Here is a 57,355-nt window from a genome sequence, read left to right as displayed (position 1 = left end):
CCTGTGACTTGGGTATGACGATTTCACAGCCGGCCATCTGCAGCAGCTTCATGGTCGCGTCATTTGTCCCCATGAAAATGGTGTCCATCAGGCAGCCGGAGAAAAATGCTGCCTTTTTCACTGGCTTCCCATGAGCTGGCAGCTTTTCGGGACGCTTCTTCATATCCTTGTAGGAAGGGACAGCAGGGAGTACTTTTTCCATTGCTGCAAGACTGTCAGGGAAGAGCTTCATAAAACCGATTTTCCTAACAGCGGTTTGCAGGCCGGTCCGCTGATACACGGATAGGAGGCCGGCCGCTGCCGTCATTCTTTCCTGATGCGGGAACAGCCCATGGAAAACAGTCTTCCTGATCGCCTTGACAGGGAGTGAGTACTTTTTATTCTGGCTGATAATATCCCTTGCTTCCTCGAGAAGGTGCCCATAATTAACACCTGAGGGACAAACTGGCTCACATGCCCTGCAGCCCAGACATAAATCCAGGGATCGCTCTACATCGCTGTCCGGCTCGATCAGCCCGTCCGCTACAGCTTTCATCAGTGCGATTCGGCCTCTTGGAGAATGCTCCTCCTTAAAGCCTGAAGTGATGTAAGTGGGGCAGGAGGGGAGGCAGAAACCACATCGCATGCAGTTCAGCATTTCATCCTCATCCATCCTGCTGCTGAACTCACTTTGGATCTTTTGCCGTTCAATTGCTGTACTCATTTAGATACCACCACACGTTTCCTGCTGTCTTTGGCAAATATTTTCCCCGGGTTCATGATATTCTTCGGATCAAGGGCTGCTTTGACGGCCTGCATGGCAGCAATGCCTTCGCTTCCCAATTTAAGTTCAAGATAAGGGGCTTTCATGACTCCCACGCCATGCTCGCCTGTTATAGTTCCTCCAAGCTCGATGGCTTTTGCAAAAATCTCGGCAAAAGCATTTTCCACCCTTTCCATCTCTTCTTTATTTCTTGCATCCGTCGGACAGGTAGGATGGAGATTTCCATCTCCGGCATGGCCGAAAGTACAGATTTTCAGGTCATATTTACTGGCAATCTCATTGATGCTCCTTACCATATTGGCAATTTCAGAGCGGGGGACCGTAGCATCTTCAAGAATGGTGGTGGGCTTGAGCCTTGCAAGGGCTGAAAGGGCGGCTCTTCTCGCAGCCGTCAGCGCCTCTGCCTCGGAGGCCGTCTTGGCCACCTGGACAGAAACAGCACTCTCTTCCCGGCAAATGTTCTCCATCTTTGCCATGTCACGCTCGACAACTTCACGAGGTCCATCCTGCTCAATCAGCAAAACTGCTTTGACATCTGTAGGCAGTCCGATCTGTGCGAACTCTTCCACAACTTCGAGTGTCGGCTGATCAAGGAATTCTAATGTTGCAGGGATGATTTTATTGGCTATGATTTTTGAAACCGTCTTCGCGGCTGCTTCAAGGTCCTGGTAAAGGGCAAGCATCGTCTTTTTAGTTTCCGGCATCGGGATCAGCTTCAAAGTCGCTTCGGTTATAATCCCAAGTGTACCCTCAGAGCCTGTGAAAAGACGGGTGAAGTCATAGCCCGCCACATCCTTTGCGAGCTTGCCTCCCGTCCTGATGACATCCCCATTGGCCAGGACCACTTCAAGGCCCATGACATAATCTCTGGTCACACCATATTTAAGGCCTCGCAATCCGCCGGAGTTTTCATTTATATTTCCTCCGATTGTAGATATTTTCATGGAACTTGGATCAGGAGGATAAAAAAGTCCTTTTGCTTCTGCTTCGCGTATCAAGTCAAGTGTGACAAGCCCGGGCTGAACAGTAATGGCGAGATTCTCTTCATCAAGGTCAAGAATTCTGTTCATATGCTTGAACAGAATAACAAGCCCGCCCTCGGTCGGGCTTGTGCCGGCGCACAAATTTGTGCCCGAGCCTCTTGGGACGATGGGAATGGAATACTCGCTGCATACTTTTACAATTTCAGATACTTCGCCTGTATTTCGCGGGCTAATGACCGCATCAGGGAGGGATTGAAAATTCGGGGTGGCATCATAGGAATAAACCAGGCGCACCGCATTAGAGTCATCATATTGGTCTATGCCTGCAATCGCTGTCAATTTCTCTTTAGCAGCTTTCGGTATCATAACAGGAGCCTCCAGTTGCAGCCGGCTTCTGCCGGCAGTACTTTTAGCTTCATTATATGGAAGGATATTTAGAATTTCTATAGATATTAATACGAATATTATCCGCTTAATTAGTGATCATTTGTATGTTCATCCAATAGCAGGCATGCCATATAAAGGATGAACAGCTGCTGTGCATTTCCCGTGCCCAGCCCAGTCAGATCCTCAATCTTCCTAAGGCGATAGTGAAGTGTATTGATATGTATATGCATGCTTTCAGCAGTCTTTTTCAATGAATGGTTCTGCCTGAACAGCTCTTTCAGTGTTGCAAGTACGTCGGGGTGCTGCTGCAGGGGTCCGATGGTCCTTTTAATATAATCCAATTTGGTTTCAGGCTTGATTTCATCCATCAGCATCTCCAAGGTAAGATTTTTATCAAATCTCAGGCCCCTGGCTTTCTTTGCAGCCTTCACAGCCCGTTCCGCCTGCCTGAAGGAACGGGAGAGTGCAGAGGAAGCGGCCGGCTGCCCAGCCCCTCCAGAAAGCGGAGAACCGGAACTTCTGTCGAGATAGCTGTAATACCTGGATACTCTGTCCTCAAGCCTTTGGATGTGCTCTTCTGAATGATGTGCGAAGAGCGCAACAATTCGATCATGACCCCAGCGTATGAAAAGGTCATTACTGTTTTTTTCTGGCCAGGATAGGAGCCTTTGCCAGATTTCCCTTGAAGGAATCTTTTCAGGTTCGAGGAATTCTGCTATAAACACCAGCCGGTCAAGCCTGGTATCGACCTTAAGCATAAGCGCCCTGTCTATAAAAGAACTGCCGTGCCCCCGCTCCTGGAGCCAATCAAAGACAAAGCCTTCAAGGGCCCTTGACTGCCAGTCAATCTGTTCGCTGTAGAAATTTTCGCTGATTAAAAGCTCTGTCATTTTTCTGATAATTTCACCGTAAGGAGCTACCTTTTCCGGGTCGCCTGTGATCCCAATCACTGCGGCAACTTCTTTTTGAAAGAAAACAGGAAGATTGATCCCGGCTTTGACGCCTTTCAGCTTTTTTTCATCATCTGCTGTGATGATTCTTTTATCCCGTTTTTTAACAGACTGGAGTGCTCCTTCATGGAAGGCTCCAACTCTATCTGGAGATGTGCTTGAAACGATGATTCCATCTGTATTGACCACGATGATTTCTTCTTTCAAGACCCCCCGGACCTCGCGAAGGATCTTTTCGGCAAGTGCTGGCAAAAGCATGATCGAGCCTCCTGATTTTGTTGATATAATTATTATCTTTATACTTAATTATATAAAAATAAAAAAAATCACGCTAATAGCCTCATAATCCTTTTAAACCCTTCTGTTTTTCTTTATGATAGGGGATAGGCAATTTAGGAGGGAAAGATCATAATGTGGGATGAAATAAAAGAAAGGCTGGATAAATTATCCCCTGCCCAGGTTATCACCGGCTACTATTTGCTTGCTGTCACCATTTCGGTGCTGCTGCTGCGCATTCCTGCAGTCCATCAGCCCGGTGTTGAGGTTTCCTGGCTCGATTCGGCCTTCACGGCTGTCAGTGCCGTTAGTGTAACGGGGCTTTCAGTTATAAATATATCTGAAACATACAGTACCTTCGGGGTCTTTATGCTGATGTTCGTCCTGCAATTCGGGGGAATCGGCATCATGACGCTGGGTACTTTTTTCTGGATCTTGCTAGGCAAGAAAATCGGTTTAAGGGGAAGGCGGCTCATCATGGTCGACCATAACCAGTCGAACCTGTCGGGCCTGGTCAATTTGATCAGGGAAATCCTGAAGCTGATCCTGATTATAGAAGCGGCGGGGGCACTTATACTGGGTGTGCACTTCCTCAGTTATTATGATACATTCCAGGAAGCCATGCTGCACGGCCTGTTCGCTTCGGTCAGTGCTACGACAAACGGAGGCTTTGATATTACCGGTGCTTCCTTGATCCCTTATGCGGATGATTATTTTGTACAGCTTATACATATAATCCTGATCACACTTGGGGCAATCGGCTTTCCTGTTCTGATAGAAGTAAAGCATTACCTTTTTGACCGGAGAGATTATAAAAACTTCCGCTTTTCCTTATTCACAAAGCTGACGAGCGCCACCTTTGCCGTGCTGCTGGTGGTTGGGACGGTTCTAATCCTCCTCCTGGAAGGAAGGCATTACTTCAGCGGAATGAGCTGGCATAAAACGTTCTTTTATGCTTTCTTCCAATCTGCCACAACCAGGAGCGGAGGCCTTTCGACTTTGAATGTCAATGATTTTGCGGAGTCTACCCAGCTGCTTCTGAGCGGGCTAATGTTCATCGGAGCTTCCCCAAGCTCGGTCGGTGGAGGGATCAGGACCACGACTTTCGCCCTGAATGTCCTCTTTCTTTATCAGTTTGCCCATGGGAACAGGGATATTAAAGTATTTAAAAGGGAAGTCCATCAGGATGATGTATTAAAATCCCTGGTCATCACCATTTTAGCTGTCGGCATGTGTTTCTTTGCAGTTATTGTGCTCAGTCTGACTGAGGCCCATAGCGTGACAGCTATTATTTTTGAAGTGTGTTCGGCCTTCGGAACGACAGGATTGTCGATGGGGATAACCCCCGATCTGTCAGCGGTCGGGAAGTGCGTGATCATCATACTGATGTTCATTGGAAGAATTGGGCTGACTTCCTTCTTATTCATCATTGGAGGAAAAGAAAAGAAGTCAATCTATCATTATCCAAAGGAAAGAGTCATCATTGGGTAAAAGCATATAACCATGGTTATATGCTTTTTTATCTGGGCAAAAGCCCCAAAACCCGGGCCTCGAGTCATCATAAGCCACGGGATGTGGGTTATGCAGACGTTGCCGCAGTACGTGGTTTTTAGTCTGCGTTCCTTAGTGGGCAAGCCGCTTCCGCACTTCGATTTGTCCAGCTCCAGGCGCTAGCCCTCGAGTCATAAGCCACTTCAGGATTGAAGGCAAAGAACGCCTTCTATCCTGAAGCGTCTTATGCTTGTCGGCTCTGGGCAAGCCGCTTCCGCACTTCATTTAATCCGTTCCCCTGCTCACGTCTTTTTCAGGGTGCATGAAGGGGGAGCTTTGGGGTTTTTGTTTTTTTTCGAGGAGTTCTCTGTTTTCGTCTGTATTCCAGCCGATGTCGTTTGTCGGGTGGATCCATTGTTCCCCTGACATGACAGCAGGGTCGGTTTCATCGGTCCATTGTTCCAGCGGGGAGTTTTCTGAAGCGTAGAAGCTGTCGCCGATTGTAACCCCAAAAGAGTTTTTGAATGGCTCTTCCAGCTTCAGATGCGTCCCTTTTAAGCTGGGAGCGGATATTTGGTGGGGCAGTGTGCCATCAATGCCAATCTGCTTCCCTTTTTTCATCTGTTATGTGCACATCCTTTCTTTAATGCGAAGAGGTTAGGCTACAGAGCTGGACAAGTATTATTTTTTCAAGCTGGCTTCTATTTTATAAAGAAGCAGGACCTGCAAATAAAGGAAAGAGCAAGAAAGAATTCTTTCGGGGTGGAACGAAGAAAATATAGGAGAAACAATGACTTAGGAGGAATCAATATGGCGAAGCGAAAAGCTGAACATGATGCGGTAGAAAAATATTCTAAAACGCCGAAGAAAAATGTTGCAGAATCAGAATTCTCCGCAGAGTTTACACATGGGGAAGAGACTGCTAAAGGAGCCAACCGGAATTCCAAGCAGGGAAGAAAGGGGAGGGGCTGATGAAAAGGAAACCTGAGGGTGACTTGAAGCAGGAGACCTCCAATGTTGAGTTCGGCCTGGAATTTGGGGACATGAACGCAAGCAAATTCTACGAACATCCAGATGCCTTCAGGGAGAAGAACCAGAAGGAAAGAAACAGTAAATAAGAGATGACCGTGCGGCCGATTTGGACCGGTTTTGAGGATTTGGTGGAAAAAATCAGGAAATGATTAAAATATCTGGGAAATGACTAAAAAAACTTTATCTTTAAACAAATAAAGGCTTCAATTGGTAAATAATATATCCGCGCCAGTTACAAAACCTAAATTCAGCCGGCTCTGAGCACAGCACACGGCTTGAAACGGTCATTCTGAACAAAAAAGCCTGAAACTGCAGCAGTTTCAGGCTTTTTTTCAGAAATTAAGCTGGTTTAAGTGTATTTTTGGTGCAAGAAAAAATTTGTGTCTGTTCATTTGAAGCATCGAAAAAGGCGATGATACTGGAAGCTTCCCGTATAATTTCTCCCGTTTCCAGATACGCGCTGATATCAAATTCAACCTGGTCAAGAAGAGTATGTTTGTGAAGGTCCTTCTCGCTCAGGCGCAGATTTTCAAATTGGCTGCCCAATGAAGCTGGGTTCCTTGCAATTTCCTGATAGAGAGCGGATCGATCGCTCTTTTCATAGCCGGCTTCCCACCATGGTTTTCTAGGCTTATACTTCTGGTTTGCAAGATAGTCCAATTTCATAAGGCCTTCAATGACCCTTAGATCTTCCAGCTGCTTATATTCGAGGAATTGCTGCAGCCTGCGGAATAGATCTTCGAGCTGATGACCGATCCTGGACCAGCCCATCTCTTCCCAATAACCTCCAAACTCCTGGAAAAAGTCAAAAGGGGTCGGGAACGAACGGGTAGTCAAATACTCAATAGTATGGTCCATGCGATGGTCATTCCAGTATTTTTCCAAAACATCTTCAACCTGTTTGATCCTGATAATATCTTCAAATGGCAGTACATTATTGCCGAGGATTTCATATGGCGAATGATCCATATAAGTGTATCCGTGCTTTTCTGCACTCAGCCTCAGGCCTGTTCCGCGCAGCATTTTCAGGAAACCAAGCTGAAGCTCTTCTGGCCTCATGGCGAACACATCGTTAAAGGTCTTCTTAAACGAATCATAATCTTCCTCAGGCAGACCCGCAATCAAATCAAGATGCTGATCGATTTTTCCGCCGTCTTTGACCATTGTAACCGTCCTTGTCAATTTGGCAAAGTTCTGTTTTCTCATGACCAATTCATTTGTTGCATCATTTGTCGACTGGACGCCGATCTCAAAACGGAATAGTCCAGGAGGGGCTTCCTTGTTGAGAAAATCAATGACTTCCGGCCTCATGATATCAGCAGTGATCTCAAATTGAAAGACAGTCCCCGGCCGATGCTCATCAATCAGAAAACGGAACATCTCCAGCGCATAGCTTCTGCTGATATTGAAGGTACGGTCCACAAACTTAATCGTTTTAGCTCCATTATCCATTAAATATCTGATATCTTCCTTAATTTTCTCTCTGTCAAAATAACGGACGCCAACTTCAATGGAGGAAAGGCAGAACTGGCAGGAGAAAGGGCAGCCTCTGCTCGTTTCTATATAAGTGACGCGTTTGGAAAGATGCGCTTTGTCTTCTTCAAATCGGAAAGGGGATGGAAGTTCGCGCAAATTCAGCTTATTTCGCTGCGGGTTGAACTTTACCTGGCCATTTTCCCTGTAGGCAATACCATGGACATTTTCCATTTTTTTATCACCATCAAGCTCTGCAAGAAGCTGCTTAAACGTTTCTTCTCCTTCACCGATGACGATATAGTCAAATGCTTCTACCTTTTCCATCCATTCCGGCACATCGTAGGAAACCTCAGGGCCTCCGGCAATAATCTGGATGGCAGGATCGATTTTTTTGATGATATTAATGACCTTGATTGTTTCTTCAATATTCCATATATAACAGCTGAATCCGATAATATCCGGTTTTTTTCTAATCAGATCGGTCACGATATTCATGACAGGATCCTTAATGGTGTACTCTGCCAGCTGAATGTCATACTCAGGCTCGGCGTAAGATTTTAAATACCTGATGGCAATATTGGTATGGATATATTTAGCGTTCAATGTGGTGCAAACGATATTCATAATAGTAGAACTCCTTTAAGAGTAGTGCAGTTCAGAACAACTTATTATTATACGTTATTGTTGACAAAAAAAGTAGCTGTAAATCATCTGACCCGCTTAGGCAATCTTCTTTTTTCCAGCCCTGGGATTCCCGATCCCCGGGCTGCCCAAAGTAAAAAGCCCGCCGTCCGGCGGGCATTCAATCAGCTTAACAGTTTTCTCCTATAAAACTCCAGCCATGTTTTTCCCCGCAGCTGAAGCTGCTTCAGCCTGGAGGTGTTAAGCTCTATAAGCGGCTGGGCAAAAGAAGTTGCAATCCTGCTTGAAAGGATAAGCGTAAGGATCAGGGATATCCCTGCTAAAAGCAGGAAATTCTCGGGCTCATGGAAGTAATCCTGAACCACGCTCTCCCGGAAAATTCTCACAAAGAACCCATGCAGAAGATAGACATATAAAGTGTTCTTGCCGAGATTCGTAAAGAAATATTTTTTTCTTGGTACGAAAGCCAGGAACGAAAACACCATGATGAGGCTGAGAATGTAAAAGGACAGCCTGGTCAGCAATGCTTTAAAAGAAGCTGCGCCCATTTCAGCGTATGGCTTTGATCCAAGAAGCCATTTATAATTGATATCCGGATAAAAATAGAAGCCGATGAACACGATTGCAAAGATGCCTAATGCAGCAAACCTGAATTTTGGCCTGAATAGCATATATAGCTGTTCTTTCCGTAAAAAGTATCCGATCAGGAAAAGCGGGAAGAACACAAACGTCCTGGATAAGCTTAAATAATTGGATACCGTGTCAGCATAGCCGATCAGCAGCCCAATCAATATAGCAGCTCCGATGGAATAAGCAGGCTTGAATTTTGCGAACAAAAGCAGCATGATATTCCAGCAGAACAAGCTCAGCAGAAACCATAGTGACCAGTGCGGCGTAAAAGGATCGAGAGAGATTGTTGATTTGTTATAAAGATAATAATAGAACACAGAATAAATTGCCTGGAAAATTAAATAAGGCAGAATCAGCTTTTTGGCAATTTTCTTCACATATCCCTGTTTCCATATCCCTCTTGCAAAAAATCCTGAAACCAGAATGAAAGCCGGCATATGGAAGGTATAGATGACCTTGTACAGGGTGTAGATTGTTTCATTATCTTCAATAAAGGAACGTAGCAAATGCCCAAAGACAACAAAAAAGATCAAAATGAACTTGGCGTTGTCAAAGTAATAGTCTCGCTGTTTCATAACTCCTCCTTGATTAAAGACCCCCATAAAACTTTTATCTATAATACCCAGCCTAACATGCAGCTAAACAGTTGTGCCGTGTTAATTAGAGGATGGCATACCAGTAAATTCTAAAACGGAATCTGCCGGTTTTTTCTGAAACTTTGGAAAGTATTTCTTCAAAATCAAAAATCTATATATTATAATGAATGTTAATAGTCTAAAAGTTACATAGTTTTATTTCTGCTTATTAGGACAATAGTTTGGTTCAGCGAAGAAGAAATAGGGGGAATAGATGTGAAAGGGGAAAAAAAGGCAAGGGTTAAAAAGGCTAAAGCCAAAAAGCCGAAGATAAAAAAGGAAAGAGGCAGGAAATGGCCCGCCTTGGCTGCAAAGCTGATGAATACTAAGTTCTGGAGAAAGCTTAAGCTGGGACAGAAATATGGAGCGGCTCTATTCATTACTATTGGTCTTTTTGCCGTTTCAACCATCATTACGTTTGTATTGCTGACGATGGTTAATGTAAAGATGAATACAGTTGAAGAAACAGGGGATAAGACGATCCAGACAACAGAAATCGCAGCCCTGTTCAATAATAAAGGAAGCACTATCGGAAATTTCATCATTGATTCCAATCCTAAACACCTCAATAGTTTCAAAGATCTTGAAGAAAGCATGGACAAGCTCAAAAAACAGGTGCAGCCTTCACTCAGGAATGAGGAGACAAAAAGCCTCTATAAGCGGATTGATCAAAATGACAAGCAGATAACAAAGATTTTCAATGATGTCATCATCCCTGAAGTAAAGCTTCAGAATGTCAGGGGCTACCGCCTGGGCAAATTACAGGTGGATAATATTATCACAGAAACAGTCGGCCAGTTGGACGAGCTGCGAAGCATTCTCAAGGAAGACCAAAAAAGTGCTGTTGCATCAGCCAAAGCCGGAACCATTCTGACGATGATTGTATTGGCTGTCTCCGTCGTTGTTTCTTCTGTTCTGGGAGTGGCGAGCATCCTCCTTATCGGGCGACTGATCTCGGGCAAGCTGAGCCAGATTGTCACCTTATCGAATGAGGTTGCAGCAGGAAATCTTAATGTAGAATCGGTGGAAATGGAAGGGGAGGATGAACTCGCAGAGCTGAGCCGTGCCTCTAACTCCATGAAAGAAAAGCTTCAGGCTATGATACAGGAGATTTCAGCCGTGTCCACTTATGTGACTGACAGAAGCGGGGAGTTGAATATCTCGGCGAATGAAGTCAGATCGGCAAGCCAGCAGGCAGCATCCACCATGCAGGAGCTTTCAGGTGGAGCAGAAGAGCAGGCCAATTCTGCAACAAGCCTTGCTGAAATGATGGAAGATTATCTGGGTAAAGTTGAGTATGCCAATAAGAGCGGCGCTGCCATCAGGAAAGATTCAGGCGAAGTTCTGAATATGACGAAAAATGGCGATGAGCTTATGAAAGAATCACAGCAGCAGATGCTGCGCATCAACGAGATCATGAAATCTTCTGTACAAAAGGTGCAGGGACTGGATGAGCAGACTAAGCAAATCTCTAAGCTTGTGCAGGTTATCCATGATATAGCAAACCAAACCAATCTGCTTGCCCTTAATGCTGCCATTGAAGCTGCAAGGGCTGGTGAGCATGGTCGAGGCTTTGCCGTGGTGGCGGATGAGGTAAGGAAACTGGCTGAACAGGTATCTTTCTCTGTGTCAGACATTACCAGGATTGTTAAAGGGATTCAGGCAGAATCCAATGACGTCGTCCTTTCCCTTAAGCATGGATATGAGCAGGTAGAAGAGGGGACCGGCCAGATTGAGCATACAGGCCAGACATTCCAAAATATCTATCAGTCTGTCAACAGGATGTCTGAAAACATCAATGAAATTTCCAGGAGCCTCGAACAAATTTCAAGCAGTTCTGCGGTAATGAATGACTCAATTGAAAATATTGCATCCGTTTCCGAGGAATCTGCAGCAGGGATTGAACAGACAAGTGCCTCCATCAGCCAGACAAATCATTCGATGGAGGAAATTTCTGATAATGCCCAGTCATTGTCCGAGCTCGCAGATCAGCTGAACGAGATGATTTCTAAATTCAGGCTATAAATGAACAAAACAGGCTGCAGGCAAAACTCATTTTTGCCGCAGCCTGTTTTTCATAGAGTCTAAGCTGTTTCGTCTCAACAGAAAAGGGAAAAAATTGCTGGCAATTGTCTAAAAATTGTTTTTTTTTAACCCCAACAGTAATAAAATGTAAGTGTTATAGTATACAAGCCATAAAAGCCGATAGAATTTTCCAGCACAGTTGGAAAGGTATAAGATAGATGTCAGGCAAGTCTATGTCTTCGAGGAGGAAAATAGGTGGGGGCTTTATCTGATATAGCAAGAAAACAAATGGAGGAAAGGATAGCCGTGCTTGAACTGGAAAATGAAAGGCTGAAACAGGCGGCAGAGCAAATGGGAAAGTCTGTAGTAGCCAATCATGTTTTTGATTCCGCAGCAGATGGAATGATCATCTATACTGAACAGCGGGAGATTATTGCGGTTAATCCTGCCATGTCTCGGTTTTTAGGTACTGAGAAGGGACAGTTCGAGGGACTTAGGCTGGATGACCTGGTTCCCGTCGATTATCATTTTAAGCTGGAAAAGCAGAAAAAGCTGCTGCAGTCCCAGGAAAAAGTCAAAGGTGTTCTGCCGATGGCCAATAACGGCAGCCTTGCCTACTTTGAATTTACAACGAGCCGCCTTCCTGATAGCCGCCTCCTTTTGTCCATATTCAGGGATGTTACAGAGAAGAGACGGCTGGAGCAGAAAATCCGCAAACATGAAGACTTGTATAAAGACCTGTTTGTGGAAGCGCTCGATGGGATCGTTTACTGGAAGGATAAAGGGACAATCATCAATGCAAACCAGGCAGCATGCAGAATATTTGAAAGCACCCATGATGAACTTCTTGCCGGGAAGGTGGATGATTTTGTTCTTCACAAGGATGAAAGCTATTTCCAAATTCTCGAGGAGCTGTACAAAGAAGGACAGGTAAGGAATGAGCTGTTTTTTCTCATGCCAAATGGGCAAAAGAAGCTGCTGGAATTCACCGTTAAGCTGAACGCCGTTGAAGGCTATCATATGACGATTTTCAGGAATGTCAGTGAGCGGCATAAAATGGAAGAAGAACTGCGGGAAAGCGAAAGGAAATTCCGCAGCATTTTTGAAGGTGCCCTGGAGGGGCTGATACTGTGGGATGAAAACTTTACCATTGTCGATATCAATGCTTCAGGAGAAAGAATGCTGCAGATGAGTCAGCATGAAATTGTGGGACAGTCCCTGCTTGCGCTGCTGAATGATTGTAATATAACAGAAGAGGAGCTGCGCATGCATCTGGAGGAACTGTCAGGCAGCGGCCAATCCAACGGGACGATTTCTTATATTTTGAAATCCGGCAGAAAAATGCATTTTGAGTTCTCTTTGAAGCAAAATGTCTTCTCAGGGCTCAGCCTGACGACTTTTAAGGATATTACAGAGAAGCTGGAGATGGAGGACCAGCTGAAGAAGTCTGATACACTGAATGTGATTGGGCAATTAGCAGCGGGAATCGCCCATGAGATCAGAAATCCAATGACAGCTTTGAAAGGGTTCATTCAGCTTCTGGAAGACAGTGCAGGGAGCGGAAATTCCATGTACTTCAATATTATTACCTCTGAACTGCAGAGAATCGACTCCATTATAAATGAATTCCTGATTCTGGCGAAGCCACAGGCCATTCAGTATGTCGAGAAAGATATTATCCAGCTGATGAAAGAGACAGTTGAGTTCCTGACTGCCCAGGCAGTTCTCCATAATGTCCAGTTCAGGACAGATTATGCCAAGAACCTTCCCCTGGTCTTCTGTGAGCCGAACCAATTGAAGAAAGTGTTCATAAATATTATTAAGAATGCGATTGAAGTGATGCCAAAGGGCGGAATCATTACCATTTGCATTCAAAAAAACAGGACAGGCAGCATCCGGATTTCCATAAGGGATGAGGGATCCGGTATTCCGCCGGAAAAATTGCGAAAGCTGGGAGAGCCGTTTTATACAACGAAAGAACGGGGGACCGGGCTGGGCTTAATGGTCACATATAAAATAATTGAAGAGCATGAAGGTAATATTGAAGTGGAAAGCAAAATGGGGGAAGGAACCGTTTTTCATATCGATCTCCCCATAAAGCGGGGCGGGTACCAGGATCCAGGCGGCATTTTTACTTTATAGCAAAAAAGAAATACCGATTGTTCAAATTTGTATCATTCAGCAGAATGATGCATTTTTTTTGCAAAAGAATTGACTGCTGTAATCTAATTTGATATAAATCTAATTAGACATACATCGAATTTGGAGGCTGATCTCATGCAGTTAGACAGACTGGTGGCATTTCATAAAACGATGGGCGACCCTGCCAGAATACGGATTATAGCACTATTATCGAATGGGCCTCTGCATGGCCAGGCAATTGCAGGCAAATTGGGCCTTACTCCCCCGACGATCACCCATCATTTAAACAAGCTAAAAGCTATTAATAGCATCTATCAGCGCCGTGATAAAAACACCATCTATTATTACGTGAATGAATCGGTTATCAAACAGCAGGCAGAGGTTCTCATTAACCTGTTTGATAAAAAGGAAGGAGAGATGGAAGAAATGCTGGAAATGCATAATGAGAAACAAAAGGTTATCGAAAATTTCATCACAAAAGAAGGGAAGCTCAAGAATATACCGGCACAGCGCAAGAAAAAGCTGTTTATCTTTGAGCATATTGCTTCAGGTCTGAAAATGGGAAAGAAATATCCTGAAAAAGAGCTTAATGAGTATATAAAGAAATTCCATGAAGACTATGCGACGATCAGGAGAGAATTTATCGTCAATCATTTCATGTACAGGGAAAACAGCGTTTATGAGTTGAACCCCCGTGAAATGTGGGCTAAGCCGGAGTAGCTTGATATGGCCTATATGTATGAGCATATACCTGGAACTGATTTTGTCCCAGTCTTTGCTTCGGCTGTTCTTGATGGCCTTATACCAGGTGAGGTACAGGAGAGGCAAGGAAGTCTGCTGATATCCCTCACCAGCGGCATCCACTATGCCGCGGGACGAGCGGGAGAAGGGTCATTTGACCTGCTGGCAGGAAAATTGGATGAAGCAGAGAAAAATGGGAGGCGGTTCACACTTTTTTCCGGCTCTGCCGAACTGGATCAATTCATATCCGGCCAGTTTGGAGAGAGGCTCAATAAGCATCACCGCCATTCCTTTCAAAAATTTTCGCCGGTTCCTAAACTGTCTACCAAAAGCAGCGAAGTCTCCTTTTTTCCACTGGATAGGGAGTCAGCAGGTGAATATCCTGAGTTCCGAATGGATTATTTCAGCACATACTGGGGATCCATTGAGCATTTTCTGAGATCCGGATTCGGCATCAGGGTGCTGATGGGAGAGCAGGTAGCCGGTGAATGTGTTTCTATATTCAGGAGCAATGAATTTGCCGAAATGGATATCCATATAGCAGAAAGTGCCAGGGGAAAGGGGCTGGGAGCCATGCTTGCTGCGAGATTCATTAAAACTGCCCTGGGAAAAAATCTGCAGCCGCGCTGGGATTGCAGCGCGGCCAATCTGGCAAGTAAGAAGCTTGCAGAAAAACTGGGTTTTTCTGAACCTGCGGAATACCTTGTTTTCACCCTGCCGAAACAAGGCTGACAATCCTGCATAAATCCTTTGCATCTGCGATTTCCCTGCGCAGAAGGATCAGGTTTCTCCCTGCAGCCAGTGCAGCTCTCTTGGCAGCCAGGCGCGCCTTTTTGTCTTCTATCCCGTCAAGGTCAGCAACATGGGCCAGTCCGATTGTCCTTCTTATCAGCTCACAGCCTGCAAAGCCAACCGCATCTTCCCAATATTTCTGAAGCACAGCGGATAGAAAACCTTCTGTTCCAGCAAAAGGATCTTTATTATCCTTCTGCCATAAAAGAGAGAAATCATCTGAGAAAGTTCCCCAGAATGTTTCAATATGATGATCTATAAGTCTCGTTTTCTCAGGATTGGCGATAGACTGGAATAACAGATTGGCAATCACCTGTCCGATATCAAAACCTGCAGGGCCGTAGAAAGCAAATTCCGGGTCGATGACTTTTGTCTCCGCATCGGAAGCAAAGATGCTTCCTGTATGCAAATCACCGTGAAGCAGCGCCTCCGCTTCATTTAAGAAAATTTTCCTGAGGCGCGCTGCCTCGAGTTTCAATGCTGAATCAGCCCATAAGGCTTCTGCATCGCCTTTCAGCTCTTCTTCAAAATCATTGGTCGGGCTATTGAAATAAGGATCTGCAAATATCAGGTCTTCCGTAATTTTGCACAGCTCCGGGTTGTAAAATTCTTTGGCAAGCTTTTTCTTATCAGCCTGAAGAAGGCCGTAGTCCGAGGTATAGAACAAAGTTCTTGCCAGGTAGTTTCCAAGATGGCCGGAAAGCAGTGGATATTCTTTTCCAGAGATCAGCCCTGTACGGCTGATCTCCAGGTGTGAAAGATCTTCCATCACAGTCACCGCGAGCTCTTCATCATTGTAGAAAACTTCCGGCACAAAATCCGGAGCAAGCTTTTTAAAAAGTTTAAGCGCTTCTGCTTCAATAGCAGCCCTTTTCAAGGTCAGCGGCCAGCTTTCGCCTACTACCTTGGCAAAAGGGAGAGCCTGCTTGATAATCAGGCTTTTTCCTGTCCCGTTTTCCTTGATCCTAAAGACAAGGTTAAGATTTCCGTCGCCTATTTCTTCCGTGGCTAAAGATGCATTTCCGGGAAACTGGCCAAGGCTTACAGCGAGTTCCGCGGCTGTTTTTTCTGTCAGCGGAGCATATTTATTTTTTACGAGTGTCATCATTTTTCCCTCCTGAATTTGGAGGCTTTATTTATCCATCAGGACATAAAAAAGCCTCTTTCTCATGCTGAAAGAGGCTTGAAGTATTGAGCTTCGCACCTCTTATCTGCCAGAAAGCCAAGCTTTCTGCTGGAATTAGCACCGTGCCTTATGGAGGAATTCTCCGGCGCAAGGATTGCGCCCCATCTCACGATGGAATTACGGTCGGTTGCTGGGCATCATCGGGCCAAGTCCCTCTGCCTGCTCTTGATAAGAGAATATAAGTTTGTATAAACGGCTGCCGCCAGCCATTTGAAAAAATAGTAACAGCGGCATATGTTTTCTGTCAATAAAAATTTAAAAAATTCTAATAGAATTCAGGTTTGCGGTCCGTAAAAACCGGGATGCGTGCCCTCACTTCCTCTACAAGCCTGAGGTCGAGATCTGCTGAAAGGATTTCTTCGTGCTCTGAAGCCTCTGCAACGACTTCGCCCCATGGATTGATGATGATGGAGTGGCCGGCAAATTGATTGGCCGGATCAGATCCGGCCCTGTTGCAGGCAACCACATAGCATTGATTTTCAATGGCTCTTGCAATCAGCAGCGCGCGCCAATGGGCGAGGCGGGGCAGGGGCCATTCAGCCACGACGAAAATGGCTTCTGCTCCTTCAAGTGCATGCTTGCGGATCCATTCAGGAAAACGGATATCGTAGCAGATAAAGCCGGCCATGGGATGGCCATTCAGATTGAAAGAAGCATCCCCGCTCCCGGGTGACAGGTGGAGATGTTCATCCATCAGTTGAAAAAGGTGCAGCTTGCTGTATTGGTGCAGGAGTTCACCTGTGCTGCTGACTGCAAGCAGGGTGTTGAAAACACCATCCTCTGTTTTATTTGCGACGCTTCCTCCAATGAAGGCAGCATGATGCTTATGGGCCATAGTCTGCAAAAACCGGATGCTTGATTCTGCGTGCCTGTCCCCGATTTCTTCCAGTCGGGTTAAATCATAGCCCGTTGTCCACAGCTCAGGCAGCACGATGATATCGGGATTGTCTTTGCTTGCGCGCTCGATCAGCGTTTCAGCTTTTTCGTAATTTTTCTCAGGGCTGCCAAAGGAGATGTCCATTTGGATGCAGGATATTTTCATAGGGTAAACCTCCGTATGCAAAGGATAAAATGATAAAATTGCAGAATATTTCTTTACTTCCTGCCTTTTACGTTATATCTTTGTCATTGGTTTTTCAAATAAAAAAATAATCCACATGTAAAGCAGGTGACTATGTGATGAAAATATTTCCTCAATCTGAACTGTTGCAAAGTCTGCCAAAGCAGTTCTTTGCAACATTGGTGCAAAAAGCAGCCAGGTATGCCGGGCAGGGGCATGATGTCATCAATCTTGGCCAGGGAAACCCTGACAGGCCCACACCGCCGCATATCGTCAGGAAACTTCAGGAAGCAGCCGAAAATCCCCTTAATCATAAATATTCCCCTTTTCGCGGTCAGCACAGCCTGAAAGCTGCAGCAGCTGAATTTTACAAAAGGGAATATGGTGTGGACCTTGATCCGGAAAAGGAAATAGCTATTTTATTCGGCGGGAAGGCTGGCCTGGTTGAAATTCCTCAATGTCTTCTCAATCCAGGGGAAACGATCCTTGTTCCTGACCCGGGGTATCCTGATTATTGGTCAGGAGTGGCCCTTGCGAAAGCTTCTATGGCTGTCATGCCCCTGAAAGAAGAGAATCATTTTCTGCCGGATTATGGTGAGCTTTCTGAGCAGGACATCGAATCAGCCAGGATGATGTTCCTCAATTATCCGAATAATCCGACCGGAGCCACGGCTACGAAGGAATTTTTCGAAGAAACGGTCCGCTTTGCAGCGGAAAATGAAATTTGCGTTGTTCATGATTTCGCCTACGGTGCAATTGGCTTTGACGGCAAAAAGCCAGTCAGCTTCCTGCAGACGGAAGGGGCAAAGGAAACAGGCATTGAAATTTATACACTCTCTAAAACTTACAATATGGCAGGCTGGAGAGTGGGGTTTGCGGCTGGGAATGAAAGTGTGATTGAAGCCATCAATCTTATGCAGGATCATCTGTATGTCAGCCTTTTTGGTGCTGTGCAGGAAGCGGCAGCAGAGGCTTTGTCCGGGCCGCAGGCATGTGTGGATGAACTGGTGCAGGTCTATGCTTCCAGGCGGAAAGCTTTTATTGAAGGCCTTAGGGAGATAGGCTGGGATGTTAAAGCACCGCTAGGATCATTTTTTGCCTGGCTGAAAGTTCCGGAAGGCTGGACGTCTGAGCAATTTGCCGATGTTCTGCTCGAAAAAGCGCAAGTAGTTGTGGCTCCCGGCATCGGATTTGGCGAATATGGAGAAGGATATGTCCGCGCAGGTCTGCTTGCAGATGAAGAGAGGCTTAAAGAGGCAGCAGCAAGGATCGGAAAGTTGAATATTTTTTGAAAAATCAATTGACATGTTTTTATAATCATGTCATAATCCAAATGAATTATTGATTATCTGAAAACTTTAAATTCCACATAGATTTCGTTTTCTTATCAAGAGCAGGCGGAGGGACTAGCCCTATGAAGCCCGGCAACCGACTTTGTAAAAAGCACGGTGCTAATTCTTGCAGCGTTTGAGCTGATAGATGAGAAGATGTTGGACACAGCTCTGACCTCTTCTTTCTGAAGGGGTCTTTTTTATTGATTCTATTTTTTTTATCGTAACTATTCGCAGGTGAGAGAACCGCGATCAGCATGACCATACATAAATGCAGGGGGAACAGGATTATGAGTGAAATTATCGCGTCATATTTACTGAATGGTTCCAGCGGGGATCTGGAGAAAAAGGCAGAGGAAATTGCCTTGGGATTGACGGTAGGATCGTGGACAGATCTGCCGGATCTAGAAAAGGACCAGCTTAAGAAGCATAAAGGGAGAGTCGTTTCTGTTGAAAATGGGGAGCAGGATGGAAATGATGGGGCTGCGCTGATTAAAATTGCCTACCCGGCCGCAAACTTCAGCGCCGACCTGCCTGCTGTTCTGACAACTGTATTTGGAAAGCTTTCGCTCGATGGAAAAATTAAGCTTCTCGACCTGGATGCAGCAGAGAGCTTCAAGCGGAATTTCCCGGGCCCGCTTTTTGGCATTGAAGGAATCCGCAATAAGCTTGGTGTTCACGGACGGCCGCTGTTAATGAGCATCTTCAAAGGCGTGATTGGGAGAGATCTCAATTATCTTCTGAAGCAGCTGAAGGAACAGGCACGCGGGGGAATTGATATCGTTAAGGACGATGAAATTTTCTTTGATAATGAGCTTGCCCCTTTCTCAGAGAGGATTACAGAAGGCAAAAGGGTTCTTAGGGAAGCTTTTGAAGAAACAGGGCACAAAACACTTTACGCAGTGAATCTTACGGGCCGTACGTATGAGCTGAAGGAAAAAGCAAAAAAAGCGGCTGAGCTTGGCGCTGATTTGCTGCTGTTCAATGCCTTTGCCTATGGACTGGATGTTCTTCAGGCATTAAGGGAGGATGGAGATATCGCCCTTCCAATCATGGCTCACCCGGCAGTGAGCGGTGCAATGACTTCTTCTCCTGTTTACGGCTTGAGCCACAGCTTACTGCTTGGAAAGCTGGCCAGGATGGCAGGTGCAGACTTATCCCTGTTTCCGTCGCCATATGGCTCGGTGGCATTGGAGCGGAACCAGGCATTATCCATCAGTTCCGCGCTGACAGAGGATGATATTTATAAAAAAAGCTTTCCTGTTCCTTCAGCCGGGATTCACCCTGGCCTGGTCCCTTTGCTTGTCAGGGACTTCGGGATGGACAGCGTCATAAATGCCGGAGGCGGCGTCCATGGCCACCCTGATGGTGCTAGAGGCGGGGGAGCAGCGTTCCGGCAGGCAATCAGCCTTGTGCTGGAAGGAAAAACCTTGCACCAGCCTCAGCAGGAGTTTCCAGAGCTGGCAAAAGCAATAGCGCTCTGGGGAAGCAAAGAGGTGGCGCAGCATGGATAGGATTGCAGTGTTCTGCGACTTTGACGGGACGATAACAGAATCAGATAATATCATCAGCATCATGAAGCACTTCGCCCCGCCTGAGTGGGAATCGCTGAAGGACAAGGTCCTTGCTGAAGAAATTTCCATTCAGGATGGCGTCGGTCAGATGTTTGCGCTTTTACCGAGCAGCCTGAAGGAGGAAATCACTTCCTATGTCCTCAGTCAGGCAAAGATCAGAAACGGATTTGAAGAGTTCATTGCGTATCTGAAAACAGAAAAAATCCCTTTATACATCGTCAGCGGGGGCATCGACTTTTTCATTCACCCGCTGCTTGAACAGTTCGGCCCTTTTGAAGCCATCTACTGCAATCATTCTGATTTCAGCGGGGAGATGATTAAAATCAACTGGCCGCATGAATGTGATGAAGAATGTGACAACGGATGCGGCTGCTGCAAGCCTTCGATCATGAGATCGCGGGACGAAGAAGGGTTATATAAGATTGTCATCGGCGACAGCATTACAGATCTGCAGGCCGCGAAGCAGGCAGATTTTGTACTGGCAAGAGATCTGCTGCTGCAGAAGAGCAGAGAGCTTGGCCTGGATCACAGGCCGTTTACCGACTTTTTTGATTGCATTACAGAATTAAAGAGATTGATAGGGGTGAAACTATGAGCCTCATCCAGGAAAAATGGGACCAGCTGGCAGATATAAAGGAAGAACTTGCAGGCCGTGACTGGTTTATGGGAACAAGCGGGAACCTTGCGATTAAGGTTGCTGCCGAACCGCTGCAATTCCTCGTTACGGCAAGCGGGAAAGATAAGCGGAAGCGGACAGAAGAGGATTTCCTGCTGGTCGGCCATGATGGGAAGCCGGCAGATGAAACCGGCCTGAAGCCCTCTGCAGAAACGCTTCTCCATGTAGAAATTTATAAAAGGACCAAAGCGGGATGCAGCCTGCACGTCCATACGGTTGACAATAATGTGATTTCTGAATTGTACGGGGATGCAGGATCTGTTGCTTTTAAAGGCCAGGAGCTTATCAAAGCTTTTGATAGGTGGGATGAGGATGCAGTCCTGACGATCCCGATCATTCCTAATCACGCCCATATACCGAAGCTTGCTGAGTCTTTTTCAGAGCATATACTGGCCGACTCGGGTGCTGTCCTGATCCGCAACCATGGCATTACAGTATGGGGCCGAACACCTTTTGAAGCGAAAAAGCTTTTGGAGGCTTCAGAGTTTTTATTCCGTTATCAGCTGAAGCTGCTGCAGCTGAAGCAGATTCAAACCGCTATATAAAAGTTGAAGGGAGACTATAAAGATGGCTTATATCGTATTGCAGGAAACAAGAGAAGAAATCAGGAACCAGGAAGAGGTGGCCTCTTTCCTTGACAGCCAGGAAGTCATTTATGAAAACTGGGATATTCAAAAGCTGCCTGTGGATCTGAGAGAAAAGTATAATCTTTCAGATGAAGAGAAGGAAAGGATCCTTGAGAGTTTTGCCGCTGAAATCAAGGATATCTCTGAACGAAGGGGCTACCAGGCGCAGGACGTTATTTCGCTGTCTGAAAGCACGCCGAATCTTGACCAGCTGCTGAAGAATTTCCAGCAGGAGCACCATCACACAGACGATGAGGTCCGTTTTATTGTCAGCGGGCACGGCGTTTTCATTATACAGGGGAAAGACGGCGGCTTTTTTGAAGTATTCCTGGATCCGGGCGACCTGATTTCTGTGCCGGAAAACATCAGGCATTATTTCACCCTCCAGGAAGATCGCAAGGTTGTCGCCGTACGCATCTTTGTTACCTCTGAAGGCTGGGTTCCAATCTATGAAAAAGAAGGCGCAGAAGCTTAATTAAAGAGAATAGAGGCAGCTGTTCTGCCTGTTAAAAAGGGATCGGGAAAAATACCGGTCCCTTTTTGTCTTTTTGGGAAGATGATATCTATGTGATTAAGAATATTTGCTCCAAAAGTTTGAAACCCTGTTGATTGCAGCGGCAGAGCTGAGACCCCGCAGGAGGCACGACGAGGAGGCTTAGCGCCGCCCCGCGGAAAGCGAAGTGCCTGGAACGGAAATCAACCGCCCCATTCAGGAATAAAAACTATGTACGAAACTAAATGCTAATCGTAATTATGGTCTCTTGAGTTCCCTCAATAAAAAGTCATATAGGGTTTTTCCTTGCGGTAATAATCAAGACGATCCTGCAGGGTTCCGGTGTGATATTCGAATTTATGCCCATCCGGATCCTCAAAATAGATCGACCGGCCGTCTTTTTCATGCCTGCTTCTGCCTGAAAGAATGACAGCCCCGGCTTTTATAAGCCTTTTTTCCAGCCCTGCCAATTCTCCTTCTTCTGCATGAAATGCAATGTGAGTATAAGAATCCTTTATTTCTCCTCTTGGTATATCTTTTTCTTCATTTAAAGCTATCCACAGCCCATCTAAATCAAAGTAGGCAGTTGTCCTGCCGGAAATCAGCAATTTTGCGTTGAATGCTTCCTGATAGAAAGAAATGGATCTCTCAAGATTTGAAACAGAAAAACAAAAATGGTTAATTAGCTGCATTCCTTTTCCCGCTTTCTTTACTTTACCGTCAGAATAAAATCTGCAAAATAAAAAGAAATTTGTCGAAACAATATATTTCGGATTGTGAAACAACATTTTTTCTTGAAGAATTTGTCTAATATTGCGAATCTATTTACTTTTATAGAAATTCTTGTAATAATGCTTCAAGTGGCCTATTATTCCTTGGCATTCCGCAGATGATGTCAAATAGAGAAGGGAAGCTGGGGAAATCGCCTCTGTTTTTATTATTATATAAAGAGAGACATAATTAAAGAGGGAAGATAGAATGATTGGATTATAAAAAAAGGAATGGGACACGGATTAGGAGGAAAAGAAAGTTGTGCCAGTCAAATGAATATTTAATGAAAGAAATCCAGGTGAAAAGGGAAGCGATGATTAAGATTGCAGAGAGAGAAGGAATTTCAAGTGCGGCGACGATCCGCTGCAGCCAGGAGCTTGACAAGCTGATTCTGGAGTTTCAGCAAAGCATGAAGAAAGAGAGCAGAAATCATGAAACTGTTAAGGGACCCTATAAAGAGATGATCCTTTGGCCGAGGGAGCTTGCTAAAGTCTAAGCGGCAGATTTGACAGTTGTCAGCTCTAAAAAGGATTATCCGGGTTCTGCCCAAACATTATTGCGTATCTTATTACTTCAGCCAAAATACTCGCAAATTACACTTCACAGCTATTCTCCTCATAGAAGAAAACAGCACAGCATAAACATTTGGAAAAGCATAGGCTCTGCGGCGGGATCTCCCGGGGCTGATCAAAATCCGTTGAAGAGGGGCCTGTTTTATAAGGGCCCCTCTTCATTTTTATCCTGCAGTTAAAAAATATTGATCAGAAAGATCATGAAGAGCAAGCCTATGATGAAGGAATAAGTGGCAGTGCGTTCGTTTCCGTCTCCATGGCTCTCAGGGATCAGCTCTTTATAAATAATGAAGAGCATGGCGCCTGCGGCGAAAGCAAGGCCATAGGGAACAAGAATGCTGATAAATGATGTAAGATAGAATCCGAGAAGCCCGGTGACGATCTCTATCGCACCTGTCAGGGTGGCAATAATAAATGCCTTGAATTTGTTTATTTTCTGGTTTACCAGAAATAAAGCCACAAGGAATCCTTCAGGGGCATTTTGCAATCCAATGGCAAAGGCGATCAAATTGCCTGTATCTTCTGTGCTCGAAGCGTAGCTGACCCCTACGGATAACCCCTCAGGAATATTATGCAGTGTGATGGCTGCGATGATCAGCATTGCCTTTTCATCAAATTCGAGCCCTTTCTTCGAATGCTGAAGATCAATATGAGGGATATTCTTCTCCAGCAGCGTCAAGGAGAGAACACCGAGGAAAACACCCGCAGCCAGCGGCAGAAATCCACCCGCAGCCAGCGCTTCCGGAATAAGCCCCATCATGGAGGCTGCCATCATGATGCCTGCTGTGAAAGCCAATAGGATGTCTCTCCAGCTGTGGGTGATGCTCCCGTGCATAAACAGTATGATCAAAGCCCCAAGTCCTGTTGAAAGGGCAGACAGTACGCTCCCGATAATTACCTCGCTCATGGTATAAAGCTCCCCGCCTTTCCTTTGAAGCATGATGAGCACCATGCAATCTGGTCTAACCGTATTTATGGGCTTAACGCGCAATACTAATATATACAGCAGAAAGAAAAAAGTTCCCCGTAAAATAATTGTGCAGCTGAAAAGAATATGAAAAAGGCTGTCCAAACCGGTACCAGGGTTCGGACAGCCTGCATAATAGCTGATCTTATATATCTTCGGCCTGCATTTCTGCAAGCTGGCGGTCTGATGGAAGCACAGCCGATAAAAGGCCTAATAGAGGAAGGAAGCCAGTGACAGCCAAAGTCAGGGGAAGGCCGATCATATCTGCGAGCCATCCGAGCGCAACCGAACCGATTGCTCCCATGCCGAAGGCCAGGCCCACTGTGAGACCGGACATGGTGCCGATTTTTCCAGGCACCAGCTCCTGCGCATACACTACAGTAACCGAAAAGCTTGCCATCAGAATAAAGCCGGTTAACAGCAAAAAAATAAAAGCAAGTTCTTTTGGCATATACGGCAGCAGAATTGAAAATGGTGCAGATGCAGCCATTGAGACAAAAATGATTCTCTTTTTTCCAAACCGGTCAGATAATGGGCCGCCAAAGAATGTTCCTGCAGCGCCTGCTGCCAGGAATGCAAATAAAAATACTTGTGCCTGCGTAATCGTGAAGGAATACTCCGTTATCGCGTAAAAAGCATAGAAATTGGTGATGGCTGATATATACCAGGAACGAGCAAATATCAGGAAAAGGATGACGGCCAGTGAAAGTACTATTTTGTTTTTTAGGGCAGTTTGCCGATTTTTGCCGGCCCTGGATTTTTTCAGCCCCAGCTGCTTTTCCTCCTTCAGTCTTCCTGAATACCAGAAGGCGATATAAACAAGAAGGCCGGAAGCGAGGGCTGCAGCCAATGTAAACCAGGAAGCTCCTCTTTGCCCCAGAGGCACAAGAATGAGGGCTGTAATGAGCGGTGCAAGTGCCTGTCCTGTATTGCCTCCCACCTGATAAATTGACTGTGCCAGTCCCCTTTTTGTCCCTGCAGCCATATAAGCGACGCGCGATCCTTCAGGATGGAAAATGGCTGAACCAAGGCCAATCAGCACAACAGACAATACTATTGAAAGAAAATTCCCGGCCAAAGCGAGGCCGAGCACCCCGGCCAGTGAAATGGCCAGCCCAATTGGAAGAGCGAATGGCATCGGCTTACGGTCAGTCAGTATGCCAGTAACCGGCTGGAGGAGCGAAGACACGATGTTAAGGGAAAAAGCAATGAATCCAAGCTCCGTATAAGTCAGCCCCATTGACTTTTCGAGGATGGGAAACATGGCAGGCACTACAGCCTGGATCGTATCGTTCAACAGATGGCAGAGCCCGATGATGAATAAAACTTTATAGGCTGTACCTTCGTTATATTTTTGCTTTTGGACTGCTGCAGGGTGTCCCATTGATTTCCCTCCTGGTGTTTATTTGCCGATAGAGTTCTTGATTGAAATAACACATAATAAAATAGCATAATATATTTTAGTAGATTTATCCATGATTCATTTACAATGGATCTGGGAGGATGTCATTTTTGGAGGCAAATATGGAAAAATATATTCAGGAATTGCTGGATGGCAGCTCCATCCTTAAAGACATGAAGAATACTTATGGACTTGAAGAGGATTGCAGACTTCTTGGGGATTTTGAGAATTTTGTTTATGAAGTAAATAAGGGTGGAACGCCCTACATTCTCAGGCTGACTCATCAATCGCATCGGTCTTTTCACAATATTGCAGCCGAGATTGACTGGCTAAATCATTTATTCTCTGAGGGTATTCAAGTTCCTGAGGTGATTATGGCTTCAGGAGAAAGGATCATAACAGCCGGGTGCAGGGATGGCAGCAGTTTCTACGCCTGTCTGTTTTCGAAAGCTCCGGGCAGGCCAATCAAAGTAACTGATAGAGAGTTTGACAAAGATCTTTTCAGGTCATGGGGCAGGATCATTGCCCAGATGCATGAAGCAACAGCCAATTATAAGGCAAATGCTGAAATTGGAGCAAGGCCGGGCTGGGATGAGGAAGATGTCCTTTTCCCTGAAAGGTATGTTCCCGCAGAAGGGCATGCAAGAATCATTGCGAACAGCAGGGAGCTCATCAGCAGGATTAAAACGCTGCCTGCAGGAAAAGACAGCTTTGGGCTTGTACATACAGATCTTCATTCAGGCAACTTCTTTTTTGATGGAAAAAAGGTCTATCCGTTTGACTTTGATGACTGTGCCTATCACTGGTTTGCCTCAGATATAGCCATCCCGGTGTATTACTCGGTCCTTTACCGCTGCAAAAACGGAACACAGCAGGAGAAAAATGCTTTTGCAGCAGGATTTCTGAAGGAATTTGCTTCAGGATATGAGGAAATCAGGCAGCTTCCTCCCGGGTGGCTTGATCAGCTCCCGATGTTTCTGAAGCTTAGGGATGTTGTCCTCTATACTGTCCTCCATAAAAAGATTGCGCCTGAGGATAGAAGCACTGGACTGCTTTCAATGATGGCTGATTTGAAGGGCAGGATCGAGGACAAACAGCCGATTTTCACCCTTGAATGAGTAAAGCAGAGCACCGTATGGTGCTCTGCTTTACACGTGTTGATAAATTGGGCCTGACACCTTAGTCTTTTACAGGCAGCAGGATCTCAGCTTTTGTGCCTTCATTCACTCTGCTTGAGATGGTGATGCTGCCTCCAAAGGACTCAATGATCCTTTGGCATACAACAAGGCCTAGCCCAGTTCCCATATCCTTTGAAGTGAAAAATGGCGTGAATACCTTCTCAAGGTCTTCCTCACGGATGCCGGAGCCTGTGTCTTCCAGTATGATACTGTGCCATTTGCCGCCGGTGTGCAGGGAGATGGAGAGCCGTCCCCCGTCCGGCATTGCTTCAAAAGCGTTCTTTGCAAGATTGAGAAGTACCTGCTTCAGCTGATCCTGGGTACCCTCGGCAATCGCCGGGTTATCCGGCAGATGGTAGGTGCACTGTACATTTGCCAGGGACGCTTCTGATTCGAAAAGGGGAATCAGGTCAGAAATGATTTCTTTCAGATTGATTTTTTCCAATTTCAGGGCAGCAGGTTTTCCCAGGATCAGAAACTCACTCACAATTTCATTGATTCTGCTTATCTCCGTGTCAATCACTTTAAAGAAGTACTGATCGTCGGAATGTGTGTATTTTTCACTGAGAAGCTGGACAAGCCCTTTTATTCCGGTCAAAGGATTCCGGATTTCGTGGGCTGTACTTGCTGCAAGGGTACCGACCAGCTCAAGCTTCTGCAATTCGTTTTTCTTCTTTTCCTCTGCCGCCTGCTTTTTAAGCATGAAATATTTGATAAAAAAGAAGATGATATGGAAGATGATCAGCAGTCTTGCAATAAATCCCGCAGCCTCTTTAAAGATTGCTGCGTTATCTCTGTCAGGGACTGCTGTTTTGATCGTCCAGGGGAGTCTCTCGATCGGGATCATGACTGTCTGCTTATTGCCAAATGAATCGGAACCGGCCATATTAAAGCTCATGATCGGCGCATCCTCCTGGTTGTAGACGACCAGCCTGGCATCGGGCGTCAGCATGGTCAATATATTTTCAATGTGGTCTACCCTGATCTGTGCTATGGCAATTCCGGCGATCTCCCGGTTCTCTTTAAGCACCGGCGCTGCCAGGCCAATAACCTTCTGGCCGTTTTCGAGCGTTTCCTGCCTGGAGGAAATGACGATATCCTTAGCATCCATCGCTTCCTGTATATAATTTTTTTCGAGCATATTTTTGTTGTCAAACAGAGAGTTTGATCCTGCGATGACTTCTCCGCCGGCATTGGCTACATATAATCCCCCATAGCGTGAATCCATCAGATGGATGCGCTGAAGCAGCGGTGAGATTTTAGCAGGATCCTGCATTTCCGCAGAGGCCGCAATAGAAAGGACCTCAAGGGTAGAAACGGTTTCCGAGATAAAGTCATCCCAATGCCGCTGGTGGATGGCTGCCGTCCACCTGGCAGCTTCCTGGCGGTCGCTGATATTCTGATCCAGCAGCTTGTTCATATAAAAGAGGCTGGAAATGACAGCAGGGATCATAACGGCTGCGAGATACAGAATATAGTTCTTTGGTTTTTTCATTTGTATGTACCTCAATAGATATTTGTATAATTGAGAAGAGCGCCTCGTATCCGGGCGGGCTTATTTGTTATTATACCACTTATGAACAATTCAAGTTTAACAGCAGCCAAGAATGATAAATAGGTACTAAAGGGAGGAGTTAGATGAAAAATAAAGAGATAGTATCGTTCCTGATTACATCTGATTTGCATGGCAGCATCTATCCTTATGATTACAGCACGGGAAAAGAACAAGCAGCGGGGCTTGCCAAACTGGCATCAGTGATCAGGCAGGAGAAGGCGAAGGCAGACCATACACTCCTTCTGGACAATGGCGACCTGATCCAGGGCACGCCGCTTATGTACCATTATTCCCGGTTCTTAAAGCACCGTGTCAATCCCATGGTCCAGGTCCTGAATAAGCTGGAGTATGATGCTGCTGTAATCGGCAACCATGAATTCAATTATGGCATCGAAATGATCAAGAGTGCAGCCAGCGAATCCAATTTCCCCTGGCTGAGCGCCAATGTGCTGCACCGGACAACGAAGGAGCCGTATTTCGGAGTGCCCTATATGATTAAGGAAATGAATGAGCTTAAGATTGCGGTCCTGGGGATTACAACAAGCCATATCCCGAATTGGGAAAGGCCTGACTATATCCAGGAACTTTTCTTCGATTCTGCAATTGAGACCCTTGCACGCTGGATTCCTTATGTAGAAGAAACTGAAAAGCCCGACTTCCTGGCGGTCGCTTATCATGGAGGCTTTGAACGGGATATGGAAACAGGCGCCAAAGCGGAGGAGGAAACAGGAGAAAATGAAGCTTACAGGATCTGCATGGAATTTCCGGAAATCGATCTGCTGATTACCGGCCATCAGCATAGGAGGCTGTCTGGCAAAGAGGTGAACGGGGTGCCGGTCATCATGCCGGGAGCCCATGGAAGCCATTTGGGCAAAGTAGAAGTGACTTTTGAAAAGGTCCGTCATGAATGGACAATCGCCGGCCTCGACTCATCTTTGATCAGCAATGAAGGTGAGTGTGATAAGGAAATCATCCACGATGCAAGCTTTTACGAAAATGAAACGCAAAAGTGGCTTGATGAAGAAATCGGCTCTCTGACAGAAAGTATGCTGATCACAGATCCACTGGAAGCCAGGATCAGGGAGCATCCATTGATTGAACTGGTTAACCGCGTCCAGATGGATGCTTCCGGGGCAAAGATATCCTGTACAGCCCTGTTCAATGAAGGAGCACCGGGGTTCAGCAGCACGGTGACCATGAGAGATATCATGACCAATTATATTTATCCAAACACACTTGCTGTATTGCAGATAACAGGCCAGGACATTAAAGATGCACTGGAAAGGTCTGCCTCCTACTTCAGGGTCGGTGAAGATGGGGAAATTGCGGTCAATCCGTCATTTTCAAAGCCTAAGCCGCAGCATTATAATTATGATATGTGGGAAGGGATCGAATATGAACTGAATCTATCCCAGCCTGAAGGAAGCCGTGTCACTGTTTTGGAGCACAGAGGAGAGGCCATGAAAATGGATGAAGTGTTTGAGGTGGTCATGAACCACTACCGTGCAGGTGGAGGAGGCGGCTACTGGATGTTTAAGAACAAACCTGTTATCCGGGAAATCCATAAGGACATGACAGAACTGCTGGCTGAATATATCAGGAAAGAACAGCCTGTAAAGGCAGAAGTGAATGCAAACTGGAAGGTTACAGCCAATTCTCATTTATTGCAGCCCAAAAATTGACACAAGAGGCAAGCTTCCTTATAATAATGCTGAATTTGAGATAAAATAACGTGTTAAAGGATCTGTTTAAAAATGGGGAATGAACAGGTAAATCAATCATTAAAGCTTTTTATCGTTTTATCAAGGGCCTGCAGGGCTGTTAATGAGAATGTCAATAAGCTGATTCAGACATACGGATTGAATCCGACTGAATTTGCGGTGCTTGAGCTGCTCTATCACAAAGGAGACCAGCCGCTGCAGCAAATCGGCGGCAAAATCCTGCTCGCAAGCGGCAGTATTACTTATGTTGTGGACAAGCTTGAGGAAAAAGGGTACCTCCGCCGGGTGGCCTGCCCGACAGACCGGCGCGTGACATTTGCCCAGATTACAGAAAAAGGCAAAGCGTTCATTGAGGAGATCTTTCCGTCTCATGAGCAGTTCATCCATGAACTGATGTCAGAGCTATCTAATGAAGAAAAGCAGACAGCGATCGATCTTTTAAAGAAGCTCGGCTTATCTGTCGGAAGATTTTAAAGCAAAGCACAGTGATCTTGCTGTGTTTTTTGTTTTTTAGGAGGATTTTCCTGTTGGATGTCGAATCTTTAGTATGGTTTTTTAAAATAAAGCTATTCGGGGGGAAAAGAATGAAATTCAGTGAATATACATATGTCCGTCCAGACATGGACGAAGCAGGAAGGAAATTTGAAGCTGCACTGGAGAGGTTCAGGGGGGCAGCAAGTGCCGATGAACAGAATGAAGCGATGAAGGAGATCAATCAGATTCGCAACGATATCGGGACAATGTTCAACTTATGCTATATCCGCCATTCAATTGATACTAATGATGAATTTTATAAAAATGAACAAGACTATATGGATGAAGTACAGCCGCAGCTGGAAGGGTTTGTAACAGATTACTATAAAGAACTGGTAGATTCCAAGTTTCGTTCAGAACTTGAAGGAAAATGGGGTAAGCAGCTTTTTGCGCTGGCAGATGCCCAGCTGAAGGTATTCAAGCCGGAAATCCTGCCACTTATGCAGAAGGAGAATAAGCTATCTTCTGAATATACGAAGCTGATGGCCTCCGCCAAGATCGATTTTGAAGGGGAAGAGCGTACACTGGCCCAAATGGAGCCATTTACCGAGTCGACCGACAGGGAAATGAGAAAGAGGGCCCAGGAGGCACGTTTCGGATTCCTTGCTGACAATGAAGAGGAGCTTGACCGTATCTATGACGATCTTGTAAAAGTCAGGACAGAAATCGCACATAAGCTTGGCTATAATAACTTTGTAGAGCTGGCTTACTACAGAATGTACCGGACGGATTATAATGCAGAAATGGTCGCCAAATTCCGCGGACAGGTCAAAGAGCATATAGTCCCGATCGCGACAAAGCTAAAGCAGCGCCAGCAGGAAAGAATCGGACTTGATGAATTAAAATACTATGATGAGCCTTTCCAATATAAGACGGGCAATGCAGCACCGAAGGGAAGCCCTGAGTGGATCATTGAAAACGGCCAGAAAATGTATGACGAACTCTCAGAAGAAACAGGCAGATTCTTTTCTTTTATGAATGAAAATCAGCTGATGGATCTTGTGGCGAAGAAGGGGAAAGCAGGAGGCGGCTACTGCACCTATATTGAAAACCATAAAGCACCTTTCATCTTTTCCAATTTCAATGGCACTTCAGGTGATATCGATGTGCTGACACATGAAGCCGGCCATGCTTTCCAGGTATATTCCAGCAGCCATTTTGAAATTCCTGAATACAACTGGCCGACATATGAAGCAGCGGAAATACATTCCATGAGCATGGAGTTCTTTACATGGCCATGGATGGAAAATTTCTTTAAGGAAGATACAGATAAGTATAAGTTTTCCCATCTGAGCTCTGCATTGCTTTTCCTTCCTTATGGCGTAAGCGTAGACGAATTCCAGCATTGGGTATACGAAAACCACACTGCTACTCCGCAGGAACGTAAGCAGGCCTGGAGGGAAATTGAGAGGAAATATCAGCCGCATAAAGACTATGAAGGAAATGAGTATTTGGAGAATGGCGGTTTCTGGCAGCGCCAGGGGCATATCTTTAATTCTCCTTTCTATTATATCGATTATACACTTGCACAGATTTGCGCTTTCCAGTTCTGGAAGCGTTCAAGGGAAAACCAGGAAGAGGCATGGAGTGATTATGTCAAGCTGTGCGGATTAGGCGGAAGCCTTCCTTTCACAGAGCTGGTCAAGGAAGCCAATCTTCTTTCGCCATTCGAGGAAGGCTGTGTAGAATCCGTAATTGGTGAAATTGAAAGCTGGCTGAATTCTGTAGATGACAAAAGCCTGTAAAATTAGATGAGCCGGGGATTCCCCGGCTCTTTCTTGCTGTTCAGGAAATTTTAAATCGTATATCCTGGGGACTATTTTCAATACCTGATCAATGTCCGGCAGCTGCGCCGGGATCACAAACCAAACCTCCCAAAAAGTCAAAGAATTCCTTTCCGTGAGGCACCCAGGAAGCTGGCCATGCCGACGTTGCCACAGGACTTGGCGTTCTTAGTCTGCGTTCCTAAAGGTGATCAAGGCTCTTGCGCTTTTGTTCTGCAGATATTACTATTTTACTGGCTGCTGTCCAGATCTTCTTTAAAAAGGGGGAGATGGATTTCGGCTGTTGTGCCGGAGCCCATCCTGCTTGTAATCGAGAGCCTGCCTTTATGCTGCTGGATAATCTGCTCTGTAATCATCAGACCGAGGCCAGTACCTGATTCCTTTGTGGTAAAAAAAGGTTTTTTGATATTTTGCAAAAGTTCTTCGGGCATTCCGCATCCGCTGTCTTCGATTAAAATTCTTGCTTCACCAGTGCTGGTCTGTCTGCATGAGATCTTTACAACACCGCCCTCCGGCATAGCGTCGATGCTGTTTTGGACAAGATTGATGCATGCCTGCTTCAGCTTGCCGGTGTCGCAAAGGACAGTTCCGCATCCAGGAAGAATATCCTTCAAAAGGTGCACATTTTTATAATGTGCCTCAGATTCAAACAGGAGCGCTGTTTCATTTAGCAGCGGTTCCAGCGGCTGAGGCTTCATGTTTGGTGTGTGCGGTTTGGACAGATATAGAAATTCATTAATAATTCCGTTCATCCGCTCCAGTTCTGAATGGATGATTGAAATATATTGCCTATAGTCATTCTCCTTTTCACCAATCATTTGTATAAATCCTGATATAACGGTTAATGGATTTTTAATTTCATGGGCGACGCTCGCTGCCATTTCACCGGTGACCTTCAGTTTTTCAGAATTCCGCAGATACTCTTCCAGCTTTTTCTTCTCAGTAACATCCCTTATGACCATCGATACTGCAAAAATTTTATGCTGAGCATTATAGACAGGGGATACGGTCGCCTCTAGCACGCTCGGCTCATCACTGACACCCGGAAAGGAAAGTTCAGCTCCGGAAATACTGCGGCCAAGAAGCGCCGAATCCAGCATATCCGAGATTTTACCATTTTCATCCGCTATGATGGTTTCAAGGCTGTCCCCAGGCTCTGGAGCTGTGGAGTGAAACAGCAGGGAGAAACTGTTATTCATTCTTAGAATCCTTTTTTCTGCATCTGCAATTACAATGGAATCGCTGGTATTGTCAAAAAAAGCGTCGATATAGGATCTGGTCGATTCCAGGTCTTTCCTTGCAGCCATTTCGCTTCTCTCTGCTTTTTCCCACAGCCTGTTCGCGTGTTTGATCATGAAAAACAGCAGAATGCTTGTGAGCAGGGCAAAAAGGAGGATATAAGGCAGGTCCTCAGGGCCGGACATTTCTGCAATTAAATGTCCATTTGCTGCATTCAGGATGATAAGGGCTGCAGCAGCCAGCGAGGTGGAAATGCCAAGCGCAAGATAACTCTGATAAAAGGCTGATAAAATGATCCCGAACACCAGAAAAATATAATTGACCAGATAAGGAAGCTGCAGGTTCAGGTAAAACAGATAACTGTATATACTGGCCAGGATTACAATCATCATGAAGTGAGGCTTTGGCTTAAGATAATAGAGGCCGGTGAGCAGCAGGCAAAAGCCAAGGCCGACAGGCGGCCACAGCAAATCATAGCGCTGATCGACCAATGTGTAAAAAGCTGTATCGATTATGTAAAACAGCCAGAGCAGCTGTATCAAAAGCAGATTCCGGCTTTCTATCAGGCTTGTTTTGTTCATGCTTAGGGTGCCTTTCGGTTAGTATATTAACCAATTTTATCACAATTTGTCAGATTTTGTTGAGCGACTTTCATGTCTAACAGAAAAAGACATACAGTAAGCCTGTATTAAGCTTCTGTATGCCTTTCGCAATTGATTTGTATCTTTATTTTCCAGTAACCACAATATTTCCATCCAAAAGGTCTGCATGCAGCTGTGTGCATGATGGATCTTCCAGAATAAAGTCCGCAATTTTGTCTTCCAGCTGCTCCTGGATTGCCCTTCTAAGCGGACGGGCTCCAAACGCCGGATGATAGCCAAGCTCGGCCAGTTTTTCAACTGCTTCATCAGTAAAAGTCAGCAGCATATCCTGTTCTTTGAGTGCTGTATTCAGCTCTTCCAGCATCAGCTGCACAATTTTCAGCAGGCTGTCTTTTTCAAGCTGTTTGAACTCTATGATGCTGTCGAATCTGTTCAGGAACTCAGGCTTGAAGAAACTGCCCAGAGAATCAAGAATTCCTGATTCCTTGACAGCTTCGCTGCTGCCGAAACCGACCTTGATTTCCCTGTGTCCTGCACCGGCGTTGCTTGTCATGATGATAACAGAATCCTTAAAGCTGACGGTCCTTCCCTGGCTGTCTGTCAGGCGGCCGTCTTCGAGAATCTGGAGGAACATATGCTGTACGTCAGGGTGGGCTTTTTCTATCTCATCCAGCAGAATGATGCTGTATGGATTCCTCCGCACCTTCTCAGTCAGCTGGCCTGCTTCATCATGGCCGACATATCCCGGAGGGGAACCGATAATTTTTGAAATGCTGTGTTTTTCCATATATTCGCTCATATCAAGCCTGATCATGCTGTCTTTAGAGCCGAAGAGCTCTTCAGCAAGTGTTTTTGTCAGTTCGGTCTTACCAACACCGGTTGGTCCGACAAATAAGAAAGAGCCGATTGGGCGGTTTTTGGATTTTAATCCAGCTCTGCTTCTGCGTACTGCCTTTGCGACCTTTTTAACAGCTTCTTCCTGGCCGATCACTTTTTCGGAAAGGGATTTTTCAAGGTTCTTCATCTTGGATTGTTCATCCTGCTGAATTTTGCCGACCGGAATGCCGGTCTTTCTTTCAATGATCTCCTGGATATGTCCCGCTTCCACTACCGGCCTCTTTGCCGAATCATTGTTCAATGCTATTTCAAGCTTGATTTCCTGTTCACGGAGCTTGGCCGCTTTTTCATAGTCTTCTTTCTTCAGGACTTCTTCTTTGGCAGCTGATATTTCAGCCAGCTTCTGCTCGATTTCTTCCCCTGGTGTATATTCTGCTGTCAGATTGATTTTTGATCCTGCTTCATCCAGCAGATCTATGGCTTTATCCGGAAGAAATCTGTCCTGTATATATCTGCTTGATAGAGTGACGCATGCCGACAGCGCCTCTTCCGAATAGGTGACTTCATGGAAGTCCTCATATTTGGACTGGAGGCCTTTCAGGATTTCTAAGGCTTGTTCCTGTGTTGGCTCCTGAATGTGAACAGGCTGGAAACGCCTTTCAAGCGCAGGGTCTTTTTCAATCTGGCGATATTCTTTTAAAGTTGTCGCACCGATTACCTGAAGTTCGCCGCGGGCAAGAGCAGGCTTCAGGATGTTGCCGGCGTCCATGGAGCCTTCGGCGGATCCTGCTCCGACAAGAAGATGGATTTCATCAATGAACAGGATAATATTTTTCCTTTCCTGCAGCTCTGTGATAAGCTGTTTCATCCGTTCTTCAAACTGTCCGCGAATGCCGGTATTGGCAACAAGCGAAGCGACATCAAGAAGATAAACTTCTTTATTCAGCAGTTTGCGGGGTGCTTTCTTTTCAGATATTTTCAGTGCCAATCCTTCTGCAATGGCAGTTTTCCCGACACCGGGCTCTCCGATCAGTACTGGATTATTTTTATTTCTCCGATTGAGTATTTCAATGACACGGTCAATTTCTTCATCCCTGCCAATGACAGGATCTATTAAGCCTGCATTGGCTGCATTGCTCAAGTTCTTGCCAAACTGTTCAATAAAGCCGTTTGGCTTTTTGCCTGGCTGCTGTTTCATTCCCTTGCCGGCACTAGCTTCACCGGCGCCCATTTGTTTGAACAAGTCTTCCATGCCGGAAGCCTCGAAGGGATTCTGGTAACCGAAGGAAGCGTTCATTTTTTGCTTTTCGGTCTGATAGCAGCTGCTGCAGAGATGTGTTTCTATTTTATTTCCATTTATATTAAACCTTAATTGGATGGTTGCCTGGTTTTGTTGACATTTTTCACAGTTCATCAATCAATGCCTCCTATATGTTGACTTTGACTATCTTTGACTAACTTTGATTTTATTATACTTTGACCTTATTTGACTTTCAAGCGATAAGACTTGGCAATTTAAGCCAAAGGAATGAATTGTTTTGAAAAGCTCGTCTTTGTTGGAAAAGCCGGTCATATACATGAAGGGGAGGAGGCGGTTTCGTGAAAAATTGGACTGGAGCCTTGCAGATTGCTGCTGTCTATGTCGGTACAGTAGTCGGGGCGGGTTTTGCAACAGGCAAGGAGATAGTAGAGTTTTTTACCCGGTTCGGGTTTATCGGGCTGATCGGAATTCTGATGAGCGGATATATATTTATTATGCTGGGAACAAAGCTGATGAGGATCTCAGCACGGATACATGCAAAGTCCTACCAGGAGCTGAATGATTATCTGTTCGGCAGATATTTCGGAAAAGTGATCAATGTGCTGACATTAATTATGCTCCTTGGCGTATGTGCTGTCATGCTGTCAGGCGCAGGAGCTGTATTTCAGGAGCAGCTTGGATTGTCCAAGCTCTCAGGGGTGCTTGCAACAATCATATTATCGGTGGTTGTAATGATTCTCGGCATTAAAGGGCTGTTTGCTGTGAATTTGTTTGTAGTGCCTATGATGATTGCCTTCAGTTTTATCTTAATGTTCATTTCTATAAAGCTCCCGGGCTTTAAGGAGCAGATGCTGTTCATTCCGTTTGCGGAGGATGGGTGGAAAGCTGTAGCAGCGCCATTTTCCTATACCGCGCTCAATCTGGCCCTGGCACAGGCGGTGCTGGTGCCTGTTGCAGCTGAAATAAAAGATGACCGGACCATCAGGATGGGAGGGTATATCGGAGGGGCGGCATTGACCATCATCCTTTTATCAAGCCATCTGACTCTTGTAATGCTCCCTAACCTGGAAGTATATGAAATACCAATGGCAGTCATCATGAAAAATCTTGCATCCGGTTTTTACGGCCTGTTTGTACTGGTCATTTATGGAGAAATTTTTACCTCAATAATAGGAAATATTTTCGGGCTGGAGAGGCAGATAAGGCAGTATATTTCAATCCCGGCCATCTGGTCGGTCGGGGGAATTTATCTAATTACCTGTTTAATCAGCATGATAGAATACAGTACACTGCTTTCCTATCTTTATCCGATATTCGGATATGTCAGCATTCTATTTATTGTCCTGCTCTGGATAAAACCTGCAGAAGAAAAAGAAGCATGAAAAAAAACAGGCCGATGAGGTGTTTCATCGGCCTGTTTTCCTTATTTCTCTGCTGAAATGGTTTTTGCCATTTGAATAAAAGCATCAGTGTGATCAGCATCATTTTTTGTGTAGATGCTCAGCTTTAGGGGCTGTCCACCGTTTTTAATCAGGTATACCGCTGCTTTATCTTCTTCTGAAGCTGCTTCGTAAATGATTGCATCCTGCAGGAATTCATCATCAGAAGCCTCCGCAGATTGCACCTCACTGCTTACCGCTGTCAGCTGGGATTTTGCGTTCTCTTCAGCCATTTCCCAATCTGTATCTTCCGGCAGCAGCTCAATCCTCATGAATACTTGATCATTATCTGTCAGATAGAGTACATCTTTATTAGGCTCTTCAGCTGTCAGTTCGTATGAAGGAAGGACATACATAGAATAATTCTGGTTGTCGCTTTTTTCAAGGACTGCAGTTTCTTCCATCGTTTCTCCATTCACCTGGTATGACAGGGATTTTTCCTGCTCCATTTCAGAGCTGCCTGTCTCCTCGTTTTCTTCTCCTTCAGACTGATCATCCGTCTGCTCTATGTCTTCACCATTTGAATTGTCACCGGTTTCCTGGGTGCCGTCTGTTGTTCCCGCTGTTTCTTCTGTATTGGTTCCATTGTCTTCACTTCCTGTGTCCTCTGTAGTCCCGCACCCGGCAAGTGCAAGTGAAAGGATCCCTGTAGCCAGCAATAGTTTTTGAAGTGTGTTCATTTTGGCATTCCTCCTGTATGTCATGCAGTTTTATAATAGAGTAGACGATGTTATCTGCAGAAAGTTACAAATTTTGCTGATTTCATCAGTTGAATGGCAAGATAATAAAAATCAATAGATCGAATATGAGATGAGAGACAATGACCAGGGGCAGGCTTTTCTTCCAGGCATACAGATATCCCCAGAACAGCCCGGCTGCAAATGCTGCAAGGGCAAGGACCGGATAGCCGGAATAGAAATGGACGGAGGCGTAAAGCAAAGCAGCTGATATCACTGCCCATCCTGGTTTTATGTAGCTTTGCAGGCGTTTTTGGACAAAACCCCGCCAAAAAATTTCTTCGCCCGGAATGATGATAAGGATCATGACGATATATTGCCAGATTACTTCCGGGGAAAGCCGGCTGTACAATCTCCCGATTTGGCTTGCGAATGGCAGGTTCAAAATCTCTATCAGAAAATGGCCTGTCCAGAATAATCCATAGAGGAGTACCCCGGAAACTGCTCCAAAGAAAAGGTAAGATCGGAAAGAAGCCTCATCCTCCACTTCTTCTGCCATAATTGAATAGCTGATCAGAAACAGCATGGAAGCGGTGAATATATACCAAAATACTGCCCTGTCCTGAAAAGTGAAAAACAGTAACAAATGGGCAATCATGATCCCCAGGATCAGTTTTATATCAATTGAGCCAATTTTCATTCATGATCTCCTTTCAGCCAGGTGGAAAATATAAATGCGGGTTTACGGTGCAATGCTTCTTGTGCTGTATAATCAGTAAGTAAGCTGTTGGCTCGTACAATTTATTGGTGTTCTAACAAACCAATCACTATTTTATCAAAAAATGAAAGTACTCTGCTACTACTTTTGTTCATACAACTGTTTTGTAACAGCATACAGGAGGGAAAAAGATGCGAAAAGCACTAATTTTAGGCGCTACCGGCTTGACAGGGGGCCATCTTTTGGAGCTGCTCCTGGGCAGCGGCCAGTACTCACAAATAAAAGTGATCAGCAGACGCCCGCTCAGCATAGAACATCCTAAACTGACGGTATACATTGGGGGCTTCAGCAGTCTGGAGGAGATGGGGGATGCCTTCAAGGCTGACGATATATTCTGCTGTATTGGCACAACGATTAAGAAGGCGGGAAGTAAAGACGCTTTTCGGGAAACCGATTTAGAGTATCCCTTAAAGGCGGCCCATCTTGCACAAGAAGCAGGTGCAGCCAGATTCCTGATTATATCGTCAATGGGGGCCGACCCGGATTCTAAGTTTTTTTATAATAAGGTAAAAGGACAGATGGAAGAACAGCTTAAGACACTGAATGCTTTCAGCCTCCACATTTTCCGGCCGTCCCTTCTTGTCGGCGATAGGGCGGAGTTCAGGCTGGGGGAAAAGGCCGGCGAGGTTTTCTTAAGGGCGGCAGGGCCGTTTATGAAGGGAAAGCTTCAAAAGTATAAATCCATCAAGGCATTAGATGTGGCAAAAGGGATGGCAGCGGCCGCAATCCGTGATAAGGAAGCCCGCAAGGCTGCAATGATATATGACTCGGATGAAATAGCCCGCCTTGCAGGCAAATAAAAAAACTCCGCCTGGCAGCGGAGTTTTATTTACTTTTTATTATAGCAGCGCTTACATTTTACGATTAGAATACCGATTCTTTAATGACTTTATAGTTTTTATGGTTAACAACAGTCCTTTGCTCCAACTCAAGATCACGATAGTCATCCATGTATGTAAGATCGACAATCACCGAATTTTCGTTCACTTTTTCAACTATGCCCTTCAAGCCTTCCCTGAATTCAATCACGTTTCCGACTTCTGCTTTCTTCATACATCCTCTCCCTCTCCCGTGTTTGTTTCTTCTCTAAAAGCTTATTAACATTTTGCACTACTTTTTGAATTTCGTAAAGAATTTTGAACATTTTTAACTGAAACTTCCATTTTTCGGATTGAAACATAAGGGTATTCCATAACTGTGCTTCTGCAAGTATTTCCGTGGAAATTCTTATAGTAATTTGGTATACAGTAAGTATGTGAAAAGGAGGTATTGGCTTGGAACAAAACTTGGTGAATGAATTGCTAGATAAGCTCAAAAACGGTGAACTTGCGGAGTACTATGTAAAAAAGGAAGACTTCCTTGAGTTTCGCAGGGTGCTTGTCAGCCGCCCGGACTTTAAGCATTTCCGCGGCATTGGCCAGCGGGGCGGAGATGTATTGTATCAATATCTATCTGAGCCCCGCAGCTGAAGGCTCAATATAAATAGGAAGGGAGTCGATGGAGCAATGAAGTTTAAAGACAGGACAGTGTTCATAACCGGTGGTGCAAATGGGATTGGCAAGGGCATTGCCAAGTCATTTGCTGAAGAAGGTGCAAAGGTAGTTATTGCAGATATAGCCGAAAAGGAAGGGGCTGAGCTTCAGGAGAAGCTGGTATCCGAAGGCGGGGAAGCCTTTTTTGTGTATACGGATGTGAGAGATGAAAGAAGCGTTATAACTGCAATGGAAAAGACAGCCGCTCAGTTTGGAACTATAGACATCCTTATCAATAATGCCGGGATTTCAAAGTTTATTTCATTTACGGAGATGACATTGGATGAATGGGATGAGATCCTCCAGACTAATTTGCGGAGCGTTTTCCTCTGCAGCAGGGAAGCAGTGAAGCTGATGAAAAGTGGAGGCTCAATCGTAAATATGGCTTCGACCCGGGCGTCCATGTCTGAGCCTGACACAGAGGCTTATTCTGCATCCAAGGGAGGGATCACGAGCATTACCCACGCTTTGGCAAGAACCTTGGCAGGCAAGGGAATCAGGGTTAATTCCATCAGCCCGGGCTGGATTGAAACAAAGCATTATGATGAATTGCGGGAAAAGGACCATAAGCAGCATCTTTCAGGAAGAGTAGGTAAACCGTCTGATATAGCACGCTGCTGCCTCTACCTTTGTGATCCGGAAAACGATTTTGTAACGGGCGAAAACATCGTGGTCGATGGGGGAATGACCAGGAAAATGATGTACGAGGAATAGCAGGATTCCTTCTAGTTTTTCCGCAGCAGCAGGATGCTGAAAATGAAAATAGTCCCAACGAAAATCAGGCAGCTTAAGAGATGGGAAAACATATGAAGCCTCCTCAAGTGGTTTATTCCATCATATAGGTGATTCATAATGTTTCCGTTGCATGAACGTAAAGTTCCAGTAAAAAAACTCCAGCAGAATGCGCTGGAGTTTTTTATCTTGATTTGTAAGAGCCGGCAGCCTTTCTGGCATACTCTTTAAGCTGCTGGATAATCTCAAGGCTTTTTTCGCTGCCTTCTGCAGATACGAAGCCATAGGTGCTGCTATTCCATTCGTGCTTTTGCCATACCGGCTCACCGGTCATGGTGATAAGAGAATCGTTAATGATGAAAGACATTTCCATCAGCAGCTTTTTTTCTCTTACCGGAAGGTCCATGGAAGCCTTGAAACGCAGGCCGTTCGGGCTCAAATCCATTATCTCCGCTGTGCCTGGCCTTGCCTCAACCGGTTTATCGTCAATTTTTATAATCCTGAAGGACCCATGGAGCGGCTTAGGGAATTGAAACCGGAACGGCTCATCCCGTTTATATCTCATATGATCACCTTCATATATTTGTTTGTTAATTCTTGTAAGTTTATTGAATCACCAGACCGCCTTTTTTGCAACCATTTTCTCTGCTGAGTCTATTTCTTCCAATCACTTGCTATGCTTGTATAATTTCATGTTATATTTAAAAAGACAAAATATTAGAATAATAGAGGTGTGCAAATGCTTGATCAAATAGAAAAACTGAAAAGAGAAATAGGAAAGGTGATTGTCGGCCGGGATAAAGAAGCAGAATTGCTGGTGATTTCGCTCATCTTCAATGGCCATGTGCTTCTTGAAAGTGTGCCTGGAACAGGCAAGACACTCATGGCAAAAACATTCGCTGAAACATTTGGAGGAAAGTTCTCGCGGATTCAATTTACACCGGACGTACTTCCGAGTGATATTACAGGAATCCAATTTTTCAATCCGAAAAACCATGAATTTGAGTTCCGTCCAGGGCCCATCCTTGCCAATATTGTACTTGCTGATGAAATAAACAGGGCTACCCCGCGGACACAGTCAAGCCTGCTTGAGGCCATGGAGGAACGCCAGGTAACGATTGACGGACATACATTCAGGGCGGAAGAACCCTTTATGGTCATTGCGACGCAGAATCCGGCAGAGTCGCAGCAAGGGACCTTTCCGCTGCCGGCAGCACAGCTTGACCGCTTTTTCATGAGGGTTAAACTGGGCTATCCCAGCCTTGAAGAAGAAAGGATGATAATAAAGGGAAAAAGGAGGCAGTCAGCTGCCGTAAAACAGGCTGTAAGCCGGCAGGAACTCGCTTTATTGAGGGAGGCAGCAGCACAGATACATATATCGGAAGAGCTTGAAGGTTATCTGCTCGAAATTGTCAGGAAAACGAGGGAAACCCCTGCCATCGAACTTGGGGTCAGCCCAAGGGGGTCGCTTGCCCTGCTGAGGGCTGCAATCGGTGCTGCACTGATAAAAGGCAGAAAATATGCCGTCCCGGAGGATATCAAGGAAATGGCTCCATATGTGCTGGCACATAGAATCTATCTTACCGCCGAAGCATCCCTTACAAGCACAGAGGAAGAAGTGATCAAAAAAGTTATACATTCCGTTGAAGTCCCTGTTGAAGCAGGTGCCCGCTAGAATGGAGTGGAAAAAGTATACGGTCGAAAACAGGTCCTTGCAGATTATGTCTGCACTTGCCCTGCTGCTGGTTTTGCTTAGCCTTTATCTGACCTCGGCAATTTTGTTCCTGATGTCCAGTTTGTTTTTTTGTGTCCTCCTTGCCAATAATTATTATTTGAAGAAAATGGGGGAAGGAGTCGAATTTGAAAATAAAGCTGTCAGGAAACGGATGTTTATTGAAGAGCATCATGAATGGGAGCTGGATTTTGTAAATAACGGACTTCCCATTTTGAATGCACGGCTCTACGTCTATTTCGATGATATTGTAATCCCCTTGAAAGGGGTTCAGCAGCCGAGATTTTCAAAGTACGAGCTATCCATCCCATTCACTCTTCCAAGAAAAGGGGAATATTCAGTCCGGATTCCATTTTCAGCCGGCAGGAGGGGGCTTGCGAAAATCCGCAGCATGGAGCTTCGGATTCCCCATTTCTTCGGTTTTGGCGAGACAGTGCTGGAATACAGGACAATGATCGCCCAGGAAGCGCTCATCTATCCGAAAAGGCTGCCTTTAGAAAACAAAGAACAGTTTGTATCAGCAAAACCAGGAAATGAGGCTGCCAGGCATACACTATTTCAGGATGTTTTGTCTCCTGCCGGCACGAGGAATTACGTGCCCACCGACAGCTTCAATCAAATTCATTGGAAAGCAACGGCAAGGAGCCGGAGCATCCAGACCAAGGTATATGAAAATGTTTCTGAAAAAGGCCTGCTGCTTTCTCTGAATCTTTCCGAAGGATACTCCATTACTCCGAGGCTTGAGGAGCTTCTGAGCTGTTCGGCCGAGCTTGCATACACAGCTGTAAAAGAAGGGATTCCCTTTGCGGTTTGCATGAATATCCGGACAGCAGGACCCGTCCCTTTTCAATATATTCCCGCCGGGACCGGAAAGGCGCATCTCCAGAAGGTGCTGGAAAGCTTTGCGGTTGCAGGCTATCATTCTGTCCTGTATCCATATGACAAGATGGCTGCCCATTATACAAGGCATTTTGCCCTGCAGCCTTATATTATCCATGGAGGCTTAAAGCCGCAGGCTGGAGATAAGTATTTTAAAGAATTGGAACAGAAAGGTTTTACAGTGCTCGAAATGCAGCTGCTGGAGCAAAAAGCCTGGATAAAGCCGTTTCCGAAACCCATTCATAAAGAGGTGATTTAATTGCCCGGAATCAAATGGCATCCCTATATGACGCTCATTTCGGAGGCTGCTCTTGCAAGCATGCTGCTCTGCCCGGTGTTTATGCCCTCAGGCGACATGCTGCCGGTGTTATATTCGTTTTCTCTCCTGGCATCATCAGCCGTGCTGTATTTCTTCCTGCTGAATGCCGGCGGCAGCAGAGGGAGCCTGCTGTTTTTTGCCGCTGTACTGCCTTTTATATTCATTGCTGGAACCCTTCTGGGCTTCTCCTGGTTCGCACTGCTATGTTTCGGGGTACTTGTATTCTGGAGGACAGAAGCTGCCTATAAAGACCCTGAAGGAAGTTCTGACAGCAATCTCTTCCTGCTGGTTTTCGCGGGAGGCTTTGCCGTTATCCTGGCGGCTGTTTTCCTGGATCGCACATGGATTGGCAAGTTGGTTTGGATGGTCGTCCTGCAGGAAGCCTTTATTATTGTAGCAGGATTTTTTTCAAGATTGGCTGCCTCCGGAACTTCCCGGAAAAACAAAGGGCTTCTGATTCGTGATTTTGTACTTGCCATGCTGGGGGTTTTTGCAATTGGAGCGGCGGCTGTGGCTGCTATTCCCGCTGTCACCGGGCTGTTCTTTTCTATGATGAGGGGCGTTGCTTATCTTTTTGGCGCAGCTGCATCCCCATTTTTCCAATGGGCCGAAAAACGCGACTGGAGCGTTTCTTTAAATGAAGAGCCTGAAAGCCAGGATCAGCAGCTGGGTGAGAGCAGGGAACAGCCTTTAATGGAAGAACAGGGCCAGGGATTTGAAATGGTGCTGGCAGCAGCTGCTGCAGCCAGTCTTATTTTTATCATGTACTATCTATATAAAAAAAGAAAGAAAACTTCCGGAAATGCGATGCAGGATAAAGAGAAATCATATATCACTGTCGAGCGGGAGCCTGGCAGTAATGGAGGCATGGACCGCGGAAAAAAACGGACAGAGGCGCCTTTAGACCTTGTCAGGAGGGAGATATACCAGCTCGAATCATACAGTGATAAACTGCAGCTCGGCAGAAGGCAGTCCGAAAGCTTTCCGGAGTGGATGAACAGGATCGGCCTGCATGTTGACCCCATTACCAGCAGCATATATGAAAAAGTAAGATACGGAGAAAAGCTGGCTGATGCCGCTGAAGCTGCTGCTTTTCTAAAAGAGATTGCCTTATTGAAAAAAGATCTGAAGCGGATCCATTTGCATCTTGTTAAGGAAGGGGAACTATCTTCAGCGAGGTTTCTTGGCATTTTCCAAAAAAAGCAGCTGAAAGGACGTAAATCCTAACATCTAAAGAAGCCTCCGGCATATAAATCTAAAAAGCACGGAGGAGGCGGCGGAATGGAATTAACAAAACAAGAACGTCTGAACAGGATCGTGGATCTTGCAGATTCAATACTGGAGCAGCTGGTCGAAGACCGGACTGAATTCAGGGCGAAGGATTTGAAGCAGGCAGCCGAACTGCTTGCAAGATGCGTAAAAGAAATCGCTAAGCTGCAGTCCCATGGGACAGGGAACACCCTATATGAATATGAGGCTGCCATTAATAAGCTGAGAGTAAGTTATAATATCCTCTTTTTGGGTAAAGAAAAGAAAACAATGCCAAATGAAAGCGTTTCATAAAAAAAATACCTGCAAATCCTTAAAAAATAAGGCATTAACGTTGTCTAAGACGGGAGGAAATGCTATTCTTTTTTTGAGATGTTGGTTGTCTGATGACTTGAAAAAAAGGCGACTAAACTATACTTAATTTCATACATGAATAAACCATAGATGGAAAAAATACTATTGCGTAGATAAATAACTGCAATATGTACTGGCGCTTTTGGCCTGTTCCATTTAGAACGGGATGCGGCTTTTATGGGCGTTTCCGGCAACTGCTTAGTCGTTTTGGCATAAATCGGTTAGATTAAGTTAGTAGGCAACAAACTCATATACATCTTGCTATAATTAATTAATTCTAAAGGAGACTGATCTCAATGGTTGAAAAACAATTCAAAGTAACGGCTGAAACTGGAATCCATGCTCGTCCAGCTACATTATTGGTTCAAACTGCAAGCAAATTCGATTCTGATGTGCATTTAGAATATAAAGAAAAAAAGGTTAACCTAAAGTCAATCATGGGTGTTATGTCTCTTGGTGTCGGCCAGGGCGCTGATATTAAAATCATTGCTGAAGGAAACGACGAAGCTGAGGCTGTAAAAGCACTTGAAGACACTCTAACAAAAGAAGGACTTGCTGAATAATGAGCTTTCTACAGGGAATTGCAGCTTCAAGCGGCATTGCGATTGCTAAAGCATACCGTTTGGTAGAACCTGATCTGTCTTTCAGCAAAAAGACGGTTGAGGATGCAGACAATGAAGTCGGCCGCTTTCAGCAGGCTTTGGCCACTTCCAAATCAGAGCTTGAGGCCATCAGGGAGAAAGCGGAAAAAGACCTGGGCGCAGATAAAGCGGCCATCTTTGATGCACATCTCCTGGTACTCAGCGATCCGGAATTAATATCACCCATCGAAGACAAGATCAAGACAGAAAAAGTGAATGCTGAACAGGCATTGAAGGAAACAGCTGATATGTTCGTCAGCATGTTCGAACAAATGGACAATGAGTATATGAAGGAACGCGCAGCAGACATCCGCGATGTCACCAAGCGTGTGCTTTCTCATTTGCTTGGAGTCCAGGTCGTCAACCCTAGCATGATTGCCGAAGAAGTGATCATCATTGCAGAAGACTTGACGCCATCTGATACTGCGCAGTTGAACAGGCAGTTTGTTAAAGGGTTTACAACTGATATCGGCGGAAGGACGTCCCATTCAGCCATCATGGCCCGTTCAATGGAAATACCTGCGGTTGTCGGCACTAAGACAGCTACAGAGGAAATCCAGAATGGCGATATGGTGATTGTTGATGGTCTTACCGGCCAGGTTCATGTAAATCCTACACCTGAGGCGATTGAAAGCTACAAAGAGCAAAACGCTGCCTTTGAAGCACAGAAAGCTGAATGGGCAAAGCTTGTCAACGAAAAGACGGTTTCTGCCGACGGCCATCATGTAGAACTGGCAGCCAATATCGGAACGCCTAAGGACCTTAAAGGAGTCATCAATAATGGCGGTGAGGCTGTAGGCCTCTACCGTACAGAATTCCTTTATATGGGCAGGGACCAGCTTCCGACAGAGGAAGAGCAGTTTGAAGCCTATAAAGCTGTCCTTGAAGGGATGGAAGGAAAGCCTGTTGTTGTCCGTACACTGGATATCGGCGGGGATAAAGAGCTTCCTTACCTGAACCTGCCGAAGGAAATGAATCCTTTCCTAGGCTTCCGTGCGATCCGCCTTTGCCTCGAAGAACAGGATATCTTCCGTACGCAGCTGAGAGCCTTGCTGAGAGCGAGCTCTTACGGCAATCTGAAGATCATGTTCCCAATGATCGCCACTCTGGATGAATTCCGCCAGGGGAAAGCAATCCTTGAAGAGGAAAAGCAAAAGCTTTCATCTGAAGGCGTGAAAACAGCTGACAAGATTGAGCTTGGCATCATGGTCGAAATTCCATCGACTGCGGTCCTTGCCGATCAGTTTGCCAAAGAGGTTGATTTCTTCAGCATCGGCACGAACGATCTGATTCAGTATACAATGGCAGCTGACAGGATGAATGAAAGGGTATCTTATTTATACCAGCCATATAATCCGGCTATTCTGCGCCTTGTAAAAATGGTGATCGATGCAGCTCATAAAGAAGGCAAATGGGCTGGCATGTGCGGTGAGATGGCAGGGGACGAGACTGCCATTCCGCTTCTGCTCGGCCTCGGTTTGGACGAGTTCTCCATGAGTGCCACTTCCATACTGAAAGCACGCTCGCAAATTCTTCGCCTGTCAACGGAAGAAATGAAAGAGCTTGCCGAAAAGGCGCTTCAGATGGGGACTGCAGAGGAAGTAGTGGCAGCTGTTAAGCAGGCCACACAAAAATAAAAACTTTTTTAAAAAAAGGTTTTAACGGGATAATCACGGGGTATATGCAGAGTAAGCACTTAAGCAAGATGTAAGTAAGCTGATCATTCTCATTTTCCCCCCTTACTGACCGACTGGCAATGCCAGTCGGTATTTTTTTGTCCATAAACCTCCGCCATAGGAGGAGAAAGCATTCAGACCAGAGGATGAGAAAAATCCATCCTCTTGATTGTTACTCATCCGTTTCCAGGTTTTTATAATTAAAACATAAGAAACGGAAGGATGCTGATAAAAATGATTAGCATGATCATCAGCTTTTTTATTCAGGATAGATATCGCCAATTGAAAGAAAAACAGAGGAATGAACTGTATATTTCACAAAGCCCCTTTTTAAGCAGGGTCCTCCATTGAGCCGGACAGAGTGCCGGCAGGATGCCTGATGCACAATCTGTGTAATTTGCCTGTATATTCTGTATAATGTTGCTATAACTACATGTACAGGAGGCTGACTAATGGAATTGAACCTAAAAGGAAAAACAGCGCTTGTCGCTGCTTCCAGCCAGGGGCTGGGAAAGGCAATCGCAAAGGCGCTTCTGCAAGAAGGCGCGAATGTTATGCTGGCAAGCAGGGATGAGGGAAAGCTGAAGGAAGTTAAGTCAGAGCTTGAGAATCTGGGCGGTGAGGTAGAGTTCATACGTGCAGACGTCACTTCTGAAAACGATATAAAGAATATGGTGAAAGCTGCAGCTGAACGTTTTGGAGGAATCGATATCCTGGTTAATAATGCAGGAGGCCCTCCTTCCGGCTCTTTTGAAACTCTTTCAGATGAAGAATGGTTCCAATCTTTCGAACTGAACCTGCTCTCATATGTGCGAAATATAAGGGAAGCACTGCCGTACTTGAAGAAAAACGGCGGGAAAATCATCAATATTGCCTCTTCCTCCATTAAAGAGCCGATTCCTGGCCTTGTGCTTTCCAATACATTCAGGACAGGGATAGTCGGGCTTTCCAAGACTTTGGCACAGGAATTTGCTCCATACGGCATCCTTGTGAATACACTGGCTCCGGGGAGAATTGACACGGACAGGGTGAAGCATCTGGATCAGGTGAATGGGGAAAAAGCGGGTGTCTCACCTGAGGAGATGAAGGAGAAATCAGAAAAATCCATCCCGCTCAATCGCTATGGGACTCCTGAAGAGTTTGCAAAAGTTGCCGTTTTTCTGGCTTCGGATGCAAATAGCTATATGACAGGAAGTTCGTTTCTTGTGGATGGGGGCATGGTTAAATCAATCTAAAGAAAAAGCCGGGAGAGAATCCCGGCTTTTTGATTGGTCTGAAATGACGGAATTTCCCTTTTTTAAAAATTTGCGTTTAAGACAGCAGACTATAGGAAATGGTAATGGCAAGGAGGTGTGTTTATGAAACTATTGATGCCGCTCCTCTTCCTATTGTCTGCGGCCATCTTGCCAGGCTGCATGCCTGCAGACGACAAGGCGATTGTAAACAAGCATGCAGAAGCTTATTTGACGAACCAGAATGAGCTTCAGTTCCGCTTTAAGCTTAACAGCCAGATCTTAAGCGGGGAAGAGCTGTTCAAGGTAAAGGTATTAATACATAACCAAAAGCTTGCAAAGGCGCTCGGTACAAAAGAAATCATTTACGGCGCAGAATCTGTTTATGATGGAGAGTATATGGAAGCTGAAGAAAATGGCGAAGAGAAAATGGTTTATATGGAACCAATCCCTCTTAAGCAAGATTTGCTCTCCTCGGATATTGAAAGGATGATCTCCATGGATCAGGCTGTATCGGTCGAAGTGTATAATGATCAAAAAGTCATTGCGGAAGCATATCTGACTAACTTTTCAACACAATTTTAGGGTTTGCGGTCCCATATAGCGGGTAAAGAGCTTTACGCGCATAAAATTGGGGATAGGCCGGGCAGGAATTGCCCGGTCTTTTGTCATTTAACAGAACAGAATGTGTCAGGGCTTCTGCAAAGCTGATTTTATGCCAATATGCTACAATCTAAATGCAGATATAAGCAGAGAGGGGAATGAAAATGGTGTCACCTGAAAAAACAGCCATCGGCTTCATTGGTACAGGGGTTATGGGGAATAGCATGGCTAAGAACCTGATTGCGGCAGGCTATTCACTGGCTGTGTATACGAGAACAAAGTCCAAGGCGGAAGAGCTTTTGGAACTGGGCGCAAAATGGGCAGAATCCCCCCGGAAGATAGCCGAAACGTCTGATATCATCATTACAATGGTCGGCTACCCGAAGGATGTGGAAGAGATTTTTCTTGGGGAAGAAGGCTTGATTGCTCATGGGAAAAAACATACATATTTGATTGATATGACAACATCTACTCCGACTTTAGCCAAAGAAATCTTTGAAAGAGCCCGTCAGAAGGGGCTGAGAGCCATTGATGCACCTGTCTCAGGCGGCGATATCGGCGCGCGGGAAGGCAGGCTGTCCATCATGGCAGGCGGGGAAAAGGATGACTTTGACACTTTGCTTCCTTTGCTGGAGGTGCTTGGAAGCAATATTGTCCACCAGGGACCGGCTGGAGCGGGCCAGCATACGAAGATGTGCAATCAAATTGCCATTGCATCCAATATGATCGGTGTCAGTGAAGCGATTGTCTATGCAGAAAAGGCAGGGCTTGATCCAGAGACAGTGCTGAAAAGCATTTCTGCAGGGGCAGCCGGCAGCTGGTCGTTGTCCAATCTGGCACCAAGAATGATTGCAGGGAACTTCGAGCCGGGATTTTACATAAAGCATTTTCTGAAAGATATTTATATCGCCCTGGAAGAAGCAAGGAAAATGGGCATGGATACTCCCGGACTTGCTCTCTCGGAATCGCTCTACAGGGAGCTTGCTGAAAAAGGGGAAGAAGACAGCGGAACACAGGCCCTGTACAAGCATTGGAACAAATAAAGAAACTTAAGGCCAGGATGGTGCAGCAAGGAACCCGCAGTCTAAGGACTGCGGGTTTCTCCAATTCTACCTGTCCAGCCTGCCAAGATAGGCTTCAAGCCTATCCAGCCCTTCTTTAAGCGTATCCTTCGAATAGGCAAAGGAAAGGCGGAAATAACCTTCTCCTAACTCCGAAAAAGAACTTCCGGGAACGAAAGCGACTCCTGCCTCGTTTACAAGCTTCAGGCAAAAATCAAAAGAAGTAATATTCTTCTCCGGAATTTTGACGAAAATGTAGAAGGCGCCGTCCGGTTTGACAACGTCCAGCCCCATGTTTACCAGGCGGCCGTACACATAATCCCTTCTTGACAGATACTCTTCCCTCATCGGAACAGCATCATCGATTCCCTCTGTCAGAGCCTCCAGGGCGGCCATCTGGGAGATGGAAGAAGCACAGGTAACATTATACTGGTGGACCTTGAGGATATGCTTTGCTATGGCTTCCGGCGCAAACAGCAGGCCGATTCTCCAGCCTGTCATGGAGTGGGATTTAGAGAGTCCGTTAATGACGATCGTCTGCTCCCGAAGCAGGGAGGAAATCGATGTATGAGGCCTGCCATAGTTCAGCTCGCTGTATATTTCGTCGGCCAGTATAAAAATGTCCCTGCCTTTTACAAGGTCCGCTATTTCTGCCAATTCTTCATCGGTGAGGCTGACGCCGGTCGGATTGGAGGGGTAAGGCAAAACAATGCAGCGGGTCTTCGGGCTGAGATGCCTGCGGATAACTTCTGCAGTAAACCGGAACCGGCTGTCCCTTATATCGGCGTGTACCGGCACGGCACCGCACAGTCTTATAATCGGCTCGTACCCAGGATAGACCGGCCCGGGGAGGATCACTTCGGCTCCTTCCTCAAGAATGGTTCGGAACGCAATGTCGATCGCTTCGCTGGCGCCAGTTGTCACAATCACTTCATTTTCAGCATTATAATCCATCTTGTATTTTTGCCGGACAAAAGAGGCAGCCGCTTCTCTCAGCCTAATATCACCGGCATTATGGGTGTAGGATGTAAAGCCGCTGTCAATCGCTTTTATTGCAGCATCCCTGACATGAAGAGGGGTAGGGAAATCAGGCTGTCCAATGGTGAGGGAAATCATGTCCTTCGTCCCTGCAACCATATTAAAGAATCTCCTGATGCCTGATATTTCAATTTGCTGCACGTTTTTATTGATCAAATGTTCCAAAATATGTACCTCCTACAGAAAGTGCTGGAGAGAAGATGATGCCCAGCTGTGGTATTCAATAGCAATATTTTATCAGATTTAATGAATTGTAACCATGCAGGCTGTTTCAGATATTTAGCTTCGGGGTAAAAGGTTGTGGTTCGATATTCCAATTATGGCTTATTTAAGGAAAAAACAGCTATTGAATATCGGCAGGGAAACCTTTAACATGAAATTGATAATGGTAAGGGAGGTATTTTGGTGGAGGCAGCATTTGAAAAACAGAATTATTCAGAACCAAAGGAGTATGGGGGTTTTTGGCTCAGATTCGGGGCCTACCTGATTGACGGCATCATAGTGGGAATTCCAATCGGCATTATAACAACGATCATCTTTGTCGTCTTTCTCGGCACCTCAGATTCAGTCATGTCCTCATTCACTGACCCGGCCTATATGGAATCCGGAGAGATGACAGAGGCAGAGACTATAGACTTTATCAGCCGCTACTTCGGGGCGCTGCTGCTGACATTACTGATCGGCACTGTAATCGCGGTAGCATATTTTGCAGGAATGCACGCATCTAAATGGCAGGCGACTTTAGGGAAGAAGCTTGTCGGCCTGAAAGTAACAGACCTTCAAGGGAACAGAATTACTTTCTGGAGAGCGCTTGGCAGATATATGGCACAAGCCTTTTTATCGCAAATTTTGCTGATTGGCTATATTTTGGCAGCTTTTACGGAAAGAAAGCAGGCTCTGCATGATATGATTGCCGGCACTGTTGTTGTAAGAAATTGAGAATGATAATGCTGGGGAAAAGGTGGCGCAAGCAATTGCGGCTGCCTTTTTTTTTAGGGAAAAAGGATTTTATGAGTAAGCTGATGAATGTATTAACTAGTAAGAGGAGGTGCATCTCAGGTGAAGAAACAAGATTTGATAGAACATAATGAAAGTATTTCAGAATGGGTTCTTTCTCTGGAAGAAGCGGGTGATGAGGCATGGCTTGCACCGACAGCCGAGGGTAAATGGCCGCCGGCTGCTATTGTCAGCCATATGCTGTTCTGGGATCAATATTCCTTAACTGAAAGGTTTCCGTACTTTGCAGAAGGGGCTAAGCTTCCCGGCTTTCCTGATTTTCAAAAGATCAATGATGAAGCAGAGGCTTACGCCCTGAGCGGGACCGCCAAAGAGGAGATTCTCCGCCGGTTTGCCGAAACGAGGGCCAGAATCATTCAAATACTTGCAGGCCTGGAAGAAAGCGACCTGGATAAGGAATTCTTCATTGGCGGCAATAAACTTTCGGCAAGAGAATATTTCATTGATTTTGCTGAACATGATCTGCACCATAAAGAGCAGGTGGAGCAGTTCTTGAATGCCCGAAGCAGCTGAGCCTCCCAATAGCCAAAGGAGATCAGCCCCTTCGCTAATGGTGTGAGCTCTTCAATCTGAAAAGATAAAGCCCAGCCATGCCGGCCATCAGTTCTTCCAGTGATTCCTGCTCATAATGATGGACCCAATGAAAAAGGGTTCCGAAGAAAGAGTTGACAATCATCTGCGCAAAGGGCTCCGCATCTATGGAGCTGGAAAACTCGTTGGATTCCTGGCCTTCCTTAATCATGCTGGCCAGGAACTCCTTGAAAAATCCGGTCATTTTGAGCTCAGAATGCTGAAAGTCTTTCTGAACCGTCATTATATGAAAAATAGATAGCAGCAGATTCGGGCCGTATTCTTCATTGACGGCTGCCATTTTGCTGAAGAGCGCCATAAACGCCGCCTCGATGCTTGTACAGGATTCGTATTCCGATTTAAAATCCTTCAGCACAGCTATTTGATGTGATCCAATTGCGTGCAGCGCCGCTTCTTTGGATGTGAAATAATTAAAGAATGTCCCTTTGGCAACCCCTGCATGATTGCTGATTTGCTGAACGGTCGTATTTTGAAATCCCTGCTTTTTGAATAATTCGATCGCACTGTCAAATAAAAGCTGTTTTGTCTGTTCTTTTTGTTCCTTCCTCCTCATCGTTCCCCACCTTTAAATTAATTCCTGTCATTATACCATATTCGTCCTGAATAATTATTGAAAAACTTAAATTAATATGAGCTGTGTTTCCTTGTAAATTAATTGTAAAAAGAAAGGTATTTTGTACTAAGAGATTGAATATATGATGGGTGGAGAGAGGGGGATAAAAGAGAAAGAGGCTCTGCAGCCTGTTTACCGGCAAGTCAAGCAGGTATACAATGAAACTGGGAAAAGAAAAAGAGAAATGAAAAAAGAAAAAAGGGGTTGTAAGGATGCCTGCACTGGAAAAGAAGCAGACAGCTAAGGCAGGAAGCGGCATAAGCCCATGGAAGCTGTATTTCACACTTCCTGTTATATCCTGGGCTTTATACGATTTTGCCAATACGATATTTTCATCCAATATCAATACTATTTTCTTTCCGTTTTATCTGGATGAAGTGGTCGGAACGAGCGAAGTGCTCGATCAGATTGCCAGCACTTTTATCTCTTATTCAAACGCAGTAGCAAGTTTCTTTTTAGTTTTATTTTCACCGCTGTTCGGTGTCATGATCGATAGGACCGGAAGAAAGAAGAAATACATTGTCATATTTACGCTCATTTCCGTGGCGGCCATCATCCTGATGGGAGTTTTTGCAGGAAGCAGCATGGACAGTACCCTATTCGGGCTGCCAATGTCCCTGGCGCTTGTAGTGGTTTCCTTTGTGATAGCCAAGTTCTTCTTCCATTCCAGCCTGGTTTTCTATGATTCTATGATTACGGATATAGGGACCAAGGAGAATATCCCTCTCATTTCCGGCTTTGGTGTTGCTGTCGGCTATATCGGTACTTTAGTAGGGCTCACTGTCTATCCTTTTATAGGAGATGACAATTTTCATGAAGCCTTCATTCCTACCGGGATTTTATTCCTTGTATTTTCCCTGCCGCTATTCTTTTTTGTAAAAGATAATCCGAAGCCTGCGGCTAAATTAAAGAAAGAATCTTTTTTGTCGGGATACAGGGAAATCTATCAGACTTTTAAAGAGATGAAGCTGTATAAACCGGTCTTTACCTTCATGATTGCTTATTTCTTTTTGAATGATGCGATAGCTACAACCATTGCCATGATGGCTATCTATGCAAAGGCAATCATTGGCTTTTCCACCGGCCAATTCATCCTGCTATATCTGGTGTCCACCTTATCAAGCATCATCGGTTCATTTGTTTTCGGGTATATCACGAAAGCAAAGGGAGCGAACAAGGCTGTCAAATATGTCGGCATATTGCTTCTGGCAGCCCTTATCATAGCCACTTTTGCTGTCAACGAAGCGATGTTCTGGGCAGCCGGCAGCATGTTTGGCATTTCCCTGGGAGCCATGTGGGTGACAACGAGGACCTATATTGTTGAGCTGACACCCGAGGACAAAAGAGGCCAGTTCTTTGGGCTGTTTGCTTTTTCCGGGAAGGTTTCCTCCATCATCGGCCCTTTCCTATACGGCAGCATCACACTCATTTTCGCGGACTGGGGAGATACTGCCAGCCGTATGGCTCTTGGATCACTCATGATTCTTACTATCATCGGCCTTATTGTCCATTCAAAGATCCAGCAGCCAGATGAGGTAAAGCAGGGTTGATATCCGGAATGCTAAACTGAGACGTTTTCTTGCCGATATAAAGAATGAGACCAGTTTTTTTGAAGAGGGCAGGAGATTAAAATGGAATCTAATAATGGTATTTTGCTGGAAAGCGGCACAAATGAACTTGAAATCGTCGAGTTTACAGTTGGAGGCAATAAATTCGGAATCAATGTCATCAAGGTGAAGGAAATCATCAATCCTCTTCCTGTTGTGCAAATTCCGCGTTCACACAAAAATGTAGAGGGAATCATTGAGCTGCGCGGAGAGGTGCTTCCAGTCATCAATGTAGCGGAAGCTCTCGGGCTTGCCGCGGGCGGGAGTCCGGAAACCGATAAATATATCGTGGCAGAATTCAACCAGCAGAAGGTTGTATTCCATGTCCAGAATGTTACCCAGATCCATCGGATATCATGGGATAAAATTGAGAAGCCGTCAGAACTGTACCAGGGAGCTGAAAGCCAGATCATCGGGGTCGTTAAGATAAATGGCGGCATGGTATTATTGCTCGACTTTGAAAAAATAGTCGTCGATATCAACCCTGAATCAGGAATCAATGTCCAAATGGTGCAAAAGCTTGGTGATAGGGAGCGCAGCACCAAGAGGCTTATTGTTGCAGAAGATTCTCCCCTTCTCCGGAAGCTTCTGCACGATACCCTGGCGGAAGCAGGCTTTCAATACGTGGAATTCTTCGAAAATGGGCGGGATGTACTCGAATATCTCCAGAATCTGGAAATTGATGGGAAGAATCTCAAAGAAGAAGTCCAGCTGGTCATAACGGATATAGAGATGCCGCAGATGGACGGCCATCATTTAACAAAGCGGATCAAATCAAGCCAGTCCTTCGGGGAGCTGCCTGTGATTATATTCTCTTCGCTGATTACGGATGATCTGCGCCATAAGGGGCAAATGGTAGGGGCAGATGCCCAGGTGAGCAAGCCGGAGATTGCTGAGCTCGTTTTATTGATCGATAAACATGCATTATGATGGGAAACAAAAAAGACATCTGCGGATGTCTTTTTTGTTTGCGCAGGACTTGGTGCTTTGGTCCGTGCCTTTATTGAGCGAGGTTTTTCCGCTTTTCTGCAGCTCCGGGCGCTAGCCCCTCGAGTCATAAGCCACTCCAGGATTGAAGGCAAAGAACGCCTTCTATCCTGGAGCGTTTTATGCTTGTCGGGGCTGAGCAAGCGCCCTCCGCTTTTCGATTTGTCCAGCTCCGGGCGCTAGCCCCTCGAGTCATAAGCCACTCCAGGATTGAAGGCAAAGAACGCCTTCTATCCTGGAGCGT

General features: G+C 45.5%; 54 protein-coding genes, 1 pseudogene and 2 riboswitches (1 of these 57 cut by a window edge). Of the genes and pseudogenes, 35 read left to right on the top strand and 20 right to left on the bottom strand.

Annotated features, from left to right (window positions below; all coding sequences use genetic code 11):
• The 3 genes from RBB45_RS17900 to RBB45_RS17890 form a co-directional block, all read right to left on the bottom strand.
• Positions 1-703, bottom strand: the 5' portion of a protein-coding gene (locus RBB45_RS17900; protein ID WP_009794242.1) for a (Fe-S)-binding protein. It extends 650 nt beyond the left edge of the window; only the first 703 of its 1,353 coding nucleotides appear in the window; the start codon lies at positions 701-703; its stop codon lies beyond the left edge, outside the window.
• Positions 700-2,112, bottom strand: a complete 1,413-nt coding sequence (gene glcD / locus RBB45_RS17895) for a glycolate oxidase subunit GlcD (protein WP_306010046.1) — start codon at positions 2,110-2,112, stop codon at positions 700-702. The genes RBB45_RS17900 and glcD overlap by 4 nt, the downstream gene beginning before the upstream one ends.
• Positions 2,113-2,222: 110 nt before the next feature.
• Entirely contained in the window at positions 2,223-3,341 is a 1,119-nt protein-coding gene (locus RBB45_RS17890; RefSeq protein ID WP_009794244.1) for a CdaR family transcriptional regulator, read from the bottom strand.
• A 153-nt stretch (positions 3,342-3,494) separates the two neighbouring features.
• On the opposite strand from RBB45_RS17890, the gene RBB45_RS17885 reads away from it, so the two are divergent.
• Positions 3,495-4,850 carry a TrkH family potassium uptake protein gene (locus RBB45_RS17885; RefSeq protein WP_009794245.1) on the top strand — a complete coding sequence of 452 codons (1,356 nt, stop codon included), beginning with the start codon at positions 3,495-3,497 and terminating at the stop codon, positions 4,848-4,850.
• 285 nt (positions 4,851-5,135) lie between these two features.
• On the opposite strand, the gene RBB45_RS17880 is transcribed toward RBB45_RS17885, so the two are convergent.
• Positions 5,136-5,471 carry a DUF3905 domain-containing protein gene (locus RBB45_RS17880; RefSeq protein ID WP_009794246.1) on the bottom strand — a complete coding sequence of 112 codons (336 nt, stop codon included), beginning with the start codon at positions 5,469-5,471 and terminating at the stop codon, positions 5,136-5,138.
• Between the two features lie 189 nt (positions 5,472-5,660).
• Here RBB45_RS17880 and RBB45_RS17875 point away from each other — a divergent pair, with 189 nt between their 5' ends.
• Together RBB45_RS17875 and RBB45_RS17870 are read left to right on the top strand one after the other, a co-directional pair.
• The gene (locus tag RBB45_RS17875) at positions 5,661-5,822 is read left to right on the top strand and encodes a hypothetical protein (protein ID WP_022543641.1); all 162 of its coding nucleotides are present in this window, start codon (positions 5,661-5,663) and stop codon (positions 5,820-5,822) included.
• On the top strand, positions 5,822-5,968 hold the full coding sequence (locus tag RBB45_RS17870; protein ID WP_009794248.1) for a hypothetical protein: 147 nt from the start codon (positions 5,822-5,824) through the stop codon (positions 5,966-5,968). The genes RBB45_RS17875 and RBB45_RS17870 overlap by 1 nt, the downstream gene beginning before the upstream one ends.
• A gap of 253 nt (positions 5,969-6,221) precedes the next feature.
• Here RBB45_RS17870 and RBB45_RS17865 read toward each other — a convergent pair whose 3' ends face one another.
• Both RBB45_RS17865 and RBB45_RS17860 read right to left on the bottom strand, forming a co-directional pair.
• Positions 6,222-7,982, bottom strand: coding sequence for a B12-binding domain-containing radical SAM protein (locus tag RBB45_RS17865; RefSeq protein ID WP_129611849.1), 1,761 nt, complete (start codon positions 7,980-7,982; stop codon positions 6,222-6,224).
• A gap of 182 nt (positions 7,983-8,164) precedes the next feature.
• Positions 8,165-9,205 carry an acyltransferase family protein gene (locus tag RBB45_RS17860; protein ID WP_022543642.1) on the bottom strand — a complete coding sequence of 347 codons (1,041 nt, stop codon included), beginning with the start codon at positions 9,203-9,205 and terminating at the stop codon, positions 8,165-8,167.
• Between the two features lie 378 nt (positions 9,206-9,583).
• Between RBB45_RS17860 and RBB45_RS26370 the strand changes: the two are divergent.
• The 5 genes and pseudogenes from RBB45_RS26370 to RBB45_RS17840 all read left to right on the top strand — a co-directional run.
• Positions 9,584-10,351 (top strand): annotated as a pseudogene (locus RBB45_RS26370) (HAMP domain-containing protein); the annotation flags it as partial.
• On the top strand, positions 10,343-11,290 hold the full coding sequence (locus RBB45_RS26365; protein WP_371931617.1) for a methyl-accepting chemotaxis protein: 948 nt from the start codon (positions 10,343-10,345) through the stop codon (positions 11,288-11,290). The pseudogene RBB45_RS26370 and the gene RBB45_RS26365, both read left to right, overlap by 9 nt.
• 255 nt (positions 11,291-11,545) lie before the next feature.
• A complete protein-coding gene (locus RBB45_RS17850; RefSeq protein WP_224950112.1) occupies positions 11,546-13,432 on the top strand; it encodes a PAS domain-containing sensor histidine kinase in 1,887 nt (628 codons plus the stop codon).
• 135 nt (positions 13,433-13,567) lie between these two features.
• Complete coding sequence (locus tag RBB45_RS17845; RefSeq protein ID WP_094768838.1) at positions 13,568-14,152, top strand: DUF2087 domain-containing protein; 585 nt, start codon at positions 13,568-13,570, stop codon at positions 14,150-14,152.
• 6 nt (positions 14,153-14,158) lie between these two features.
• A complete protein-coding gene (locus RBB45_RS17840; protein WP_094768839.1) occupies positions 14,159-14,905 on the top strand; it encodes a GNAT family N-acetyltransferase in 747 nt (248 codons plus the stop codon).
• On the opposite strand, the gene mtnK is transcribed toward RBB45_RS17840, so the two are convergent.
• Together mtnK and RBB45_RS17830 are read right to left on the bottom strand one after the other, a co-directional pair.
• Positions 14,883-16,073 (bottom strand): S-methyl-5-thioribose kinase, encoded by a 1,191-nt coding sequence (gene mtnK, locus RBB45_RS17835; protein ID WP_306010045.1) that lies wholly within the window; start codon positions 16,071-16,073, stop codon positions 14,883-14,885. The two genes, RBB45_RS17840 and mtnK, sit on opposite strands and share 23 nt — an antisense overlap.
• A gap of 96 nt (positions 16,074-16,169) precedes the next feature.
• A riboswitch (SAM riboswitch) is annotated at positions 16,170-16,326 on the bottom strand.
• 90 nt (positions 16,327-16,416) lie between these two features.
• Positions 16,417-17,193 carry a carbon-nitrogen family hydrolase gene (locus RBB45_RS17830; RefSeq protein WP_009794257.1) on the bottom strand — a complete coding sequence of 259 codons (777 nt, stop codon included), beginning with the start codon at positions 17,191-17,193 and terminating at the stop codon, positions 16,417-16,419.
• A 137-nt stretch (positions 17,194-17,330) separates the two neighbouring features.
• Between RBB45_RS17830 and RBB45_RS17825 the strand changes: the two genes are divergently transcribed.
• The 5 genes from RBB45_RS17825 to RBB45_RS17805 all read left to right on the top strand — a co-directional run bounded on the left by RBB45_RS17825 (position 17,331) and on the right by RBB45_RS17805 (position 21,893).
• Entirely contained in the window at positions 17,331-18,503 is a 1,173-nt protein-coding gene (locus RBB45_RS17825) for a pyridoxal phosphate-dependent aminotransferase (RefSeq protein WP_009794258.1), read from the top strand.
• 89 nt (positions 18,504-18,592) lie between these two features.
• Positions 18,593-18,697, top strand: a riboswitch (SAM riboswitch).
• A gap of 135 nt (positions 18,698-18,832) precedes the next feature.
• On the top strand, positions 18,833-20,056 hold the full coding sequence (gene mtnW, locus RBB45_RS17820) for a 2,3-diketo-5-methylthiopentyl-1-phosphate enolase (protein ID WP_129611846.1): 1,224 nt from the start codon (positions 18,833-18,835) through the stop codon (positions 20,054-20,056).
• Positions 20,049-20,711: a 2-hydroxy-3-keto-5-methylthiopentenyl-1-phosphate phosphatase gene (locus tag RBB45_RS17815; RefSeq protein WP_306010044.1), complete on the top strand. Its 663-nt coding sequence runs from the start codon at positions 20,049-20,051 to the stop codon at positions 20,709-20,711. Before mtnW ends, RBB45_RS17815 begins: the two co-directional genes overlap by 8 nt.
• Positions 20,708-21,337 carry a methylthioribulose 1-phosphate dehydratase gene (locus tag RBB45_RS17810; RefSeq protein WP_009794262.1) on the top strand — a complete coding sequence of 210 codons (630 nt, stop codon included), beginning with the start codon at positions 20,708-20,710 and terminating at the stop codon, positions 21,335-21,337. Before RBB45_RS17815 ends, RBB45_RS17810 begins: the two co-directional genes overlap by 4 nt.
• A gap of 22 nt (positions 21,338-21,359) precedes the next feature.
• A complete protein-coding gene (locus RBB45_RS17805; RefSeq protein WP_009794263.1) occupies positions 21,360-21,893 on the top strand; it encodes a cupin domain-containing protein in 534 nt (177 codons plus the stop codon).
• A gap of 296 nt (positions 21,894-22,189) precedes the next feature.
• Here the strand turns inward: RBB45_RS17805 and fosB are convergent, their stop codons facing one another.
• Positions 22,190-22,603 (bottom strand): metallothiol transferase FosB, encoded by a 414-nt coding sequence (gene fosB / locus RBB45_RS17800; protein WP_022543648.1) that lies wholly within the window; start codon positions 22,601-22,603, stop codon positions 22,190-22,192.
• Between the two features lie 338 nt (positions 22,604-22,941).
• Here fosB and RBB45_RS17795 point away from each other — a divergent pair, with 338 nt between their 5' ends.
• Positions 22,942-23,178: an aspartyl-phosphate phosphatase Spo0E family protein gene (locus RBB45_RS17795; RefSeq protein ID WP_022543649.1), complete on the top strand. Its 237-nt coding sequence runs from the start codon at positions 22,942-22,944 to the stop codon at positions 23,176-23,178.
• Between the two features lie 251 nt (positions 23,179-23,429).
• Here RBB45_RS17795 and RBB45_RS17790 read toward each other — a convergent pair whose 3' ends face one another.
• Positions 23,430-24,161: a ZIP family metal transporter gene (locus tag RBB45_RS17790; RefSeq protein WP_009794266.1), complete on the bottom strand. Its 732-nt coding sequence runs from the start codon at positions 24,159-24,161 to the stop codon at positions 23,430-23,432.
• Positions 24,162-24,366: 205 nt separating this feature from the next.
• Positions 24,367-25,605, bottom strand: coding sequence for an MFS transporter (locus RBB45_RS17785; RefSeq protein ID WP_306010043.1), 1,239 nt, complete (start codon positions 25,603-25,605; stop codon positions 24,367-24,369).
• Positions 25,606-25,745: 140 nt separating this feature from the next.
• Between RBB45_RS17785 and RBB45_RS17780 the strand changes: the two genes are divergently transcribed.
• Positions 25,746-26,741 carry a phosphotransferase enzyme family protein gene (locus RBB45_RS17780; protein WP_306010042.1) on the top strand — a complete coding sequence of 332 codons (996 nt, stop codon included), beginning with the start codon at positions 25,746-25,748 and terminating at the stop codon, positions 26,739-26,741.
• Positions 26,742-26,802: 61 nt separating this feature from the next.
• On the opposite strand, the gene RBB45_RS17775 is transcribed toward RBB45_RS17780, so the two are convergent.
• Complete coding sequence (locus tag RBB45_RS17775) at positions 26,803-28,296, bottom strand: ATP-binding protein (protein WP_306010041.1); 1,494 nt, start codon at positions 28,294-28,296, stop codon at positions 26,803-26,805.
• Positions 28,297-28,439: 143 nt separating this feature from the next.
• On the opposite strand from RBB45_RS17775, the gene RBB45_RS17770 reads away from it, so the two are divergent.
• From RBB45_RS17770 to RBB45_RS17760, 3 genes are all read left to right on the top strand, one after another.
• Positions 28,440-30,038: a bifunctional metallophosphatase/5'-nucleotidase gene (locus RBB45_RS17770; RefSeq protein WP_129611844.1), complete on the top strand. Its 1,599-nt coding sequence runs from the start codon at positions 28,440-28,442 to the stop codon at positions 30,036-30,038.
• A 72-nt stretch (positions 30,039-30,110) separates the two neighbouring features.
• Positions 30,111-30,551, top strand: a complete 441-nt coding sequence (locus RBB45_RS17765; RefSeq protein ID WP_009794271.1) for a MarR family winged helix-turn-helix transcriptional regulator — start codon at positions 30,111-30,113, stop codon at positions 30,549-30,551.
• Between the two features lie 110 nt (positions 30,552-30,661).
• Complete coding sequence (locus RBB45_RS17760; RefSeq protein ID WP_009794272.1) at positions 30,662-32,356, top strand: M3 family oligoendopeptidase; 1,695 nt, start codon at positions 30,662-30,664, stop codon at positions 32,354-32,356.
• Between the two features lie 269 nt (positions 32,357-32,625).
• On the opposite strand, the gene RBB45_RS17755 is transcribed toward RBB45_RS17760, so the two are convergent.
• Both RBB45_RS17755 and RBB45_RS17750 read right to left on the bottom strand, forming a co-directional pair.
• A complete protein-coding gene (locus RBB45_RS17755; RefSeq protein ID WP_101550746.1) occupies positions 32,626-34,215 on the bottom strand; it encodes a two-component system sensor histidine kinase NtrB in 1,590 nt (529 codons plus the stop codon).
• A gap of 145 nt (positions 34,216-34,360) precedes the next feature.
• Complete coding sequence (locus tag RBB45_RS17750) at positions 34,361-36,487, bottom strand: ATP-dependent Clp protease ATP-binding subunit (RefSeq protein WP_009794274.1); 2,127 nt, start codon at positions 36,485-36,487, stop codon at positions 34,361-34,363.
• A gap of 185 nt (positions 36,488-36,672) precedes the next feature.
• On the opposite strand from RBB45_RS17750, the gene RBB45_RS17745 reads away from it, so the two are divergent.
• Positions 36,673-37,716 (top strand): YkvI family membrane protein, encoded by a 1,044-nt coding sequence (locus RBB45_RS17745; protein WP_009794275.1) that lies wholly within the window; start codon positions 36,673-36,675, stop codon positions 37,714-37,716.
• 41 nt (positions 37,717-37,757) lie between these two features.
• On the opposite strand, the gene RBB45_RS17740 is transcribed toward RBB45_RS17745, so the two are convergent.
• Positions 37,758-38,453: a hypothetical protein gene (locus RBB45_RS17740; RefSeq protein WP_022543651.1), complete on the bottom strand. Its 696-nt coding sequence runs from the start codon at positions 38,451-38,453 to the stop codon at positions 37,758-37,760.
• Between the two features lie 85 nt (positions 38,454-38,538).
• Complete coding sequence (locus RBB45_RS17735; RefSeq protein WP_306010040.1) at positions 38,539-39,150, bottom strand: CPBP family intramembrane glutamic endopeptidase; 612 nt, start codon at positions 39,148-39,150, stop codon at positions 38,539-38,541.
• 209 nt (positions 39,151-39,359) lie between these two features.
• Between RBB45_RS17735 and RBB45_RS17730 the strand changes: the two genes are divergently transcribed.
• On the top strand, positions 39,360-40,028 hold the full coding sequence (locus tag RBB45_RS17730) for an NAD(P)H-binding protein (RefSeq protein WP_148950206.1): 669 nt from the start codon (positions 39,360-39,362) through the stop codon (positions 40,026-40,028).
• A 64-nt stretch (positions 40,029-40,092) separates the two neighbouring features.
• Here the strand turns inward: RBB45_RS17730 and RBB45_RS17725 are convergent, their stop codons facing one another.
• On the bottom strand, positions 40,093-40,281 hold the full coding sequence (locus RBB45_RS17725) for a YkvS family protein (RefSeq protein WP_009794279.1): 189 nt from the start codon (positions 40,279-40,281) through the stop codon (positions 40,093-40,095).
• A 221-nt stretch (positions 40,282-40,502) separates the two neighbouring features.
• Here RBB45_RS17725 and RBB45_RS17720 point away from each other — a divergent pair, with 221 nt between their 5' ends.
• Positions 40,503-40,697 carry a hypothetical protein gene (locus RBB45_RS17720; protein WP_094768855.1) on the top strand — a complete coding sequence of 65 codons (195 nt, stop codon included), beginning with the start codon at positions 40,503-40,505 and terminating at the stop codon, positions 40,695-40,697.
• Between the two features lie 36 nt (positions 40,698-40,733).
• Entirely contained in the window at positions 40,734-41,474 is a 741-nt protein-coding gene (locus tag RBB45_RS17715; protein ID WP_094768856.1) for an SDR family NAD(P)-dependent oxidoreductase, read from the top strand.
• Positions 41,475-41,676: 202 nt separating this feature from the next.
• Here RBB45_RS17715 and RBB45_RS17710 read toward each other — a convergent pair whose 3' ends face one another.
• On the bottom strand, positions 41,677-42,057 hold the full coding sequence (locus RBB45_RS17710; RefSeq protein ID WP_094768857.1) for a PilZ domain-containing protein: 381 nt from the start codon (positions 42,055-42,057) through the stop codon (positions 41,677-41,679).
• 174 nt (positions 42,058-42,231) lie between these two features.
• On the opposite strand from RBB45_RS17710, the gene RBB45_RS17705 reads away from it, so the two are divergent.
• The 9 genes from RBB45_RS17705 to RBB45_RS17665 all read left to right on the top strand — a co-directional run bounded on the left by RBB45_RS17705 (position 42,232) and on the right by RBB45_RS17665 (position 51,240).
• Positions 42,232-43,167 carry an AAA family ATPase gene (locus RBB45_RS17705; protein WP_148950207.1) on the top strand — a complete coding sequence of 312 codons (936 nt, stop codon included), beginning with the start codon at positions 42,232-42,234 and terminating at the stop codon, positions 43,165-43,167.
• 1 nt (position 43,168) lies between these two features.
• Entirely contained in the window at positions 43,169-44,362 is a 1,194-nt protein-coding gene (locus tag RBB45_RS17700; protein WP_148950208.1) for a DUF58 domain-containing protein, read from the top strand.
• Positions 44,363-45,649, top strand: coding sequence for a hypothetical protein (locus RBB45_RS17695; protein ID WP_306010039.1), 1,287 nt, complete (start codon positions 44,363-44,365; stop codon positions 45,647-45,649). It abuts the gene before it with no gap.
• A 54-nt stretch (positions 45,650-45,703) separates the two neighbouring features.
• Positions 45,704-45,985 carry a hypothetical protein gene (locus RBB45_RS17690; protein ID WP_306010038.1) on the top strand — a complete coding sequence of 94 codons (282 nt, stop codon included), beginning with the start codon at positions 45,704-45,706 and terminating at the stop codon, positions 45,983-45,985.
• Positions 45,986-46,341: 356 nt separating this feature from the next.
• A complete protein-coding gene (locus tag RBB45_RS17685) occupies positions 46,342-46,608 on the top strand; it encodes a phosphocarrier protein HPr (protein WP_009794289.1) in 267 nt (88 codons plus the stop codon).
• Complete coding sequence (gene ptsP, locus RBB45_RS17680; RefSeq protein ID WP_009794290.1) at positions 46,608-48,323, top strand: phosphoenolpyruvate--protein phosphotransferase; 1,716 nt, start codon at positions 46,608-46,610, stop codon at positions 48,321-48,323. The genes RBB45_RS17685 and ptsP overlap by 1 nt, the downstream gene beginning before the upstream one ends.
• Positions 48,324-48,814: 491 nt before the next feature.
• On the top strand, positions 48,815-49,597 hold the full coding sequence (locus tag RBB45_RS17675) for an SDR family oxidoreductase (protein ID WP_009794292.1): 783 nt from the start codon (positions 48,815-48,817) through the stop codon (positions 49,595-49,597).
• Positions 49,598-49,720: 123 nt separating this feature from the next.
• Positions 49,721-50,179, top strand: a complete 459-nt coding sequence (locus RBB45_RS17670; protein ID WP_224950129.1) for a hypothetical protein — start codon at positions 49,721-49,723, stop codon at positions 50,177-50,179.
• 182 nt (positions 50,180-50,361) lie between these two features.
• Positions 50,362-51,240, top strand: a complete 879-nt coding sequence (locus tag RBB45_RS17665; RefSeq protein ID WP_306010070.1) for an NAD(P)-dependent oxidoreductase — start codon at positions 50,362-50,364, stop codon at positions 51,238-51,240.
• Positions 51,241-51,306: 66 nt separating this feature from the next.
• Here RBB45_RS17665 and RBB45_RS17660 read toward each other — a convergent pair whose 3' ends face one another.
• Positions 51,307-52,461, bottom strand: a complete 1,155-nt coding sequence (locus RBB45_RS17660) for an aminotransferase A (RefSeq protein WP_009794295.1) — start codon at positions 52,459-52,461, stop codon at positions 51,307-51,309.
• A gap of 240 nt (positions 52,462-52,701) precedes the next feature.
• Here RBB45_RS17660 and RBB45_RS17655 point away from each other — a divergent pair, with 240 nt between their 5' ends.
• Positions 52,702-53,235 (top strand): RDD family protein, encoded by a 534-nt coding sequence (locus tag RBB45_RS17655; RefSeq protein WP_022543656.1) that lies wholly within the window; start codon positions 52,702-52,704, stop codon positions 53,233-53,235.
• 120 nt (positions 53,236-53,355) lie between these two features.
• Complete coding sequence (locus tag RBB45_RS17650; protein ID WP_306010037.1) at positions 53,356-53,826, top strand: DinB family protein; 471 nt, start codon at positions 53,356-53,358, stop codon at positions 53,824-53,826.
• A gap of 34 nt (positions 53,827-53,860) precedes the next feature.
• On the opposite strand, the gene RBB45_RS17645 is transcribed toward RBB45_RS17650, so the two are convergent.
• Complete coding sequence (locus RBB45_RS17645) at positions 53,861-54,457, bottom strand: TetR/AcrR family transcriptional regulator (RefSeq protein ID WP_009794298.1); 597 nt, start codon at positions 54,455-54,457, stop codon at positions 53,861-53,863.
• A gap of 272 nt (positions 54,458-54,729) precedes the next feature.
• On the opposite strand from RBB45_RS17645, the gene RBB45_RS17640 reads away from it, so the two are divergent.
• Together RBB45_RS17640 and RBB45_RS17635 are read left to right on the top strand one after the other, a co-directional pair.
• Positions 54,730-56,067 (top strand): MFS transporter, encoded by a 1,338-nt coding sequence (locus tag RBB45_RS17640; protein ID WP_094768864.1) that lies wholly within the window; start codon positions 54,730-54,732, stop codon positions 56,065-56,067.
• Between the two features lie 81 nt (positions 56,068-56,148).
• A complete protein-coding gene (locus RBB45_RS17635) occupies positions 56,149-57,054 on the top strand; it encodes a chemotaxis protein (RefSeq protein ID WP_306010036.1) in 906 nt (301 codons plus the stop codon).
• The last annotated feature ends 301 nt before the right edge of the window (positions 57,055-57,355 follow it).

The sequence above is a fragment of the Bacillus sp. MMSF_3328 genome, assembly GCF_030733525.1.
Lineage (GTDB): Bacteria > Bacillota > Bacilli > Bacillales > Cytobacillaceae > Bacillus_AB > Bacillus_AB infantis.
This window is presented reverse-complemented; position numbering and strand designations above follow the sequence as displayed.

Bases quoted from the DNA above. Each gene is read 5' to 3' on its own strand.
- glcD (WP_306010046.1), bottom strand. From the start codon at position 2,112: ATGATACCGAAAGCTGCTAAAGAGAAATTGACAGCGATTGCAGGCATA.
- RBB45_RS17890 (WP_009794244.1), bottom strand. From the start codon at position 3,341: ATGCTTTTGCCAGCACTTGCCGAAAAGATCCTTCGCGAGGTCCGGGGG.
- RBB45_RS17885 (WP_009794245.1), top strand. From the start codon at position 3,495: ATGTGGGATGAAATAAAAGAAAGGCTGGATAAATTATCCCCTGCCCAG.
- RBB45_RS17880 (WP_009794246.1), bottom strand. From the start codon at position 5,471: ATGAAAAAAGGGAAGCAGATTGGCATTGATGGCACACTGCCCCACCAA.
- RBB45_RS17875 (WP_022543641.1), top strand. From the start codon at position 5,661: ATGGCGAAGCGAAAAGCTGAACATGATGCGGTAGAAAAATATTCTAAA.
- RBB45_RS17870 (WP_009794248.1), top strand. From the start codon at position 5,822: ATGAAAAGGAAACCTGAGGGTGACTTGAAGCAGGAGACCTCCAATGTT.
- RBB45_RS17865 (WP_129611849.1), bottom strand. From the start codon at position 7,982: ATGAATATCGTTTGCACCACATTGAACGCTAAATATATCCATACCAAT.
- RBB45_RS17860 (WP_022543642.1), bottom strand. From the start codon at position 9,205: ATGAAACAGCGAGACTATTACTTTGACAACGCCAAGTTCATTTTGATC.
- RBB45_RS26365 (WP_371931617.1), top strand. From the start codon at position 10,343: ATGAAAGAAAAGCTTCAGGCTATGATACAGGAGATTTCAGCCGTGTCC.
- RBB45_RS17845 (WP_094768838.1), top strand. From the start codon at position 13,568: ATGCAGTTAGACAGACTGGTGGCATTTCATAAAACGATGGGCGACCCT.
- RBB45_RS17840 (WP_094768839.1), top strand. From the start codon at position 14,159: ATGGCCTATATGTATGAGCATATACCTGGAACTGATTTTGTCCCAGTC.
- mtnK (WP_306010045.1), bottom strand. From the start codon at position 16,073: ATGATGACACTCGTAAAAAATAAATATGCTCCGCTGACAGAAAAAACA.
- RBB45_RS17830 (WP_009794257.1), bottom strand. From the start codon at position 17,193: ATGAAAATATCCTGCATCCAAATGGACATCTCCTTTGGCAGCCCTGAG.
- RBB45_RS17825 (WP_009794258.1), top strand. From the start codon at position 17,331: ATGAAAATATTTCCTCAATCTGAACTGTTGCAAAGTCTGCCAAAGCAG.
- mtnW (WP_129611846.1), top strand. From the start codon at position 18,833: ATGAGTGAAATTATCGCGTCATATTTACTGAATGGTTCCAGCGGGGAT.
- RBB45_RS17815 (WP_306010044.1), top strand. From the start codon at position 20,049: ATGGATAGGATTGCAGTGTTCTGCGACTTTGACGGGACGATAACAGAA.
- RBB45_RS17810 (WP_009794262.1), top strand. From the start codon at position 20,708: ATGAGCCTCATCCAGGAAAAATGGGACCAGCTGGCAGATATAAAGGAA.
- RBB45_RS17805 (WP_009794263.1), top strand. From the start codon at position 21,360: ATGGCTTATATCGTATTGCAGGAAACAAGAGAAGAAATCAGGAACCAG.
- fosB (WP_022543648.1), bottom strand. From the start codon at position 22,603: ATGCAGCTAATTAACCATTTTTGTTTTTCTGTTTCAAATCTTGAGAGA.
- RBB45_RS17790 (WP_009794266.1), bottom strand. From the start codon at position 24,161: ATGAGCGAGGTAATTATCGGGAGCGTACTGTCTGCCCTTTCAACAGGA.
- RBB45_RS17785 (WP_306010043.1), bottom strand. From the start codon at position 25,605: ATGGGACACCCTGCAGCAGTCCAAAAGCAAAAATATAACGAAGGTACA.
- RBB45_RS17780 (WP_306010042.1), top strand. From the start codon at position 25,746: ATGGAAAAATATATTCAGGAATTGCTGGATGGCAGCTCCATCCTTAAA.
- RBB45_RS17775 (WP_306010041.1), bottom strand. From the start codon at position 28,296: ATGAAAAAACCAAAGAACTATATTCTGTATCTCGCAGCCGTTATGATC.
- RBB45_RS17770 (WP_129611844.1), top strand. From the start codon at position 28,440: ATGAAAAATAAAGAGATAGTATCGTTCCTGATTACATCTGATTTGCAT.
- RBB45_RS17765 (WP_009794271.1), top strand. From the start codon at position 30,111: ATGGGGAATGAACAGGTAAATCAATCATTAAAGCTTTTTATCGTTTTA.
- RBB45_RS17760 (WP_009794272.1), top strand. From the start codon at position 30,662: ATGAAATTCAGTGAATATACATATGTCCGTCCAGACATGGACGAAGCA.
- RBB45_RS17755 (WP_101550746.1), bottom strand. From the start codon at position 34,215: ATGAACAAAACAAGCCTGATAGAAAGCCGGAATCTGCTTTTGATACAG.
- RBB45_RS17750 (WP_009794274.1), bottom strand. From the start codon at position 36,487: ATGAACTGTGAAAAATGTCAACAAAACCAGGCAACCATCCAATTAAGG.
- RBB45_RS17740 (WP_022543651.1), bottom strand. From the start codon at position 38,453: ATGAACACACTTCAAAAACTATTGCTGGCTACAGGGATCCTTTCACTT.
- RBB45_RS17735 (WP_306010040.1), bottom strand. From the start codon at position 39,150: ATGAAAATTGGCTCAATTGATATAAAACTGATCCTGGGGATCATGATT.
- RBB45_RS17730 (WP_148950206.1), top strand. From the start codon at position 39,360: ATGCGAAAAGCACTAATTTTAGGCGCTACCGGCTTGACAGGGGGCCAT.
- RBB45_RS17725 (WP_009794279.1), bottom strand. From the start codon at position 40,281: ATGAAGAAAGCAGAAGTCGGAAACGTGATTGAATTCAGGGAAGGCTTG.
- RBB45_RS17715 (WP_094768856.1), top strand. From the start codon at position 40,734: ATGAAGTTTAAAGACAGGACAGTGTTCATAACCGGTGGTGCAAATGGG.
- RBB45_RS17710 (WP_094768857.1), bottom strand. From the start codon at position 42,057: ATGAGATATAAACGGGATGAGCCGTTCCGGTTTCAATTCCCTAAGCCG.
- RBB45_RS17705 (WP_148950207.1), top strand. From the start codon at position 42,232: ATGCTTGATCAAATAGAAAAACTGAAAAGAGAAATAGGAAAGGTGATT.
- RBB45_RS17700 (WP_148950208.1), top strand. From the start codon at position 43,169: ATGGAGTGGAAAAAGTATACGGTCGAAAACAGGTCCTTGCAGATTATG.
- RBB45_RS17690 (WP_306010038.1), top strand. From the start codon at position 45,704: ATGGAATTAACAAAACAAGAACGTCTGAACAGGATCGTGGATCTTGCA.
- RBB45_RS17685 (WP_009794289.1), top strand. From the start codon at position 46,342: ATGGTTGAAAAACAATTCAAAGTAACGGCTGAAACTGGAATCCATGCT.
- ptsP (WP_009794290.1), top strand. From the start codon at position 46,608: ATGAGCTTTCTACAGGGAATTGCAGCTTCAAGCGGCATTGCGATTGCT.
- RBB45_RS17675 (WP_009794292.1), top strand. From the start codon at position 48,815: ATGGAATTGAACCTAAAAGGAAAAACAGCGCTTGTCGCTGCTTCCAGC.
- RBB45_RS17670 (WP_224950129.1), top strand. From the start codon at position 49,721: ATGAAACTATTGATGCCGCTCCTCTTCCTATTGTCTGCGGCCATCTTG.
- RBB45_RS17665 (WP_306010070.1), top strand. From the start codon at position 50,362: ATGGTGTCACCTGAAAAAACAGCCATCGGCTTCATTGGTACAGGGGTT.
- RBB45_RS17645 (WP_009794298.1), bottom strand. From the start codon at position 54,457: ATGAGGAGGAAGGAACAAAAAGAACAGACAAAACAGCTTTTATTTGAC.
- RBB45_RS17640 (WP_094768864.1), top strand. From the start codon at position 54,730: ATGCCTGCACTGGAAAAGAAGCAGACAGCTAAGGCAGGAAGCGGCATA.
- RBB45_RS17635 (WP_306010036.1), top strand. From the start codon at position 56,149: ATGGAATCTAATAATGGTATTTTGCTGGAAAGCGGCACAAATGAACTT.